Origin of the sequence: Phosphitispora fastidiosa, from assembly GCF_019008365.1 — a bacterium.
Taxonomy (GTDB): domain Bacteria; phylum Bacillota; class Thermincolia; order Thermincolales; family UBA2595; genus Phosphitispora; species Phosphitispora fastidiosa.
Window position 1 is genome coordinate 1 of the sequence record NZ_JAHHUL010000005.1, and the last position, 57,671, is coordinate 57,671.

Genomic DNA, 57,671 nt, shown 5'->3' on the forward strand with positions numbered 1-57,671 from the left:
TCATCTAGGTAAATATTGGAAATTAATGGAGAAATGACTCCCCCCTGAGGGCTTCCAAGGTCTGTTTCCTCCCACACGGTGCACATGCCGGACGAACAAACAATCCGGGGCTGAAATTATCAGCCCCGGAGATATCTTCTTCTGATCCTTCGCCTCCTCAGAGGCCTTAGATTAATTCCAGTCACTCCTCCAAATGCCCCGGCAAATAATATTCCCGCCGATAAAACCAGAGCAGACGCTCCAAACTCAGCAGTTGGAAACATAACTGCCTTCAGGACCGTGATGACAGCCAGGTAAAATGCAGCTACAACCGCTCCGTGAAGCCAGCCGAGGGTACCGCCTGCCATCCCCCCGCTCAGACCGCCGAGAAAAATACTTATCAATGCCACTGTAATCAGCCAGGGCCACAGGTAAACCACCTCTGACCCTGCCAAGGCAACATAAACAATAAGAGCTGCAAGCCCCAGGATAGTGCCGATAAACACCGTTTTCCCCCCAGCGCTCAGGGCCTCCAGAAATGACCTCAGGTTCACAAACTTACCCCCATCCTAAATTTTATGTCCTATGATAAGGAACAGAAACAGGCTGTAGAACACCCCTCCTGATAAAAGAGTATATGCCCTCAGGTAACCCTTAAGAGACAGGAACACATAAATCATCGCCGCAGATGACAGGGCTACTAAGGCACAGGTGAATGCGGCAGTATTTAGCACCCATGGTGTCATTACAATCCCGATTGCCGGAATAATGGAGCTCTGAAAAACCATAGCCCCTGTTATATTCCCCAGAGCCAGGGTATCTTTTCCCCTGCTGACCCAGATTATACTGTTAAACTTTTCGGGCAGTTCTGTGGCTATAGGAGTTATGACAACTGAAAGAATAAAAGGAGCTATATCCATTACAACTGCCAGTTTTTCCATTGCGTGCACAAATAATTCTGCTCCTCCTATAATTCCGCCGACAGCTAATAGTACCTGCAGCAGGATAAAGCGGAATCGGGGCACAACCGATGTCCGATTCAGCAGCAAAGGCTTCAATTCTTCACCGGCCACGCATTCCCCACTTGTAATGGTCTTATAGGCGTATACACCATATGCGGCTACCAGCCCGGCTGCCAGAATCAGTTTATAGGAATGATTACTTAACAAGGCCGCAAGTATGGCAGTTGAATAAATAATTAAAAAGAATTTCAGGTCCCGTTTCATCACTCTGTTGTCAATCATCATAGTGGCCCTTCTCCTGCCAAGAAGAGCCAGAATCAGAGCCGCAGTTCCGGTCACAAAGAGGGCCAGGGTTCCCAGCATAAAAGGGGCCCCCAGAATAGCGCCAACACCTATTTCTGTCGCTGCCTGACTGGCTCCCATTCCGATAGCAATCACCGGAACCAGTGTTTCAGGGAGCGCTGTGCCTACTGCTGCCAGTATACTGCCTACAGCCCCTTCTGAAAGCTTCATTCGGCGTCCCAGCCATTCTATCCCATTGGTAAAAAGCTCAGCACTCACCAGAATTATTCCCAGCCCCATCAACAGTGTCCCGATATTAGCCATCACACCACCTCTTTCCGCATACATTAAAATATGCAGAAGATGGCGGTTTAATGCCCTGAAAAAGAGGCCATATGGTGACGCGTTGCACCGATTTTCCGCACTGCCGCCTGCGAGTCTAAGCTGCCACCCCTCCGGCAACAAGACTCGTAACGGCGGCAGTGCCAGGAAAATCTTGTACAACACCTCACCATATGCCACAGTCATTTCCGGAGCCTATACATTTTAAAATTAGCTGCATGTTTTCGAGCCTTAAAGATATTATTAAGATAGGGGTAGATGTATTCCTGAAGGCGGTGTCTGTCGTCAACCGGTCCAAAGCCGCTTTCAGCGGGTTTGGACCGGTTGAGACGTCTGGGGGTCCCCCCGATCCGTCGAAGCCCCGGCCTTTCTGAAAGGTCGGGGTTCGGTAACGGATTGGGGGGACCGCCGGAGGAATACCCAAAATTCACAGGCAATATGAACTCGCACGCTTAAAGAGAGCTATTCTGCTGTACTATAAAACAGGAGAGTGGCAGATACATTCCTCCAGGATGGTAACAACTCGACCGGCTAGCCACTCGCGCAAAGCGCTCGTGGGCCGGTCGGCGTCAGACTCATCCTTCCGGAACATATCTGCCACTCTCTCAATCTAAGGTAAAATGTCTCCCTTGTTCAGATCATTTTTTCACCGATTAATTTCCACAACTCATCCTTGCCCTGGCCGGTTTCTGCAGAAAAGGCAATTACCGGCGTAGCGGGATACGGTATAAGGGTTTCCTTAATCACACGGATGTGCTTCGGCCAATTTCCCCGCGCTATTTTATCTGCTTTTGTGGTTACCAGGATTGTGGGAATGCCGAAATGTTTCAGCCATTCGTACATCTGGACATCCTCCCTGCTGGGGGCATGCCTGATATCAATCAATTGAATAACTACCCTGAGGTTGTCCCTGTTGAGGAGATATTCCTCAATCATTTTACCCCACGCAGCCTTTTCCACCCTGGAGACTTTAGCAAACCCATAACCCGGCAGGTCCACAAAATAAAAACTGTCATTTATGTGATAGAAATTCAGGAGCCTGGTCTTACCGGGACTGCCGCTGGTCCTGGCCAGCGCCTTCCGGTTAACCAGCCTGTTGATCAGGGATGATTTACCCACATTTGACCGTCCGGCAAAGGCTATTTCGGGCTGTCCGCCCTCCGGGTACTGTTTAGGCCCAACAGCGCTGATTACATATTCGGCAGAAACTATGCGCATCCTAAACCTTCCTCAGGGCCCGTGCCAAAACCTGATCCATATGATCCACCAGGACAAATTCCAGCTTGTTTTTAACCTTGTGTGGAATCTCTTCAAGGTCCTTACGGTTTTCTGCAGGCAGGATAACAGTCTTAACCCCTGCCCGGTGGGCTGCCAGTACCTTTTCCTTAATCCCGCCGATAGGGAGTACCCGCCCGCGCAGCGTAATTTCACCGGTCATGGCTATATCACTGACTGTCTTTCTATTGGTCAGCGCCGAAGCAATGGCCGTGGCCATGGTAATCCCGGCTGAAGGCCCATCTTTGGGTATGGCCCCTTCAGGAACATGGATGTGAATATCGTATTTTTCATAAAACTCCTGAGGGATTCCCAGTTCTTCTGCCTTGGAACGGATATAACTGAAACCGGCCTGTGCCGATTCTTTCATGACATCACCGAGTTTCCCCGTAAGAGTTAGCTTACCGGTCCCCTTCAGGGCGGTTACCTCTATGGCCAGTACATCGCCGCCGGTTTCTGTCCAGGCCAGGCCTGTAGCTATACCTACCTCATCCTCTTTTTCGGCCACACCATACCTGAAACGCGATATCCCCAGGAACTGGTTGAGGTTCTGGATAGTTGCCTTAATGCTTTTCGTTTTACCCTGGACAATATCCCGGGCCGCTTTCCTGCATATAGTTGCTATAGTGCGTTCCAGGTTACGTACTCCGGCTTCCCTGGTATATTCCCTGATGATCTTGCGAACTGTGTTTTCGGAAATCGAGAGCATTTTGTTTTTCAGCCCGTGTTCCTTGAGCTGTTTGGGAATCAGGTATCTGGAAGCAATATGAACCTTCTCTTCCTCAGTGTAACCTGAAAGATAAATAACCTCCATCCGGTCCAGCAGAGGACGCGGAATCGGATGCATGGTGTTGGCAGTCGTGATAAACATTACATTCGATAGATCAAATGATGCCTCTATATAATGGTCACTGAAGGTGTTGTTCTGCTCAGGATCAAGGACCTCCAGCAGGGCAGCCGATGGATCACCTCTAAAATCCATACTCATCTTGTCTATTTCATCCAGCAGAAATACAGGATTATTAGACCCCGCCTGCCTGATACCCTGAATAATCCTGCCAGGCAATGCACCCACATAAGTGCGGCGATGCCCCCTGATTTCCGCTTCGTCGCGAACACCCCCCAGGGACATGCGGACAAATTTACGTTCCAGGGCCCGGGCAATAGATTTGGCCAGAGAAGTTTTACCTACCCCGGGCGGTCCCACGAAACATAGGATGGGCCCTTTCATCTTTTTGGCCAGTTTCCTGATGGCAAGATACTCCAGGATTCTGTCTTTAACTTTATCCAATCCATAGTGATCTTCGTTGAGAATAACTTCAGCCTTGTTAATATCAAGGCTGTCTTTGGTTTTCTTATTCCAAGGCAGCACCAGAAGCCAGTCAAGGTAAGTCCTGATAACACCGGATTCTGCGGCCATCGGAGGCATTTTCTCCAGACGCTCTACTTCTTTGAGGGCTTTTTCCTCAACTTCCTTCGGCAGCTTGGCCTTGGCTATTTTATCCCGGTATTCTTCACTTTCAGCCACTTTTTCATCTTTTTCACCAAGCTCTTTTTGAATGGCCTTTAGCTGTTCCCTCAGGTAATATTCTTTCTGAGTCTTCTCCATCTGTTTCCTGACCCTGAGGTTGATTTTCCGTTCCAGTTCCAAAATCTCAAGCTCTTTTGTGACAATTTCACAAAGAATCTCTAGCCTCACGGCAATGTCCACAGCCTCCAAAACCCGCTGCTTGTCTTCGATTTTCAGGGCCAGATGTGATGCGATGATGTCGGCAAGCCTCCCCGGTTCTTCCAGGTTAACAACTGTTACTACCGTTTCCGGAGGGATCCTCTTGCTCATCTTGACATAGTGCTCAAACTGGTTTACCAGGCTCCGCATCAAAGCCTCAATCTCTGCCGTGACGTTCCCGGTTTCAGGGTATTCGGTAACCTCCACCTTAAAATAAGGTTCATGATCAACATAATTTTCAATTTTAGCCCTTGACAGTCCTTCCACCAGAACCCTTATGGTTCCTCCCGGCAGCTTCAGCAGCTGCTTTATTTCGGCCACAGTTCCAATTTCATAGATGTCCGCTTCAGCAGGTTCATCAGTTTGGGCCTCTTTCTGGGTCGCTAAAAAAATGATTCTGTCCCGAATCATTGTTTCTTCAATTGCCTTGACTGATTTCTCCCGTCCTACATCCAGATGTATAATCATATACGGGAAAACCAGTATGCCTCGTAAAGGAAGCAGAGGAAGCTGACGTTTGATTTCTGTTAGCTCTTCCTGCTTTTTTGCCCTTACTTTTCTAGCTTCCGTTACCTCACCGGTTTCTTTGGACTTACTCTGTTCCGCCAATTTTCAGGTCACCTCCGAATCAGGTCAGTTTTGACCGCAATAAGATACATTATTTATTATATACCTTTTTTTAGTTCACCTGCAAGCCAATGACATTAATTTAAAAGCCCCAGCAAATTTCGGGGCTTGTAAAATCAACATAATGGCGCTGCACTCAACGTATCTGCCTGGAAATAACCGTCGACCAAAACCTCATCAGGTGTTATCACGTGTTTCACCACATCTTCCATGGTGTCTACACAGATAACTTCTATACCCTCCATATTTTTGAACATGGATTGGTAGTTCTCTCGCGGAACAAAGACACGCTTAACCCCTGCCTGTTTAGCTGCCTCCACCTTGGCGACAACACCCCCGATTGGCTTGACCGTACCTCTGATAGATAATTCACCTGTCATGGCGACCTTATTGTCCACCGGAACATTTTTTATGGCCGAAAAGATGGCAATTGCTATCCCGATTCCGGCAGACGGCCCATCAATGGGAACCCCACCCGGAAAATTAACATGAATATCATAATCACGGGTCTCTATCTTAAAACTCTGACGCAGAGTTGTCAGGACATTTTCCACAGAACCCCGCGCCATACTCTTACGCTTCATTACTCTTCCGGGGCCGCCGATTTCCTCCTCGTCAACCACCCCGGTAACCGTGAGCCGGCCTTTGCCTTTGGCGGTCTTAGCCACAGTAGCCTCAATTTCCACAAGAGTACCCATGTTAGGACCGTAAACAGCCAACCCGTTAACAAATCCAACCTGAGGCGCCGGAGGAATTTTTTTCTCCGGCCGCGGGGAATACTGACCGCTATTAACAACCCACTCAATATCATTAACCTTGATTTCTCTCCGTTTTTCTGTCAGGGCTATGCCTGCAGCTATCTGAATCATATTCACAGCCTCCCTGCCATTGGAGGCGTATTTTTCAAGCACCTCAAGGACGCCCTCTTCAAGGCTGAAATCAATTTTCCGGGCGGCATTTCCGGCAATTTGCTGTATTTCCAGCGGCATCAGAGGCCGGAAGTAAACCTCCAGACATCTGGATCTGATGGCTGGGGGAATATCCTGGGGCATCCGTGTGGTTGCCCCCACGAGCCGAAAATCTGCCGGCAGCCCGTTTCCGAACATATCATGAATATGGGTAGGTATATTGGTATCCTCAGAACTGTAATAGGCACTTTCCAGGAAGACCTTCCGGTCTTCAAGCACCTTTAGCAGCTTGTTCATCTGCATAGAATGCAGTTCACCGATTTCGTCAATAAAAAGAACGCCTCCATGTGCCTTGGTAACAGCGCCTGGTTTAGGCTGAGGGATACCGGCCTGTCCAAGCGGCCCCGCGCCCTGGTAAATGGGGTCGTGAACTGAACCAATCAGAGGGTCTGCGATTCCCCGCTCGTCAAATCTTGCCGTTGTGGCATCAAGTTCCACAAATTTGGACTTCTCTCCAAAGGGAGAATCCGGATTAGTCCTGGCTTCTTGAAGAATAAGCCGTGCCGCCGCAGTTTTCCCCACACCGGGAGGTCCGTATATAAGCACATGCTGGGGATTGGGTCCGCACAGCGCTGCTCTCAGGCCTTTTAACCCTTCCTCCTGCCCTATTATTTCTTCAAACCTGGCCGGCCTCGTCTTTTCGGCCAGAGGTTCAGTCAGGCTCAATTGGCGCAGCTGCTGCAGTTTATCCATTTCTTTGCGAGACTCCCGTTCCACAGCAACCTTATTCCCCTTCTGCGCTTTCAGCAGATTTAAGAAATATAGTCCGATGACAATGGCAAAAAATAACTGGACAAAACTCAGAAAGCCTCCAATACCACTCAAATAATTCACGGTATACCCTCCTTGGTCGGTATGCAACTCAGTACCTGTGTACCAGGGATAGTATTGCCTGACTAAGGAGGTTTTATCCAATCAGCGCCTTCCCGGAGGCCTGTTGTTGTGGTTCCTCATAGCCGATTATAGCTCTGTACATAAAGTAAGTCATCGGTATAAACGCCAGGCGCGTTATGTAGAAGACAAGCTGTCCGAAGCCGCCCATCAATTCAATTTCGCCGACCGGATATCGCTGCATAATTCCAAAGGAACCCATGGAATATGTAAATATGAGGCCTGCCAACAACAAATTGATACCATAGTAAATATTCAGGTAATCAAAGAACCTCGTCCTATAACGCTGGTGATATTCCTTGACAACCCAAAAAATCAAGACCGCAATCCCAACCTGTGCCGCCTGGCTCAGTCCCAGTGACCAGGCATATATGCCCCGGCTGGTGATAATACCGGAAAGGTTTACCGGTATAGCTGTCAGCCAGTGAAATACAATAAGTCCCAGGATGATCCGGGTTGTCGTTACCGGGGGCTTGGCAGCAGGTATTTGGTTTGCAGGAATATTCCCGGAACTGCTCCTTCCCACCGGAGTATACCTGGTGAGGCCATATATAAGCAGAAGTACTGCAGTCGACGTTAAGGTGAGTTCAATGATCCCTCTTATAGCAGCCAGCATCATATAAGTCTGCCCCAAACCGACAACCAGACCGCTCTTAAGTGGAATGAGATTATTTTTTTGGATTATCCTCAGAACCATGACCGAAAAGTCACTGATCATCAGGATAGCAAAATACCACTTTAAGGTATCCAGAAACGGGTTGGGATAAGACTCAAATTTCCTGATGGCTGTAATTGCTAAAATAAAATTCAGGATGAGCATTGCTATCATATACTGTATTGGGTCAATGTACATGCGCAGCACATGCGAAACATCCCTCAAAAGTCCCGATTGTGTTTCTGCAATCTGACCCGCCAGTACTGCAAAACCCAGCAAAATCACAATTATGCCGGTAAGTCTTTCTTTTTGTGATTCAGATAACCGCTTTATTTTCATTGATGTTCTCCCTGACAACTTTTTACAATGTATACGCACAAACCAACATTATTCACCATAATACATTTAAATATTCAACTACAATAGTGATTATTCCTGCTGAAAGCATCACTATTGCCGTAAAAGAACTGCCTGGCTGCAGTTCAGATTGTTGACAAAGTCAGTAATTCTGAGCTTTAAAAACTGTCAATATTACAGGGGTAGATGTATTCCGGAAGGCGGAGTCTGTCGTCAACCGGTCCAAAGCCGCTATTCAGCGGGTTTGGGTAACCGGTTGAGACGTAGCCCGCCGGAGGAATGCATCTACCCCTGTCCGTATTACAGTTTAATGCCTAAAAAACGAATTTGTCAAAAAAAGAACTGCCAGATGGCAGTTCTTTAAGCGCTTTCTTCTTTTTTCTTCTTACGATCGACGGTAAGCAAAATAGGCTGTTCCTTTTTGTCAACCACTTCTCTCGTAATAGTACACCTTGTGATATCATCACGGGATGGCAGCTCATACATAACTTCAAGCATGATATCTTCAATTATCGCCCTCAAGCCCCTGGCCCCGGTATTCCGTTTCATTGCTTCACTGGCGATGGTCTGCAGAGCATCTTCCTTGAATTCAAGATTAATTCCATCCATTTCAAAGAACTTCTGAAACTGCTTGATAAGAGCGTTTTTCGGCTGGGTAAGTATTTGAACCAAGGCACCCTCATCAAGAGCTGTCAGAGTAACAATTACCGGCAAACGTCCTACAAACTCTGGAATCAGACCATACTTTAACAGGTCCTCCGGCAGAATGTGCTTAAGTAATTCACTGGGGTCCTTTTCCTTTTTGGAATGAACTTCGGCCCCAAAACCCATACTCTTTTTACCGATTCGATGCTGAATTAATTTATCTATGCCGTCAAAAGCGCCGCCGCAGATAAACAGGATATTGGTGGTATCAAGCTGAATAAACTCCTGATGCGGGTGTTTGCGTCCTCCCTGTGGGGGAACACTGGCAACTGTCCCTTCAAGTATTTTCAGAAGAGCCTGCTGCACACCTTCCCCGGAAACATCCCTGGTAATGGACGGGTTTTCGGACTTGCGCGCAATTTTGTCAATCTCATCAATGTATACGATACCTTTTTCTGCTTTTTCCACATCATAGTCAGCAGCCTGAATCAATTTTAACAGAATGTTTTCAACATCCTCACCGACATAACCAGCCTCAGTAAGTGACGTGGCGTCAGCAATGGCAAAGGGAACATTCAGCAGTCTGGCCAGCGTTTGGGCCAATAATGTCTTTCCGCTGCCTGTTGGCCCGAGCATCACTATGTTGCTCTTTTGGAGCTCAACATCATCTATCTTGCTTCCCATATTAATTCTCTTGTAATGATTATATACTGCAACTGACAGTGTTTTTTTTGCAGATTCCTGTCCGATTACATATTGGTCAAGAATTGACTTAATCTCTTTGGGTTTGGGCAGGTCACCTATCTCCAAACCAATGTCTTCACTAAGTTCTTCTTCAATAATCTCATTGCACAGCTCTATACACTCGTCGCAAATATACACACCCGGCCCGGCAACCAATTTTTTAACCTGGTCTTGAAGTTTCCCACAAAACGAACACTTCAGCTGGCCTTTTTCATCACTGAATTTGTACATATCACAATCACCTCTGTCCTTTACTTCCGAACAGTAAACACCTCATCAACGACACCGTAATCCTTAGCTTCCTGTGCCGACATGAAGAAATCCCGTTCGGTATCCTGGGCCACTCTTTCCAGCGGCTGGCCGGTATGATTTGCAAGCAGTTTATTAAGTGTTTCTCTCATCCTCAGAATTTCCTTGGCATGAATCTCAATCTCAGTTGCCTGCCCCTGCACCCCGCCCATTGGCTGGTGAATCATGATACGTGCATATGGCAGGGCATAACGCTTTCCTTTTGCTCCTGCTGCCAGCAGGAATGCACCCATACTCGCCGCCTGTCCCAGACAAATCGTCGAGACATCAGGCTTAATGTACTGCATGGTATCATAAATAGCCATACCCGCAGTAACTACACCGCCTGGCGAATTAAGATAAAGATGGATGTCTTTGTCAGGGTCTTCAGCTTCCAAAAACAACATCTGAGCTATTATAAGATTTGCAATCATGTCATCTATGGGGCCGCCAATAAAAATTATGCGGTCTTTTAACAGGCGTGAATAAATATCATAGGCCCTTTCCCCTCTGTTTGTCTGTTCTACTACTATAGGAACCAGATTCAAGATTTTCACCTTCTCCTCTTTATCAATTATACACAAAACTCTCTTATTGGTAAACAAGGCGGTTTTAAAATCCGCCTGGTATTTATTGATAATATTCTATTTAACTACAGCTTTTTCCTCTAATAATTCGACAGTTTTGTCTATGACAATACTCTTCTTAAGCGGTTCCAGATTCCCTCCGCTCTCCAGCCACTGTTTGAATACCTCAGGCTCAGAGTTATAATTTTTGGCCATTTCTGCAACCTTGGCATCAACCTCTTCCTCGGTAACCTCTATATTTTCCTTGACCGCAACAGCTTCCAGGATCAAGTCTGTCCTGACGGCTTTTTCCGCTGAGGAGCGGTATTCGGATCTAACCGTATCCATGTCGTTATTGGTATGCTTTAGATAGTCTTCCAGTGACAGGCCTTGCATTCCCAGCCTTTGTGAAAAACTCTGCAGCATATTGTCCACCTTCTGGTCTACCATTATGTCGGGAACCTCAACTGATGAATTCTCCACAACCTTTTCAACCAGGTCATCCTTAAGACGTGCAGCTGCCTGCTTGTCGGCTGCCTCTTTTAGTCTATTCATAATATCATTTTTTAATTCCTCAAGGGTCTCGAATTCACTTACATCCTTGGCAAATTCGTCATCCAGGTCAGCCAGTTCTTTCCTCTTAATGCCTTTTACGGTAACCTTGAATACCGCATCCTTACCCGCCAGTTCGGAAGAGTGGTAGTCCTCAGGAAATTTAACGTTTACATCTCTGGCTTCGCCAACCTTAGCTCCTACCAACTGCTCTTCAAATCCCGGAATAAAAGAGCCCGAGCCCAGTTCAAGGGAATAATCAGTACCGGTACCGCCCTGGAAGGCCACATCATCAACAAAGCCCTCAAAATCGATAATAGCCGTGTCTTTTTCTTCGGCGGCCCCTTCTTCGATATTCACCAATTGAGCATGACGGTTCCTGAGCCTTTCCAGCTCTGCATCCACTTCAGCATCAGTTATCTCATCTTCTTTGCGTTCTACCTCAATGCCTATGTACTGACCCAGTTCAACCTCAGGCTTAATTTCAACAGTTGCTTTGAATATAAAGGGCTTCCCATCTTCTAACTGCACCATGTCAACTTTGGGTTTATCAATTGGTTCGATGCCGGTCTCTTTAATCGCATCAAAGTATGCCTCCGGAACAATAAAGTCCAGGGCTTCTTCATTGATGTAATCCTTACCAACATGATTTTCCACCAGCACCCGGGGGGCTTTCCCTTTCCTGAATCCGGGAATGGACACCTTCTTAACAATCTTCTTGTAGGCTTTTTCCATAGCCTCTTCCAGCTTAGACTGTTCGACTTCAATTTCCAGCGCCACAATATTCTTCTCTATCTTTTCCATGTTTACTTTCATTTATGCTCCTCCTGTATCTCTGTAATTATATGAAAACAGACAAAATTTGTGCAGCCTGTAACATGATTTCTGGGGATTCCCCAGAAATTTTTCATAAAACAACACCCCGGTAGGTGAATCTCTATCACTACCGAGGTCATGATGGAACCATCCTTAAATTCGATGAGACCATTTAAATTCGATGAAACCAGTGTTATGTAATGGAGCGGAAGACGGGATTCGAACCCGCGACCCTCGCCTTGGCAAGGCGATGCTCTACCACTGAGCTACTTCCGCTTATAACCCAGACTTTGACAAATCCAGTCGATGTTACAATGTATATTTTAACTACTTAAGTAATCAGTGTCAAGTATTTTTCCAGCAATTTTGACAATTAGTGTAGCTGTCATTATCGCCATTAACGGGGTCATCGGATACATGTACCTTGTTATCGGTATAAATACTAAGTGAAGCACTGTGGTAAACAAGATCAGCAAAGCCGGCCAGCGCATTTTCCTGTCAAAAATATTGATAAGGGTTGCCGGCCACCCGAGGACAATAAATATCCAGAAGTGCATGGTAACAGCCCATCCGGATAAGTACCCCCAGGGTTTCCCCCACATGTATGAGAGTTTCCCTACAGTAAACCACTGCAGCCACAGGCCCGGTTCTTCTTTAAAACCCAGCTTGATCCTTTCCACAGCCACCCGGGTCATTTCCGACTCCGGAATACCTTCTATAATGGAAGGACCCTCCCTGTCGTAAGGATCATATGGGTCAGTTCCCCTAAGCAGAGGGTTCCCGGACTGGGTGGCAAAAACTATAAACTTGTCAAAGACCATCAAGTTACGGACCCACCAGGGAGTCATGATAACTGAAAAAGATAGCAGTGTGATTAAGAAACCAACAATCACCCGGCGGCCCTCCGTCGAAACCCGGAATCTGTGCCGGTAAAACCAGGTGATGATGTAAGGAACAACCATAAATGGCGCCACAGAAGGCCTTACCAGTACGGCAAGAGCCATCAGAACCCCGGACAGGGCATGCCATCTGAGATTGCTTTTTTCAAAGGCATTAATAACCGTATAAACATACCCCAGGAGCATAAACACATACAGTACCTCGGTAAGTATCCGGTTATTGGCCATGAAGGCGGGCAGGTAAACAGCCGCTAAGATGGCAGCCAGAGTGCCTGCCGGGATACCCCCGGATTTTCGGGCTATCAGGTATACCAGGAAAACCGAACCCACACTTATTATTGCCTGGATTATCCTTACTGCAGTCAGCGGATCTGTATTAACTGCACCGGCAGCCAGATATACTGCGGCCAAAAACAAAGGATAACCGGGTGTCACAAATGCACTGGGCCGATCAGAATAATAGCCCAGAAAACCTTTGTCCAGAAACTGCAGTGTCATTTCATGGTATCCAATTTCATCATGTGACAGCTGCAAGTCAGGCGATGTATATACATAATATAACCTCGCAGCCAGTGTTATAAGCAGTATTGCCAAAATTAACATTCGTTCTTTCCCTGATATCCGTGTTTCGGTTAGCGAAACCGGCTGATTCAGGGGCAGGTTCCATCTGTTCATCTATTATACCCCACTATTACCTATTAATATAGACCCCAATGCAGCGCCTGATAGAATACCTTCCATAATCCCAGTTTTAACCAGGTTTGGCCTCTGCCTTGACAACCATCAAAACCAGTGGAACAACAAGATAGTTCAGCATTATGGCTGCCGCAATAACCCCGGAATCATTAAAGACAAATGCCCCCAGAGCGCCCGAAAATATCCCTGCCATACCGCAGACCATAAACCTGTCACGTTCTGCAAGCGCAGCCAGTGCAGCCTGTTTCCTGGCAGCTATCGCCAACCCTAGCAAAAGCTGCAGAACAAGGATTACATTGAAGGGTGAATTTCTCAACAGGTAAAAATTAGCCACCAGCTTTCTCTGTACCGTGTACCAGACAGCTGTAAGGTCCCCCTGCAAAGCATTATCAATAGCGCGGCCGATATGGGACGAAGACTCTGATATTATGAAGTAATTCACCAGCACCAGTATTCCAACACCGGTTATCACCGCGCCCAGAAGCAGAATTACCGACCTGATTGTCACCTTCCGGCCTGAGAAAAGGTACATGCTCACTGCAAAACCAACCACTGCAGCCAGAGCCCCCCCGGCATTAGTACCCACCCCAGGGGCGGCAAAAAACACCACCAAGCCGGCAAAGGCCAACCCAATAAGGGGCCAGACCCACCTGCGGGTATCGGAATACAACTGCAGCAAAACAGCCGCACCCAAAATGGAGGCGCCAATGACAACACCCATGTACTCATTGCCTATTCCGTAAAAACGTCCCCCGGCAACGAGGTCATAACCCAGTGCCGCCGTTTTCATCAGCCTGGCCCCAGTAAGCACATCAATTACACAGGGCACTACAGAAGCAGCGGCTAAGGCAAGAAACATCTTCAGGTTGTGCCTTATGTGAGTCAGTACATATGTAATTAAAATAAGCATCAGGATAGAAAAGAAAATAGTCAGCCATTTATTTGCGGCCCCAATTAGCGGAACCAGCAAAATCGCCAATGGGTACAACAATATCGAGGTAAGTAAAAATCTCGCCGGGCGTCGGCAGCCCGTAAATCCTGTGATAACCTGAACAAGGGCCAGGATATAAACTATCCAGTGATACCTGACAAAATAATATAATACGCCGGGGCGCTGCGTCCAGTTAGCCACAAGCCTCGACTGCACCTGAGCCACGGTTTCCGTTTGCCTCCCGCTGATAATTCCAGTTATCGGCAGTCCAATCATCCCGCCGGAATTTGCCACCCCCAGATGCCTGGCTGCCGTTGCGGCAACATCAAAATTTGCCACCAACGCTTCCTGTCTGGTGCTGGGTGAAACCAATATACTTCCCGGTTCCACCGCCCCACCTGCAATTACCAGGGGACTGAGCCGAATACCGTCACGAATGGCCTGTGCGTAAGGGAGCGGGGTCACAATCATTATCATGGTGTTTTTATCAGCTTTGGGAAGCAGTTCTCCGATAAAACGGTCAGCATTTTTCACAGCTTCATGCCGGTGAGTGTCGATCATGCTCTTCATTTCCTGGAGGTTACTGTCATTACTCCTTAAAGTATCGCCCGTTTCTACAACAATTAAGTCACTCTCATCCCAGACTCTTTCCAGCTCTGCTTTCAGTTTGTCATAATCTGTTCTCCAACCATACGGTGCATAGCGATCACGAACCAGCAGCTCTGTGGTCACATTTCCGTAATCCACACGCCCCAGCTCATCCATGGCAACCAGGGCAGCAGGCCTGTTGGCGGGACCGCCGGGATCAGTATCACTGTTCCCGATTACAGCTGTCTGCAGCCCGGATTGCTGCAGTATTTGCCCCAATTGACCGGGAACCGAGGCAATGTTTTTATTCTGGTTGACCTTGAGTAAAGCCGGAAGACTGATAGCCAGGATTTCACTGCTGCCTGGGTCATTCCCCGTATTTCTCACATATACGTCGACTGCCCTGGAGCCATCAGGCAGGACCTCTTCTCTGTGATAATTTTCCCCCGCCGGCTGCGTCCCGGCAAACCTGTTGCCGCTGCCGATGGAGAGATAAGCCCCGGCATCATTGTAATCTCCGCCGGTATTTATGGTCATTAAACCCAGCCCGCCCTGAGAGATGACTTTACTGATATTTTGATAACGGTTATCCAACAAGTCCTCAAGTGTAATCCGGTTCAAGAGCACCATTATTACCTTCGGCTTGGGACTCCCTTGAACTGCTGCAGCCTGGGCCGGTCGACCGGCTGCGACTGCAGTAAAAAATAATGACAGCAAAAATGCCGCCAGAATTGCCATGGCCAGGGAACTTCTCAGCCGGAACAGTTTTCTTCTTTTTATATAACAGCCCAGAGAAAGAATTTTCATATAATCCTTTTGTTCTCCTTGTTAGCACAGATATGGCATATTATAACATTCTACAGGAAAAGTTTCAAATGTAAACAAAAAAAAGTATATGGCTTCGTTGCCCCTGATTACAACATCAATTATATTAGAATTTATCCATCTATAATATTTATTTTTATTTTCTCAATAAAATACTTGACTTAACCTATAAGTTAAGCTTAATATATAGGTATAGGAATCTGTTTATACTGGAATAATAGAGGTGAAAGCAGTGCTGGCATTTAACAATAAAGGTCTGTTACCCCCAGAAGATTACTCAATGACTTTTAAAGAACTAAAAAGTTCACTTCTTGTAGTCGGCCCTCCTAATAAGCAACTTATTAATTGGGACGTAAATTGGAGATTACATTTGGTTAGCCAATTAGAAATATTAACTAAACAGTTATGGGAGGTGGGAATAAATGAAATCTTCATAGACGGTTCATTTGTAGAAATGAAGCCCCACCCGAACGATATTGATGGATATTTTGAATGCGATCTTATGTATTTAGCAAGCGGAAGACTGGAGCAAGAGCTTAATAAGTTAGATCCTAATAAAATATGGACTTGGAATCCCAACAGCAGAAAGCCTTACAGGGGATACGCAAAAAAACAGTTACCAATGTGGCACAAATACCGGGTCGAGTTGTACCCACATGTCGGCTTACCTTCCGGCATCAAAGATCAGCATGGTAACAACCTTCAATTTCCAGCAGCTTTCAGAATTGCAAGATACTCCAATGAACCAAAAGGAGTAATTAAACTTGTAAGGTAAACAAAGGAGAGTTTTTATGATTAGAAATGAAAAAGAATATCAAGAAATGATAAAACGTCTTGAACAAGACTTGGAGTTTATCAAACAACAAAAAGAACTTTTTCAAGAAATGGGATTATCAAGTGAGGAAATGGAGCGAGCAATGGCTCCTACTCTTTCCTTTCATGAACAACTCAAAGAGGAAGTTGAATATTACGAACGTATAAAACGAGGAGAGTTCGAAGCAATTAAGAATTTGGTTGGACTTGGTAGAACCTTAATTGGGATTCGTATTGCACTTGGTATTTCTCAACGTGAATTAGCTAAACGTTTGAATGTCAGCGAGGCACAAATATCAAAAGATGAAAGAAATGAATACCATGGAATCACACTAGAAAAAGCACAAAAGATTTTGGACGCACTTGGAGCAACTCTTACAAGCAAGGTAGAAGAACTGCCCGAGAGAGTTGCAGTTTGACAATTATAAATGAATATACTCAATAAAAATTCTTAAATATTCTAAATAAATGTAATTCCTAGTCTCATTAATATGAAATGTTATGACACCTCCAAATAAGGAGGTGTTTTATTTTTTCATCAATGAGACCAATTAAATAATGCCGACTAAAAAATCGAATCTGGTGTGTCTAAATGTTTCGCATCAAAAAAGGCCTGCATCTGGAAATCTCCAAATCTGCAAACCTGTAAGTTTCGCTGGTGCGGATGAAGGGACTTGAACCCCCACGGTGTTACCCGCCAGATCCTAAGTCTGGTGCGTCTGCCAATTCCGCCACATCCGCTTATATAATTGTTACTCAGTGCATAAATGATTCTAACATAGGCTCCTCCAGATTGTCAAGCCGCTGTATACTTCCGACGATTACCACGATTCCGCTGCCGAAAGAATTATTTGAAAAAATTTACTTAGGAAGTGTTGACAAACCATTCCTGATATGTTATTTTATAATTGTACTAGTACATTAGGACAATGCAAGATACCCAAGATGCTTTACCGGTATCACACTGTTCCAACTGTTCCGGTGGCCCGGGTACAAATGCCCGTATATCCCACTAGGCCTCCGAGCCCTCGATGTGAGATACGGAGCTGCTGGGACATCTGCAGCCAAAAGAAGAACAAAAGCACATAGCCAAATACCGAATCTAAAAGGAGGAGGTCATATGGGGCAGCAGATGTAAGTTCTTCAAAGGTGCAAAGGAAAATTGCCCTTTGCAGCTTGGTTCCCGTCCTTGCAGCAAGCCTGATATCATATCTGGGATATACAACAGACCTTGCTCTGGGAGTAATATTCGGTTACAGCCTAATAGTACTCAATTACCAGATCCTGTCTAAGCTGCTTTACTTAATGTTTCGGTTCACAACCACGGATTTTGCCAGGGTATTCGGCTTCGTACTGTACCATATGCGGTTCTGGGTAGTTGTAGCCATATTATTCATAGTGATTCCTAAATCCGAACTGGATTTTGTAATCGGAACATTTGCCGGAATTTTAATTCCCAAGATGGTCATGGGATACTTTGTGGCAGCCAACCAGGAACAGGAATGGTGGCTAAAAAAGACTCCAACTGAACAAAGACCGCTGAATATTACACAAAAAAGACAACTGAATATGGATGAAAAACCAAAACTGAATAACGCCCGCCTGCAAAAACTTAATAGCGCCGGCCCGGCAACCCGAGACATTGCCGGTCAGGCAGAACCCCATTGCATTTATTTCAGGGCATACCAACAGTCTGAACCTGAAATTAAACACTAAACCAAATGAATGATAAATACTAAGGACGCAGTCACAACGGTGAATGCGTCCTCTTGTTTTATGTTTAAATAGACTTTAGAAATTCCGCCAAGTCATTCTTTTCCTGATTTGTTAAATTCAGCCCAAAATGCTCGTTATAATGGTTGATTACTTCGCTTAGATTGGCAAAACGCCCGTCATGGTAGAACCCGCCTTTTTGATGAGTCCAAAGACCCCGCAAAGGTGCCGTCCTGTATCTGTTAGTCGGAGAACGCAGTGCCTGAAAATCATCAATACCCATTTCTTTTGGTGTATGCGCTGCCCACCCAGGCTCACTGTAAAGAGGTGGGACATGACACCTGGCGCACTTGGCCTTCCCATTGAACAGTACTTCACCGCGTTTTGCTGCCACGTGATTGTAGCTGTTCAGCGGAGGTTTGGGAGCGACTAAAGCTAACTGGTATACATGAAGAGCTGCTAGCTTTGAAGTTAGTAAATCAGGCTTGCGTCTAATGTTATAATCTCCAAATTTAACGGCTAAGGGATATTTTTGGGGATTATACAACCGCGGATCATAAAATGTCCCTTTAGCATGCATCTGGGTAGTTGCCACATATGCGTTCCAGTAGGTTACCGAACCCCAGCCCGTCCATGTATGCAGGTTAATGCCCGAGAGTGCGAAAGCTGGCGGAAAAAGTGTTGCTGCCGGTTTACCGTCAGGACGAAAAGCCTTTCCATCCTCTAGCAGCTGTGCGTCGTATTTCCCGGGGCCCCAGCTTGCCAATACCTTCTCAACCGTTGGCACATCCACACCTAAACGTTCAGCAATTACTTTAAGATCCCGGACCCACTCCGCCAAGATTCTGGCCCAAAATGGCCCGGTGTAGTTGTAACATCCCCCCCCAAAAGTCTTCATCGCCAAATGTATCATACCGGAAGGTATGCTGGCCTTCTTCAAGGGTCTTCAGCATACCTTCCCTGAGATGCGGTTCCAACTTGGAATTTCCGTCGGTAAATACTGAAAGCCACGAGACCGGAATACCACGGGAGTAAATCTTTTCATATAATCATCTCCAAATTAATTCTTGCTTTTCAAAAAATATCATTTGCATATCCCGCAATAAATATGTTTGTATAAAGTTACTAATATAATACTATCGTTAATAGGTGTTTTTTGATATACTGTTCTATCGCCTTCTTATTCCGACCAACTGTATCCACATAATACCCCCGACACCAAAAATGCCTGTTGCCGTATTTGTATTTCAGGTTAGCGTGCCTATCGAATATCATCAACGAACTCTTGCCTTTCAAATATCCCATGAAGCTTGATACACTTAGTTTTGGTGGTATCGATACAAGCATGTGTATGTGGTCTGGGCAAGCGTTCGCCTCAAGTATTTCTACCTTCTTGTAGTTACACAATGTCCTTAATATTTTTCCGATATCGCTCTTGATTTTGTCGTATATCTCCCGTCTTCTATATTTCGGAGCAAATACTATGTGATATTTGCAATTCCATTGGGTGTGTGCTAGACTTTCAGTATCCATTTGGATATCTACCTCCTTTGCTACAGTGCGGTTGGCGAACCTGCACCATTCTATCAAACGGAGGTAGATTTTTCTACTCATAGCTAAAGCTTTTTGGAACCACCTGCAAAGCAGGTGGTTTTCGTTTATACAAAAATAATCCTACAATTCAAATATATATTTGAATTGTAGGATTATCACAACACTATTTAAAGAGGTAAAGTGTTTGAGGTGGTTTAAGCATATGCGTCAAATATTGCCGCATTATCGCATCACTTTATTCATAAGTGCCTCATAACTGTCAACCACATCATACTTCACATTATCTGTGCTGATAGCTTTGAAGTGTTCTCTTGCACAACTGATTTTTGCTTCCTCAATCATTCTGAGCTGCATAGAAGACATGGACCCTTTGGTTTCAGCCACGAAATAGATATGCTTCACTTTCCCTTCGTTGAAAGCTATCGCCCAATCGGGATTATATTTGCCAACCGGAGTAGTGATATAAAAGCCATTCGGCAGCTTTACATACACAGCAACTTCTTCACTTGTATCAAGATTTTCGGCAAAGTCCCTTTCGTTGGCAGAGTCATAGAGGATATGGTCATACAGGTGTTTCTTTGCAGCCATAGCGTTGATTCCGAGACAACCTTTCATCGTGGGTTCTGTAAAGATGGACGTGTCATATACGGCATCCATCTTGTCATATGTGATGTGCTGAATAATCACTGTTGCCTTTTGTTCATTGATTAGATTGGAAGCCTTGATGATAAATTCCTCGGGATTGTTTTTGAACTGCTCAAACACAGATTTTTCAATCCCTTTTAAAACACGTACAACGGCAGCACGGGTGAGTCCAGTTTCTGCGACAACCTTCCCAATGAGATCATATTTCACGCTGCTGTTAGATGATAGCTGTGCAGCTGCCAATTCTCCCGTTTCCTTAACAAACGCCACTCCATTCTGCAAGTCCGCTTTTGATTTAATATCAATCAAAGTGCCATACTGAACCTTAAAAAAAATCTTTGAAACACGCAAGTCCTTGTTCAGCGCAGCGATAGATTTCTTAATCAATTCATCGGTATCAAAAGCAACCACATAAGCAGACCTTATGTTGATTTGTTCCCACAGCTTTTTAAATGCAGCCATTTCAAGTTTCTTTTTGTCAATCCGCAGTTCGATATTTTTGTCACGGGCGTTTTCCGGCAGCATTGCACGGCTGTCATAGATAGAGTCAAGAATAGCTACAATAGACTCTGTGCAGTCCTGTACTTCCTCTGCAATCTCAATCTTCCCGTTTTTCTTATCCTCGTAGTATTTGTCGGTTAGTATGCCTTTCTTTATGTAGCCATTTGATATCAATCCCTCATAGATCAACTGTGCCATATCCATGTCAACAACCTGTTCTGCTCCGGCTTTATCTTTGATGACCTTGTTCTTAAACAGGTCAATCGTGACCATACGAGGTCTGTCAGCCACCGCTTCGGCAAGTTCTGTCTGCAATCCTTTTGCGAAGCTGTCATAGCTTTCGTTAGCAATGACGGTTAGCACATTGATATTATGAACGTCCTCACCCAATAAATTGGTATCCATACGCTCCCCGCTTTGGTTAACGGATAAGCGAAGTCCACGTCCCACTTCCTGACGTTTTCTCACATCAGAGCCGCTTTGTTTCAGTGTACAGATTTGGAATACATTCGGGTTATCCCAGCCTTCACGAAGCGCCGAATGAGAAAAGATGAACCGTACAGGTTCTTTGCGGTCAAGCAAACGTTCCTTGTTCTTCATAATGAGATCGTAGGCGTTGCTGTCTGATGATTCGGTAGAGCCGCGCTCAAGCTTGCTGTCAACGAAGCGTTCTTGTCCGGTTTTCTTATTCTTATCGATAGAGAAATACCCTTGATGAGTGGCAGCGGCAGGAATGGAAATGAGATACTTCATGTAGTCCTCATCCCCGATTTCTCTTTGCATGGAGTCAATGATTGCTAGGTATTCTTCCTCAAACATTTCTCCATAAATACCATTCATCGGATTACCGGAAGCGTCATATTGTTTGTACTTTGCAACCTCATCAATGAAAAACAGAGAAAGTACCTTAATCCCCTTATAGAAAAGCTGGCGTTCCCGCTCAAAATGCGAAAGGATAGTTTCCCGGATTTGGATACGGCGCAGCTGTTCTTCGCTGACAGCCCCAATGACATCTCCGGCAAATATTTTTATTCCATTGATGAAGCTCACCGAATTATCACGCCCATCGATGGCCTTTACCGTATACCCGTTCTTATACTCTTCCAACTCCCCGGAGTTTGCAAACAAATTGTAGCCTTCTGTTATTCTGCGTGTGACCTTGCGGACTCCCGTTGCCCCTTTAACGTCGAATTCCAAGGCCGCCGTTGGAGCCTTGTCGCCTGACAGGTATAAACACGCCAAATACAGATAACCTTCTGTTGCCGTACTGCCGGTGACAGAAATGCCCTTAGCTGCAATCTTTTTGACCAGCTTTTTGTTGTATGCTTCCATAGCATCCAGACGATAAACCATGTTATAAAGGTTGTCCTTTTTGTGCGTAGCCGAGTAGCGGAGCGTGATGAAAGGGTTAAACTCTTTCAAACGCTCTTTGGTCTGCTTGCCTTCCACGGACTGCGGTTCGTCGATGATAAGGATAGGGTTCGTCTTGGCAATTATATCAATGGGACGGCGGCTTCTGAACTCATCCAGTTTCATGTAGATGCGTCGCGCATCCTTGCCTTTGGCGTTGAATGCCTGGGAGTTGATAATCATGACATTGATGGCACTATCGCTTGCGAACCTGTCGATCTCTGTCAGTTGAGCCGAATTATAAATAAAAAAGCGTATCTTTTTCCCATAATCCCCGGCAAAATGGTCCTGCGTGATTTGGAAGGACTTGAACACGCCTTCACGGATGGCAACGCTGGGGACAATGACTATAAACTTGCTCCAGCCATATCGCTTGTTCAACTCATACATCGTTTTAATATAAGTATAAGTTTTGCCTACACCTGTTTCCATTTCAATAGTCAGATTGTATCGCCCTTCCAACTGTTTGGACGGCTCAATTTGATTGCTTCTTTGAACCTTATTAAGATTCTCCAGTATAATGTTTTCATTCAGTTCCGGCACTAAACGCTGATTGCCCCAGCCGATAAAGTTCTTTTCAAAGGTCATACTCATTTGTGGAGCATTATCAATGCCTTTATCCACCATATAAGTCGGAGTAAGATACGGCTGTCCGGCAAATACATCACAAACAGCCTTGGCAGCGTCCGCCTGGAACTTCTGATGTTTGAATTGAAGTTTCATTTTTTGTCATGCACCTCCTGCTCCAATGCAAGAAATACGTCAAAATCACTTTTGAAAAGCCTGTCCTGTATGATGCGATATTTTTCAAACTCGCTTTCCGCAAAGGCTTTGGCAATCTCTGCCGTAACCTTTCCGGCATTATGAAGAATATCGTATTGAGTAAACTGCAAAAATGCGTCCAGCCGCTTTTTCCAGTCCTCCATCGTCATCGGGATTTTTCTTGTAGCTTGTAATTCTGCATAGTCAAGATACATAGTAACAATTCGCTCCAAAGCATCAAGCTCCTCAGCATCTAAATAATTCTTTGCCACTGAAACGTCAAACTTCTGTATTTTACCGTCAGGTGCGGCTTCCCATGTTTTTAGCCCCATATGTTCTTTTTGATGGCTTGCCCGTTCTACTATAAGTTCTGCCGCCGTATGACCGTGGATTGCCCAATGCAGCTTGTTTTGCACGGCAGCAAAAAATTCCCGGGTAGTTTTTGCGTTTTTGTCGTAGTCCATTGCCGTTGAATAAATATCGGTGATTTTTTGATAAAATTTCCGCTCGCTCATTCTGATTTCTCTGATAATAGCGAGCTGTTTCTCAAAATATTCTTCTGTCAAAATCGAACCGCCGTTTTTAAGACGGTCAACATCCATCACCCAGCCTTGAACGGCATAATCCTTAATAATTTTGTTCGCCCATTTGCGAAATTGGACTGCTCGTGAAGAATTAACTTTGTTTCCTACAGCGATAATTGCTTCGAGTGAATAATGCTTGGTATCGTATTCCTTCCCATCCGAGGCAGTTATTCGAAAATTTCGAATAACTGATTCCTCCTGTAATTCGGCATCACGAAAAATTTTCCTTAAATGATAGTTCACGGTATTGACTTCCACACCGTAAAGTGTCGCAAGCATTTTTTGAGTAAGCCATACATTTTCATCCGCATATATAACCTCAACACCACTTTGACCTGTTGCCGCAATAAATGTCAAATACTCAGCAGCGGAACTGCGTATCGTTATTTCGTTCGATCTTTTGTTTTTCATACTTGCAATGTCCTCCGCTCCAGCTAATTTCTCTCACCAGTGGTGAGAGTTTTTCACTCTCAGAATCTCATTAAAATGAACTGTTTCTTACGGCATCCGTCGGCGTATGATAGGGTTGTCATCAAGAATAATGACTTTGTCTTCCTGCTTCATATCATATCACCTTCACACTTGTTTTCGGTGCTAGCAATTTAAAGATTTCCTCCACATTGATTTTTTCAGGGGAACTGGCAAAGCTGCTGTCACGGAACAAAGCACGGAGGGGCTGGCGTTTGGCAATTTCTTTAATGACCGCTTCGCTGATATTATCTGCAAAGCAGGCAATCAAGTCTCCGTCATTGATAGTATGCACCGTCACACCGCCAATTTCCTCGCTAGTGTGTGGCAAAGAAAGGGGCAGACCCCATTCGAGCAAACAGCTATACAGCAAGTCCAAATCGGTACGATCGTCTTTAATATTGCTTGTGAGGTCATCAAGCAAGCTCTGTGAATACTCGGCAGCTCCGTAGTACACGTCTTTCATATTGGTGCTGTCGAGCTTCAAGACACGGAAGCCTATGTCAAGATCTTGGGCTGTGAGGCCAGCTTCTTCCTTGATTTTTTCCCCAGCACGGCGGATACGTTCTTTGCCGATTTCACAAATATTTTTGTAACCCGCTTTGGCAGCTTCGCTTTTTTCATCACAGGGTTCGGGCAATTGAACCATGATGAATTTACGCTTGCCGCCGTCTTCAGCGTTAAGTTGCATGACTGCATGGGCAGTGGTGGCAGAGCCGGAAAAGAAGTCGAGAATAAGAGAGTCAGGGGTAGATGCTATCTGGACACTTCTTCTCAGCAACCGTAAGGGTTTTGGGTAATTAAAAATACCAGAAGCGCCGAGTACCGAAGCGGTCTCTTTTGTAGCTTCTTGTGTATGACCTACTTCTGAATGCGTCCACCACGTCCATAGATTTTTCCCAGACGTTGCAGATAAGTAGGTTTTCTTTCGAGGCACTCCCATTCCATCTATGCCAAACCATATCCGTCCAGCTTCAACTTCTTCGTCCATTTTTTTCTTTGTGTAGCGCCAACACAATCCCGGCTGTAACTCAATAATTCTACCTTTCGGTGTTGTATATGTGTAGAACTGATCCTTTGTTCCATGCCCAGCTTGAGCAGTGCAGTCAGTAGAGATCCAAGGACCGCGAGGGTCATTATCTGGATTTTTATATCTTTGAATATCTTTTTCGTCAAATTGAAGCTGATTTAATGCGTCGGTTTCAAGAGCTTCATTTTTTGTGTAAACGATAATATAGTCGTGTCCTGCACTGATGCGCTTTCGCATATCAGGCGCGGTTCTTTTTTGCCAAACAATTGAAGCCACGAAATTCTGTGAACCGAATACTTCATCACAAACCTTCCTCAATTGTGCGACTTCACCATCATCAATGGAGATAAAAATAACTCCATCAGATGCAAGCAGATTCCGCACAAGCACAAGGCGTGGATAAATCATGCTGCACCAGTCGGAGTGGAAGCGTCCGTTTGTTTCGGTGTTTTTAAAAAGGCGATAGCCGTCCTCGTCGTATACGCCCGCCTCCTCGTCGTACTCCTCCCGGCTTTGCGCGAAGTCGTCACGGTAAATGAAGTCGCTCCCCGTATTGTAGGGCGGGTCGATATACACCATTTTAACCTTACCGAGGTAGCTCTCCTGCAAAAGTTTCAGCACATCGAGGTTGTCACCCTCGATGTAGATGTTCTCTGTAGTATCCCAATCTTTGCTTTCTTCCTTACAGGGGCGAAGCGTTTTGCGTGTGGGCTTTCCGGCTTCGACAATAGAAACCTTTTTGCCGACCCAGGTAAATTCATAAGCTTCATCACCGTCCAGCACGTCGTCAGACAGCATTTGTTTCAATAACTCAAAGTTAATTGATTTTTTCAATTTGCCGTTTTCGTCCTTTGCTTCGGTTATCACATTCGGGAACAATGCCCCTATTTTATCAACATTCTGCTCGGTCATGTCTACCGACTCCATCCGCATCTTATCCATTAGCTTTGTCCTCCTCTTTTATCATAAGGGGCAATCCCTGTTAAATGTATTGTCGGGTAATTGTTATTCACTTTTATATTTCCAAAAAGGTCTACTCGCATGGATTTTATTAACTTTGTTAATAAAATATCGTGTTCGCTTCCAGTCAGTGGCGGACTAGATGGTTTGACTGCATTATGAAAAGCCATCAGATTTTCAACGACATCTGAGCTACCTATCAGAAGCAATTTGTTTTGAGCATCGCTAATACTATCACTAGCTTTATTAAAATCTGTGGATAGAACATTTTCACTTAAAGCTTTAATATAATTTGTGTAGTATTCTTCCTTGAGTTTTCTTTCGTCCAATTTCAATTGGTTCCTTTTAGTAAAGTAATTCGTTATGATTAAGGTCATAATCGTCGTAAAGGCACTTAAAATAGCAACGATAATTTCTGTTTTCAAGTCAATCTCTCCATTTCCTTTTTCAGCAGTTTCAGCTCTTCATTAAGCTTCACCTGTTTATTAAACTGTTTTTCTGAGTTGACTTTGTTTTCTACGGCTGCAATCTGCTTTAGCAGCTTTTGCCGCTTTTCATCACGCTCGACAGCATCTCTTAAGCTTGCTTTCGCTCCGGACACGGATTCTCCTACAGAAGTCAGCCGTGATCCGGCTATCTGTCGTATGAAATTATCGTAAATTGAGTCAATGTTCAGTCCATCCAGCCGGAGAGGAAGTTTATCAAAGGGCAGCCACTCGGTATGATAATAGGTGTTGACCTTGAATGTATCCGCTTTAGCAGGGCTGGGTTCCTTATACCCAATCCATGCCTGATATTCACCGCCATATTCCATCAGATAGAGAATGTGGTACGGTATCTCTTTGTCAATCAACTGTAAAACTCGTATATCAAGGCTTGGCTGATTCAGCTTTATCTCAAAGACTTCCAGCTCAGTCACATTTTCGCCTGGTCCTACATTTAATGTGCCGGTCGCCAGCTTGTTTTTCCAATAGATAGCGGAAATTTGCTCGACAAATGCCCGATTCAGTTCCGGCGTGACAGAAAGGTTATCATAAAATTTCTGCTTCGGTATTCGCTTGTTATATTCAGTCGATTGTGGCAATGATAGCATTTGCCTGCTCCTTTCCAAATTATTTTACAACCAGGAAACAAATCAGCTCAAAATCATCCAAGCCAGTCACTTCTGACAACAAAGCCGAAGTGCCGCCGCTGCGGAACAAGCTGTCAATGTCGCCTGCTTCTTTTACGTCAATAATGGACTTGACAGCGTCACCTAAGAGTTCGGAATACTTATGCATATCCTTTCCGTCTTTGGTTTCTTTGTTGAAGTCTTTGCAGAGTTCATCGTCCGGCTCCACCTTGCTCTTGCAGAGAAATCGCATTTTATCCAGCAATTCCTTCGGTGAAAGGTGATCATAGATAACATCGCCTTCATTTGATATGTAAACCATATAAAACGGGTGCAATCTGTTCTGGTTGTCGATGTTCACACCGCCGTTGATGTTTTTTAACACATAGATTACTCCGGCAGGAGCGTCTTCCGCTGCCGGAACGATAGCGTGCATACCAAATGGGGTCTTGTCCAAATCAGGATTGTTTTTAATGTAGTCCAGCAAATCCAGTCTGAATTCATTGAGTCCCAAATCCATAATGGAAATACTGCTGGACATATCCTCAATGTCAACAACTTCTTCCTGCAAGCGTTTGAGCTGCTGTTTGCGGTATTCCAAATCTCCCTGTTCCTCGGCATTGAGAGGGTCATCATCCCCTGTGGAGGTCATCACCGAGATTTTCATCCGAATTTCCACTCGGCTTTTTAGGTTTATGTATTCGTCAAGCGACAAGTCAGGCCAGAAGTTTACAAGCTGGATATAGTTGTTACGGCTTCCGATGCGGTCGATACGTCCGAAGCGCTGTATGATACGCACAGGGTTCCAATGAATGTCATAGTTTATCAAATAGTCGCAGTCCTGCAAATTCTGACCTTCGGAGATGCAATCGGTAGCAATTAGAATATCAATGCTGTCATTCGAATCCGGCATGAGCAACGCCTTATCCTTTGAGACAGGTGAAAAACAGGTCAAGACATTATTCAGAGTGACCCTAAACTTTGGAATGGTGGTTTTGCCATCCACAGAACCGGTTATCATTGCGGTGTCCAGCCCGAAGTCGCTTTTAATGAACTTGCTCACATTGCTGTACAAGTATTCGGCGGTGTCCGAAAATGCGGTGAATATCAAAACTTTCTTGTTGTTGTCATTAATGGGCTGCTCCAGTTTCTTTGCAAGGATTTCAAACAGGGTCTGGAGCTTTGTATCATGTTCCGGTGTAATGTCGTCAATCATCAAAGTCAATAGTTCCAAGGTATCAGCGTCCTGTACCAACTCATCCCGCCAGCTCTTATAGTCCATATCTACAAGATCGATTTTTACCTTTTTGCCAACTGAGAAAAAGTCGGTGTTCTGGTCATCTAGATCCAAGTCTGTGCTCTCGGTGATGTCAACCATATCAAGCAAAGTCGTGCCGTTATTTTCGAATTCATCAATGCTTTCAATGGTTTTTTCAATGAATTGTTTCATGCGCGAAAGAGTAAGACTGAATGAGTAAACCGAACTTTCCAGACGCTTCAGGAGATTTATGCTCATCAATCGTCTAATACCTTGTTCACGCCCGACTTGCGTAAGGCCTGCACCTTTATTGCGGGTCATATCCATATACTTGTCCATCTTACTGGGGAAGATATAGTTTGATGGAATATATACTGCCAGGTTGAGCTGCATCAGACACTCATATATTTGATTATAGTTAATGGCAGAGCCTAAATCCGTTAAACAAGGATAAAGGGAAATGGGTTTGAGTCTTTCAGGGAACTTGCCAATTTCCTCTGTATTATAGTATTTTTCAATATGCTTTCTTGAACGGGCTATAGTTACGTTGTCCAGTACCTCAAAAAAATCAAAGTCCAGCATTTTTAGCAGTTTAGCTGTCTTTTGATCAGCCAGGTCAAGTTTGCTCCACATATTGAAGACTTTTTGTGCGTTTCTGAATATTTCATCGATAGGCTTAGCTGTGTTCAGTTTATCATTTATGAGCTTTGCGTTGCCCTCGTAAGCAAGAGCCAGCTGATTTTTGAGGTCATTGAACCTGTTATTTACGGGAGTTGCAGAAAGCATAAGCACCTTTGTCTTCACTCCGGCACGAACCACTTTATTGAGCAGTTTCAAGTAACGATTTTCTTTTTCGCCATCTTCACCTGAAAATTGACCGCCATTACGGAAATTATGTGATTCGTCAATAACAACCAGATCATAATTTCCCCAATTCAAACGGTCTAAATCCAAGGCGTTTGATTTTCCATAACTGCGCGAGAGATCCGTATGATAGAGCACATCATAATTAAGCCTGTCAGATGCAATAGGGTTATTCACATAATTCTCCTTATATGTATCCCAGTTGTCACCCAATTTCTTGGGGCATAGGACAAGGGCTGACTTATTTCTGTTTTCATAATATTTAATTACGGCAATAGAGGTAAATGTCTTACCCAGTCCAACACTGTCAGCAAGGATGCAGCCATGGTACTTCTCAAGTTTATTGATAATGGCAAGAGCAGCGTCTTTTTGGAAATCATATAGGAGATTCCAAATCTTGCTTTCCTTGAAGCCAGTCGCTTCATTGGGCAATACATCCTCGGAAATATCATCAAGAAACTCATTGAAGATGTTATACAAGGTCACAAAATATATGAAATTAGCGGAATTTTCATTGTAAGCAACAGTGATATTTTCAATTACCTCATCCGTGACTTCCTGCAATTTATCGATATCACTCCAAAGATTATCAAACAGACGGATAAATTCCTGACTTAAAGGGGACTCCAGTTTTGTTACCATGTTATAGCTGTTGTTTCCACGCTCGCAGCCTATATCAACTGTCGTAAAGCCGCCCAGCGGCATATAGGTTATCGCACTGCCGCTTGAAGTGATGTTAAGAAAACCGCCCATGTTCTCATTAGTAACATTAGACTTAAATATTGCCTTTTTACGTATCCATTCTGCACATTCCCTGGCAACGGCTTTTTGTGTCAGTTCGTTTCGAAGCTTGACTTCAAATTCTGTTCCGTAAAGGCTTCTTTCACGGGATAAACGTGGTATGTAAAATTCACGCTTTTCTTTCTTGGCTTTCTCCGTTGTGAACGTAGGGGATGTGAAGATGAAGCGAAGCTCGTCAAGCCCTTCCAGTTGTTCTTTGAGCTCCTGAAAAGCATAGATAGAAAAACAAGCCGCGGCAATAGATAAGCAGCTATTCTTTTTGAGTTCCACTTCCAAATCATCTTTTACGATTTTCGAGATATTATCAAAAACTTGCATTATGGTTACACTCCTGATCTAAGTGTAAATTTACTTTGTTTCTTATAAACGTTTAACTTGCACTTTATTCATCTTTCGACATTCTTTTTTATTTTCCCTGTAACCTTTGTCTGTAATTGCTCGCAATGTTTCGATATTATTCGTATTTGCTTAAGGGCTCTCTCCTTCAATATGAAAAACAGGTTCGGCAACAGCGTGCCAAACCCTTAAAATAATTCTGTTTGTGTGGCATCTTACAAAAATCATGGTGTCTGGTTTTGCAAATGCAAAAAAGCCCGTCACTCTATAAATGACGGGCGCTAATCAACAATATGGTGAGCCATGCTGGGCTCGAACCAGCGACACCCTGATTAAAAGTCAGGTGCTCTACCAACTGAGCTAATGGCTCAAAATGGCTGGGGCGGCAGGACTCGAACCTACGAATGGCGGAGTCAAAGTCCGCTGCCTTACCAGCTTGGCTACGCCCCAATACACATTATGATGAATGTTGGATTTATGGGGTGGCTGATGGGATTCGAACCCACGAGTGCAGGAGCCACAATCCTGTGTCTTAACCTCTTGACTACAGCCACCATGAAAATAAATATTAGCATTTATCCAATAACTAATGGCGCGCCTAGGAGGACTCGAACCTCCGGCACACGGATTAGAAGTCCGTTGCTCTATCCACTGAGCTATAGGCGCTCAAATAAGTGGAGCGGGTGATGGGAATCGAACCCACACGACTAGCTTGGAAGGCTAGGGCTCTACCATTGAGCTACACCCGCATGTAATATGTCTACCATTAAACATATTATCCCTCTCCGGACCCTGCCTATTACTCAGGAAATTAATGGTCGGGATGGAGGGATTTGAACCCCCGACCCCTTGCTCCCAAGGCAAGTGCGCTACCAAACTGCGCTACATCCCGTTAAACTGACAATGAATAGTATAACTCAAAAAAGCATCATCGTCAATACCTTTTTACATGCCTAATTTTACTGCAAATTTCATTAATTTACATTAGGCTCTGACAGCTAAACCGGGTATTATTACAGTTTTTTTACTCAGGCAGTACCCTGACGGACATGTCCATTAGTACTGCTGCATTTAGCTGCCAAGCGGCGCAGGTCAGGTATTAGCATAACATAGTATACCACAAATCACTTACTAACTCAACAATCTTTATAATTGCCGCTTTAGTTCATAAATATACGGTGAGATTCCTTTTTTATCAATCGTAACTATAGCATAGGAATGGCTGCTGCCTCTCCGCGGAGCTGAGACACTGCCGGGATTTAAGAGACAGCCGTCGGGCAGGTGCGTTATTTCCGGGCAATGGGAATGGCCGTAAATGATGAGGTCGTATTTACCTTCCCTGAGCTTCTGGACCAGTTTTGTATTATCAATTTTGACTCCATACCTGTGGCCATGAGTCACCAGTATCTTATAACCCATGATATCCAGTTCCTCTTCGGCCGGGCCGGTAGCATGCCAGTCACAATTACCGGTAACCGCAACCACCTCGATTCCTGTTTCCCTGCTCATACTAACAGCATCACTGAAATGGTCCCCCGCATGAATTAACAGGTCCACTGCACCCATTTGTCTGACAGCCTCGCGGAAAAAATCAGGCTTCCCATGAGTATCACTTACTACCCCAATCCGCATTGTTCCATCTCAACCCTTTCAATCACTCCGGCAAGAACGCTCTCCGCCTTGGCCAGGGCTTTCCCCCGGTGGCTGATGCGGTTCTTTATGTCCGGTTCCAGTTGGGCAAAGGTTTTCTCATACTCAGGAAGAAAAAACAGGGGATCATAGCCAAAACCCTGGTCACCCCTCATCTCCCATGCCACCACACCTTCACAGATACCTTCGGCAGTATATGTCTCGCCACAGGGTGTGGCCACAGCAATGACACACCTGAACCTGGCAATACGCTGTTGGTCAGGGACATCCTTCATCAGGGACAATAACTTCAGGTTATTATCAAGGTCATTTTTCCCTTCTCCGGCAAACCGTGCTGAGTATATGCCGGGAGCGCCTTCAAGAAAATCCACTTCCAGGCCGGAATCATCAGCAACTGCTATGAGTCCGGTAGCCTCGGCAACTGTTTTGGCTTTTTTCAGGGCATTTTCCGCAAATGTAACGCCATCCTCGACAATCTCCCCGATATCCGGGAAATCCCTAAGGGAAAGGACTTGAATATCCTGACTGCCAAGTATCTCTTTTAACTCCCTGACCTTACCCTGGTTACCGGTGGCCAGTATTATTCTTTTCATATTCTTGCTCCTTCTTCCGCTCTGTTAACAACATTTCTCCCAGGTCCCCCAGAGCCTGTTTTTGGATACTCACCAATTCCGCGATGCCTTTACGGGCGGCCTCCATGAGTGCTTCAAATTCAGCCGTTGTGAAGGGAGCCCCCTCAGCGGTTCCCTGAACCTCAACAAATTTACCTGTATCAGTCATAACTACATTCATATCCACCTGGGCTTTACTGTCTTCACTATATGCCAGGTCCAGCAGTATCCCGTCCTGTACCTTGCCCACACTGACTGCAGCCAAATATTCCCTCACAGGAAACCTCCCAATGCTCTTCTGACCAACCAGCTTGCCCAAAGCATCAACAAGGGCCACAAAGGCTCCGGTTATAGAAGCCGTCCTGGTCCCCCCATCTGCCTGGATAACATCACAGTCAATAAACACGGTTCTTTCCCCCAGAGCCTCAAGGTCCACCACAGACCTCAGGGCACGTCCCACCAGACGCTGGATCTCATGAGTGCGCCCACTGACCTTCCCTTTGGAGGACTCCCTGATAATGCGGACCGGAGCCGACCTGGGCAGCATAGAATACTCTGCAGTCACCCATCCCCTGCCCTCGCCTTTCATAAAAGGCGGTACTTTTTCCTCTACTGTGGCAGTACAGATCACCTTTGTCTCGCCAACCTCAATCAATACCGAGCCTTCAGCATATTTCGTGAAATTCCTGGTTATCTTTACCGGCCGCATCTCATCTGCGGACCTGCCATCTATTCTGGTCATTTTCAGGCCTCCTGATCATTTAATTTGTAATTATTTATACCTTCTTACAGCCTGGGGCATGCAGTAAAGCAAAAGGTTCAACCTGTATCTGCAGACCTTCAACGGCAGCTGTCACTGCTCCCCCAAAACCATTTTCAGCCTCTTTAATAATTGTATCCAGACTGTATTCCGGCCAGAAGTGGGTAATCACCAACTGTCCGGCCCCGGCCTCACGTGCCAGTTCCCCCGCCTGTTTTGCAGTTAAATGCCCGACAGAGGTATACTCCCTGTCCTTCTCAATAACGCTGGCCTCACAGAGAGCGAGGTCCACTCCTGCTGCTGCACCGGGCAGATGCGCACACCATTTGGTATCTGCGGAATAGAATAGCCTGCCCTCACCCGAAATAACCATGGCAAAGGTCTTCAGAGGGTGATCGGCTTGGATGAAGCTGATACTGACTTCACCGATAACCGCCTGAAAAACCTCCAGGCTATTATGCCGTACCTGCGGCAGAGCTTCCACAGGTCTAATGTCAAAGGCGTCTGTAAAGCGGCTGATTTCCCCAAAAGCCTTTTCCGGTTCCCCCGGCAGGTACAGGGGCAGGGGACCCATAGAGGAGTCAGTCCTCCTGGCTCCGCTAACAGCATGCCTCAGGCAAAATAAATCCATGTAATGGTCGGGATGGAGGTGGGAAACCACTACTGCATCAAGAGAGCGGAAATCAATATATTTCTGGAGATTACTCATTACTCCGTTGCCACACTCGATGAGAATATTTTGGCTGCCGGCCTGAACCAGGTAGCCGGAACAAGCCCCCCCGGCCCTGGGATATGGAGCCCAGCATCCAAGTACCGTTAGTTTCATCACAAACTCCTTTTCAGGTAAACTTTCTTGGTAACATTCGGTAATCTGTTAGTGTTCCGCAAGCAGTCCGGCATGCACACAGCAGCCGATAGCGCCATTGTGCTGAGGGTATTCCGGGACAATAACTTCAAGCCCCAGCTCCTCACTCAGAATTTCTTTCAATGCCTTATTATATGCAACCCCTCCGGTAAATACCAGTACCGGGCTGGCCAGCTGCAGAAGCATGGGTTTTATCCTTTTATATATAGCATAGTTTACACCGGCGCCCAGCTCTTCAATCGGGTAGCCCTCAATTATTTTCCCCACCAGTTCCGATTCCCCGAAAATGGCACAGGTCGCTGCCAGGTCAACGGGGTTTTCCCTGAAGGCGCTTAATTCCCCAAGGCTTATTCCCAGGACTGCAGCCATGTTTTCCAGGTATCTTCCTGAACCGGCGGCACATTTATCGTTTGTCTGAAAATCAGCTAATTTCCCATTACGCACCATCACTACCTTTGTATCCTGCCCGCCAAGGTCAAGCAGGGTAAAGTTCTCCAGCCCTGTCTGCCATGCGGCTCCAAGAGCATGTGCCTTTATTTCGGGAATCTCCTCCCCACCCCTTATCATAATGGTGTTCCGGCCATAACCGGTAGTAACCAGCCTGTCTCCGCCTCCGCTCTCCAGGTCCGGGACAGGCAGCCCCAAGGCGGAAAAGTCTACCACCAGCCGGTTTCCTTCTTTATGACCGTACTTTTTGTAAAACTCCACTGTATCAAATTCATACTTATCGAAAGTTTTCCCGTTGCGGAAAAAAACTATTTTAACCTGCCTGCTGCCAAGGTCAATTCCACAATACATCAGATCAGCTCCGTTAGAAATCTCCACATATCAAAAAAGAGACCATCGCGGTCTCTTTTGGCGATGCCACTATTTTCAATTTTAGCACTGTTATGGAAATAGTTCAAGTTCCGGCAGATATGGAACCGTTAGAAATCTTTGGTTTCATATATCTTCAGGGAGATTAAGGCCGAAACAACCGTTAGCAGCATTACCGCAGCCAATGCCGAGATCCCCGGAGCCCATGCAGGAAAATCCTGCAGGCGGGCAGCCAGCTGTTGTGCTGTGCCGTAATCCATGTTCTGCCTGTAATAACCCACCAGCGCACTCGGACCAAAAAACAGCGCCAGAAATAAAACCATATTGATCATCCTGGACAGAGCGTAACCAAACCGGAAATATAATGGATAGTAAAGGGATGCCAAAAGGGCAACCAATGATAACGCAAAAACAGTGTCATATAGGTTAAGATACCTGACGGAAAGCGGAATCCCGGCAGTGATAATGACTGCCCCCACTGTGCCGGCAATAATCAAGCCAAGAACAACAAAAACCGCTGCTGCCAGATATTTTGAGAGAACCACTGATCTCCTTTTAACAGGCAGGCTGTTGATTATTATTTCACTTTTATATTTATCATCATAGGCATTGGAAGTAACCACCATAATGTAAGCTATGGCAACAGTCCCCATAATATATACGGCCTCCCTGAAGACCTCATTGCTAAAAATCACAAAGAGAAACACACTGTACACCAGGGCAATCAGAAAACTCTTCTTCTGAATCAGGATGTCTTTCAGCACCAGATTAAGCATTTGCACTCCCCCTCACAGTATATAACATAATATCCTCCAGGGACGGCCTCTCGATGATAACACTGCCGCCAAACAGCTTGCGTACCCTTTCCACATTGCCGGTAAGGGCCTCAAAGCCAAAACCGGTTTCCCTCATTCCCAGAAACTCCTTTCTCGTATCCCTGTCGAGGAGTTCCTGGCCGCCCTTGACCACCCCGTATTTTTCAATAATAGACTCCTTTGAGCCGGTCAAGACCAACTCCCCGTTATGAATAAAGGTGATATAATCAGCGGCTTTATCCAGGTCTGTAGTTATATGTGTTGAAAAAAGCACTCCTTTATTCTCATCCTGCAGCAGATCTCTCAGGATATCAAGTATTTCGTTGCGAAATATGGGGTCCAGCCCGGAGGTGGGTTCATCCATAATAATCAGTTCCGCATTGTGAGAGATCGCTGCGGCAAGGGAGAACTTCATTTTCATCCCCTTGGAAAGGTTTTTAATTTTTTTGTCCGGCTGCAGGCCAAATTCCCTGAGATACTTGTTAAAAATGCTATCATCCCACTGCTTGTAAAACCGGGCGATAATTCGTTTCATTTCATTTATTGTCAGTTCTTCATAATAATGACTTTCATCATAAACAAATCCAATCCGTTCCTTAACAGTCAGCTCATGTTCCCGGTTATCCAGGCCAAAAACTTCAATCTCGCCGGCATCTCTCCTTATGAGGTTCATAATCAGCTTAATCGTCGTACTCTTCCCGGCCCCGTTTGGGCCAATAAAGCCCATTATATAACCTTTTTCCAGGCTGAAGGAAATGTCCTTCAGAGCAAAATCACCGAAATCCTTTTTCAAATTCCTTATCTCCAGAATATTATCCATTACTCCCCCTCCTCATATAGCAATTGAAGCATGTCCTGCAGTTGAGACAGGCTGATATCCAGCACCTTACCCTCCATTACAGCTTCAGCCAGTTTTTCCTCAATCGCCTTAAGCCTTATCTCCTTTAGCAATTCCTTATTCTGCCCGGATACGAAGGAGCCTTTACCGCCTACAGTTTCTATAAAACCTTCCTTTTCCAATTCCTCATAAGCCCTCTTTGTGGTGATGACACTTATCTGCAGCTGTTTTGCCAGGTTTCTGATTGATGGCAGAGCCTCCCCCGGGGAAAGCTCCCCTCTGATAATGCTGTCTTTGAATTGTTTGGTAATCTGCTCATATATAGGTTCCTGAGAGCTGTTAGAAATGATTATTTTCACAGGCACCTCCCCCTTCAATATGCACTGTACATATACACCATATACTGTATATATACACTATATACAGTAATAACAATTTTGTCAACTATTCACGGAAAAAAAAGAGCGTCTCAAATAAGTCTTTAGACTGAGACACTCCCGCTAACACTCCAATTAATCCTATTCTGTTCCAAAAATCTTTCGTTCAATTGCCCTTGCTGTTGGCGTATTGGCCAGCCCTGCCTGAGCAGTTTCCCTGAGAGAACCTGGCATCAAATCCCCAATTTCTTTCATGGCCCCAATCACCTCATCAATAGGTATCCGGCTTTCGATTCCCGCCATGGCCATATCGGCAGCCAGCAGGGCATTGGCAGCCCCCATGGCATTCCGTTTGATACAGGGGATTTCTACCATACCGGCTACCGGGTCACAAACTAAACCCAGAATACTTTTTAGTGCAATTGCGCCGGCGTGTGCCGCCTGGCCCGGAGTACCGCCGGCAATCTCCACTGCTGCAGCTGCCGCCATACACGCTGCCGCTCCGCACTCGGCCTGGCAGCCGCCGCTGGCGCCCGATGTCGAGGCAATATCGTCAATAATCCGGCCAATTCCGGCGGCGGTAAACAGACCCCCGATTATCCGGTCTTCACCTGCGCCGGTTTGTTCGGCTGCTGTCAGCAGCACAGCCGGCAAGATCCCACTGGAACCTGCTGTAGGGGCAGCCACTATTTTACCCATGGAAACACTGACAGTACCCACTCCCATGGCCCTTGCCGCTGCCATGGCGGTAGTTGATCCCCCCAGGGCGCGTCCCGATTCCGCATACCTTCTTAGCTGATATGCCTCCTCACCGACAAGCCCGCTCAGAGACCTGTTCCCAGCCTTAATGCCTTCCTCCACAGCCTGAGACATTGTCCGCCAGTAGTCTGTCATCTTATTCCATAATTCCCGCCGCGGCACCGCTTGTTCCTTCTCTTCCCTTTCCATGACAATTTCCCACAACGGACAGCCTCGTTTTTCAGCCTCTTCAACCAGTTCAGCAAAATCATGCCTCAGTATCATTATCCTTCAACCCCCATGTAAACGGCATTTAAAATGAGTTCATCGCAATTATTTTAATAACTTCAGGCGCCGCTGCCACCTGTTTTTGTATCTCTTCAGTTACCGGTTCATCAATCTCAATAACCATCAGATTATCTGCCCCCTTTTGTTTCCTGACAACATTCATGGAAGCAATATTTATTCCACTCTGGCCTAAAATGGTTGTCACCCTGCCAATAACTCCGGGCCTGTCCCTGTGTTCCACCAGCAGGGTGGGGTAGACACCTCTGATATTGACAATAAACTGGTTAACCCGGCTGATTACTATATTTCCGCCTCCCACTGAGCTGCCCTCCACCGTAACATTCCTGCCGGAAACACCGGTCAGAATTATGGCTGCAGTGTTAGGATGGACAGCGCCCGAAAGCTCGATTTTAAACACAATATCCAGTCCCTCCCGGGAGGCTGCTGCCAGGGCGTCTTTTATCCGGTCATCATCTGTATTCATTCCCAGCAGACCTGCAGCCAGGGCCCGATCGGTGCCATGCCCACGGTAGGTCTTGGCAAAAGATCCGTATAAGACGATTTCCGCAGTGGCAGGTTTTTCTCCCAGAACCAATCTGGCCGCCCGGCCTATTCTCAGCGCTCCGGCTGTATGGGAACTGGATGGCCCAATCATTGCCGGCCCGATTATTTCAAAAACACTCTTACCGGTCATCAGCTTCCCTCACCCCAGAAAAAAACGGCTTATCCAAAAACCTGCGGATACTTCGCCTTGATTTTAGAGCTTCAATTAACTCCAATATAAGCAACCCCTTTCAGTTAGTATATCTCCCTGATGCTTAGTTTATTGGCTCCAGATTAACTCCCGGAATGACCATGGAATATGGTGAGGTCATTTTCGGGAGCTTACCTGAGCATTTCCACAAATGCATCAATCCTCATTTTGGTGCGCGCATCCAGGTGTGGCGGCCTGTCTCCCTCAACTGTGAGAACAGGTATGTCAAGCTTGCGCCGTATAATCAGGTCCTGAATCTGTCGGTAGCAGAAGCTCTGAGCATAATGTATCACCCCGTGGATATTCCGCTTCTCAATTTCCCGGGTTATATCCTCCAGCCTGCTAAAGATATCGTAGGGATAGGTGTAACAGGCATATTGTTCCACAATATCGCGGGTATCAAACGGCATAGTGAACTGTCTTTGAATCTCGTTAAACACCACCCGCGCTCCTCTTGACTCAAGGTAGTCATATAAATCAGTCATTATAGGCGGCACCCCAATATATGCCAGCCTGACCGGGGCCTCAATTTCCGGGGCCCTTTCCAGGTGATTCAAGTACTGCTTCACCTCTCCGGCGAAGACTCCAGGGTCTCCATTGAAGTCACTGCAGGACACCTGCCACAAGTGATTTTCGAATCCCCGGACCCTGTTTCCCTGCCAGGTATGTTCATCTATCTGCCAGACCAACTGCCTCACCCGGTCCAGGTTTTCCTTAGTCCGCCCGACCTCTTGCCAATCCACCCCAAAAACAGTCATCAACTTTTCAATCTGCAGCCGCAGCATGTCCCTATCCCGGTCAAAGGGATAGGCGAAGGGAATTATTTTAACTCCTTCCAGTGACAGGGTCTCCATAAGGGCATGAGTATTACTGCAGTCTCCCTGTGTCACCGCAATCAGCGTATCAATTTCTCTATTCCGGATGACTGTAGAATATATCCCCTTAATCCAGGCACATATGTTTCTGGGGTATCCGGCGAGTTCTGCCTCCTCCACCATATCCTGAGTACAGCCGGAAGTAATAAATATATTATTTAAATCAACCGGAATACATCCTCCGGCAATAACTACCTCAACAGGTATTGTTGTCGTAATCCCGACTCTTTGCATCAACTGGTTTTCCTCCCGCTTCTCTTTTTCAGCTTCGTTTCAGTTCCAGCAGGGCTGTTTTAACTGTATTAACCGAACCCGCATCAGGATGATAGCGGAATTCGACGACCTCTTTCCCCTGGGTGTTTTGGGCAGTTACCTCTTTAAGTCTGTGAGGGGAGACCACCAGTGCATCAACATTATCAATAAATACCTTTAAGGCTTCGGGTTCATTACTGGTAGTTGCCAGCATCTCCAGATGATCAATACCGGCTCTGTTAAGAGAACCGCGAATCTTGGCCGCAAAGGTATCAGAAAGGCATACTATCCCCAGTTTTGTTCCCTGTGCCAGCCGGGCAATCCTGACAATGGTTTCCATTTGCGGCTCCAGGGCAATACCGATGATTTCCGTTTCGGGAAGCTGCAGCATTTCCTTGACTTCCTGAAGGTGGAACAATGTAGTCAAAACCAGGTCTGTACCGGCAATCAGCTCATTAATCTGACCGGTTCTTTCTCTAAGGTCCTGAAGCAGCACCGGAACAATCGATACCCCGTGTTCCAGATAAAGACGTCTGGAAAACTGGTCCAACTGCTCTCTGTTGCACTCAACGAAGGCCACTTTGACTTTGCTCAGCATTTCCTTTTTGGCCATTACCCGCTGTGTTGCTATTACCAGAAATTCATCAATATTGAACCCCAGTTCTGCGGCATCCTCAATTGACATATCAATTATTTTCACAAGGCGCTCCTTGAGAGACTCTCTCTTAATAACGGCATCACTGTCAGTAACAAAGGTGCCCCTGCCCCTGGTAGATATCAGAATGCCTTCCGCCTCCAGTTCCTTGTAGGCAGCGCTGACAGTATTCCTGCTTATATTAAGCCTCTCTGCCAGTTCGCGCTCAGTAGGCACCTGGGTCCCTGCTTCCCATTCGCCGTTTTGAATCAGTTTTTTTATCTCACTGATTAACTGCAGGTACTTGGGAACACCCTTTGTACGGTCAAATTCAATAGCCATATAGAAACACCACCACACCTTGCATTATATAACTTAATTGTAGCAAAAAAGAGGGGTAAACCATACCCCTCCCGAAAAAATAATCTTCATTCTAATTTCCCTTTAAAATAATTTCCCTTTAAACACCACTGGCAAAATAGGCTGTCAGCCCTTCAGCTATTCCCTGGGCTACCTTTTCACGGAACTGCCGGTCTTTTAATCGCCTTTCATCCTCGGCGTTAGAGAGAAATGCTGATTCCACCAGTATTGAAGGCATTTTCGTATTCCGCAGCACAGATAGGTTACCCTGCAAAATGCCGATATCCCTGGTTCCCAGCAGAGCAGCAAGCCGTTTCTGAACACTATCGGCCAACTGCCTTCTTTCAGTATACTGGGCATAGAGGCCAGAATCAGATGAAGGTGCATAATAATAAGTAGATGTCCCATTAGTGGTTGACCGTTCAGAGGCATTTGCATGAATACTCACAAACACATCGGCATAAACCTTGTTAGCTACTGCCGCACGACCGGTCAGGCTGATAAAAGTGTCTTCATCCCTGGTAAGAATAACTTCAGCCCCAAGGGCTTCCAGCTTGTCCCGAAGAATCAATGCGGTCTCCAGGTTAAACCCCTTTTCTTGCAGTCCGGTAATCCCTATTGCACCCGGGTCGTATCCCCCATGTCCTGCATCAACAACAATCACCTTGTCCTTGATAGAGGGTTCGGTTAGAGTAACCTGAAGTGTGCTGCCCTCATCATCCAAAACTGCCTTGTACGCCGAAGGCCTGTTGAGGTCAACGACAACCCGCACCGCCATAGGTGTCAGGCTGAATTGCGCGGCCCTTATTTTATTAACAAATTGGCCGGCTGGCTCCAGACCATTAATGTCATTAAGATCACTGTTATCGATGTCAATAACCAGTCTTTCCGGATTTTTTAAGGTGAACATCCGGTATTTTATCTCGCCTTCACTCTTGATAACTACGGTTTCCTCCTCAGTACCCCCAACAAAATCGATGTCTCTCAGGAGTTGGGCAATAGTACCTGTGCCGGTTTCTGAGTCTCCGGGACTTTCCTGTTCTCCCGTTCCGGGATTATCCTCCCCGGGATTATCTTGCCCGGTATCGTCTTCTTCCGGCTGAGGACTTGGTTGATTGGGCGGGTCAGTGCCGTCTCTTGACGGAGCATCAAGGGTATGGACCTCTGCCAGCCATCCGGCAATCCAGCCCGAGCTGCCTCCTGATAGAATTACCTGATACCACTGGCCTTCCTGGGATATAACAGGGAACTGCTCTCCAAACCTTGTTTTGCTGACAATATCATAACCTGTTCCCGGTCCTGAGCGGATATTGACCACACTCTCTTTTACTACCAGATACTTTGACACATTACCTGTTCCCTGGCCTGCGGCCTTAACATTTATCAGCCACCCGGCAATCCAGCCGCTTTTGGCGCTGTCCAGGCTAACCTGATACCAGCCGCCTGACTTTTTTATAATAGGAAATTCCCGTCCCTTACTAACCCGGTCTATTGGACTGTATCCCATCCCCGGACCGCTTCTGATGTTCAGGTAAGCCGACCTGACAGCAGCAATTTCCCCGTTCGGTGCAGTGCCTGCAGCTTCAGCATAATCAGGAAGTGTGCAGATACCCAGGAAAAACAGGGTAAATATAATACCTGTCAAGAGTAAAGCCTTGCACTTTTTTCCCGACAATCATGTCACCCCCTTTCCGACAATCTGGGCATTCCTCTCTTGCTAAAAATTAGAAATGTCCCCTGTCTCTAGGGTTCGACATGATTGTCGAAATTCCTGCAGAAATGACGGAAAAGAACCCTTTTATTGCCAGGAAAGCATAGGAATGGCAGACATGTCCTGGAATATGTCTGCCATTCCTTAGTACTAGTTGGTGAAAGTTTTCTGTCACGGCAATTCTATTGGTTGTTATTAATTATCTGGGTGTTGCGTCCGACAGGTACAGATAAGTCCATGTGACCTGCCAGGGTATCTATCTTTTGGCCCTCAATAAGTATTTCTACTTGTTCAACAGTAGAAAACTGGGTCAGGGTATTCACCACTGAGTATACCGTCAGGATTTCGCCACTGGAGCCGCCCCAGTGATTCTCTCTGAACTCACTGCTCAGGTCAAGGGTGCAGAGGCCGTCAGCAATATTGATATCCAAAAGCCTGGTGCCTTCCGGAATGGTTGCCGACAATCCGTCTTCCTGAGGGCCGTTAATCAGTTCCTGGACCACAGCCCTTGCCAAGCCGGGCACCATCACAATTTCCCTGGTTTCGGTTTTCAGATAATCACCGTTTTGATCTGCGAAGCAAAGCGCCACGGTAACCTTTTTACTTTCCCGGGCCGCCTCTCCTGCAGATGTTTCCACGGCTTCGGGCTCTTCCTGCTTGCCGGCCTGGCTTTCATCAACGGCTTGTCCCTTATCAGCAACCTTTTCTGCACTTGGTAGCTGCTTCCCGGTTATCATACGGTAATGTGTTTCCTTAAGCCTGTCCAACGAATACTTCTCAGCTTCTCTACAGCCGGCTGTCAGCCCGAGCATTAGTAAGACCCCGATCCCAGCCAACAATTTTTTCACGTTCATCTTTGTTAAAATCACAACTTGTCCCTCCCTAATTTTTTTTGTACGGTTGTCCCTTTTCACTACACTATATTAGGGAGGACAAGTTTATATGCCACTTTTTAAAATTTTTTTCAATGAACATTCCGGAATGCCGGCTAATACAGCCGGACCAGAACCAGAAAATACAGGCCCAGGACGATCAGCACCACCCCACTGCCCATGGTAATGTAGCGGGAATACTTGTGAAACCTGGGCAGCCGGCTGATAACACCTGTAAAAGTGCCTGCAATAAGCAGTGGCATACCATGGCCCAGACCATAGGCAAATAACAGACCTGCTCCATAATAAAAGCTTCCGGTAGAAGCAACATAAGTGATAATTACTGCCAAAACGGGAGTTGCACACGGTGAAGCCACCAGTCCAAACGTAAGCCCAATCGCAAATGCCGGGAGCAGCCCGCCTTTTTTGAGAGGCATTTTATTCAAAGTGGGAAACCTGATGTTGATAACTCCCAAAAGGCTTAATCCCATAACTATGGCAATTACTGCAAGTACGTAGTACCATATGTCACCCGCCTGCCCGACAACCCTGCCCAGAAGTACGGCGGCAACGCCAAAAGCGGAAAACGTCACCGACATCCCCAGAACAAAGGCTGCAGACATGGCAAAGCCTCGAATGCGGGATTTGCCCTCCGCACCGCCATAACCCCCGATATATCCGACAATAACAGGTATCATAGTCAGGATACAGGGGCTTATACTGGTAATAATCCCACCAAAAAATACAATTAAAAAAGATAGGGGCGAAATAGCGCCCACAGCCTGAGGAACCACCTTGTCAAAAAAGTCCTGAAACATATCCAATCCCTTTCCGCATCTTATTCCTTGGCAGCAGTTTGGACAGCCTTATTTAGATGGCCCTCCAGGAAATCCTGGGTCTGGGTACCCGCATCAGAAAAAAGAATATTTCCCTGACCATCCATAATGACAATATGCGGAATATAATAGACATTGAACTGCCCTGCCAAAGGCGCAGTCCCGGCATCGTTAGTATTGGCAATAATAAACTCTACGTCATTCCCATATTTCTCTTCCAGGGCCAGCACCACTGGCTCCATGTCCCGGCAGGCCGGTCAGGTTACTCCATAGAATTCCAGAAATATTGGTTTTCCGGCCTCGGCAGCGCCGGCAAACTTCCCTGCAGGGTCAGGGGTAGTGGCAAACTGGCCTTCACCTTCCTGTGCGGGGTTAAGGTACGGAATTACAAAAATAACTCCTACCGCAAGTACAACCAATACCAGAATAATTATCCTGATATTAACCTTCATCGGCAATCGTCCTTTCATCAATAAAATTAGTTATTCCGCAAATATTAAGTAAATTATATCATTAATTTCAGCTAATCGAAATACCACAATTCAGTATCTTTTCTGGCGTCTTCCATTGTTTTTACCAACTCGCTTAAAAAGTCACGCTTGGCCGTGTCCTCTTCTCCACGTACCAGTTGTCTGACACAAATCTGCAGTGATTCAATCTGCTGTTCATCGATAATACTGATTATCTGTTCCAGGCGGAGCTTTTTGTCATTTATCCTGAAAAGGTGCACCCTGTCTCCATTGTTCAAACCTGCCGCATTTGCTTCATCAAAGTCAAGGTGTATTTCCGTGTGGTCATTTAGTTCGGAAACCCGTACCAGGACATGGTCAAACACCAGACTTCTTTCCCCCTTGACAACAACCATAGCCGAGTCTTTAAAACTGAACCCCAGCTTAGCGGCATCATTAGGGCTCATATGGATATGCCTATTGGGAACAATGACTGATTCCGGTATATAATATTCCCTGCCTCCATGGACAAGGGTTACTCCGGGAGTGCCGCTAAGTTCACCTGACAGGCGTACCGGGGGGTTAATCCCCAAAAAATGTCCGTCGGTTTTAGAGATTTCCACCTGTGTCCTTTCCCGCAGGCTGCTGACCAGGGCAACATTGGGAATCTCCCCTTTGGGTCCCTTTAAGGTCAGGCGCTCCCTGGCGATAAAGACCCCCGCAAGGGAAAGGTCCTTATCCCTGGCAAGTGTATACCCAGGGCCAAAAATCATTTCCAGGTCAGCGGGCGACAGGTGGACATGCCTTCCTGAAACACCAACACTAATAAGTATAACAATCCCTCCCCTAATGAACGAAAACTTCCGTCACAAATCTTTATATATAGTATTGTACCAAATTAGCTTATGATATCATTAGAATTGTCAACTTTACAACAGATAAAAAAAAAGACCTCCGGATTAACAAAGGTCCTAGATGAATCGCTACCCGATCAGGTTTAAGGTATGCTCAATAATTTCATTGGAAGCCTTAACATCTCCCAGTGCCATAATATGTATTCCGTCTATGTGTTTAAATACCTTGGTAACAAAATCACAGGCCACTGCAGCTCCGGTCACACCTTCCCGTATCTGCGCCAAAACTTCTCCCGGAATTTCTATGCCGTCAACACTGTCATTCATATATTCCGCCATTTTGATACTCTTGAGCGGCATCAGGCCGATAATGACAGGTTTACCCAATTGCTTCATTTCCTCCACAAAGGCTATGGTTTTCTCAGCATCATAACACGGCTGGGTCTGGAAGAAATCGGTACCTGCCTCCACCTTGCGCTTCGCTCTGCTGTACACCGCATCCATGTTGGCTGCAGCAGTACTGGTAGTGCCGCTTACCATAAAATTTGTCGGTCCCTTAAATTCTTTTCCATTGGCATCCAGGCCCTTATTCATTTCTTTAATAAGGCCTATAAGCGAAAGAGTATTCAGGTCGTAAACAGCCGACGACTGGTACGGTCCATGCTGTGGCGGGTCACCGGTTGTTGGCAGCAGCAGCCTGATTCCCAGGGCATCTGCTCCCAAAAGGTCTGCCTGTGTCCCCAGAAGACTGCGGTCACGGCAGGTAAAATGCGGAATTGTGTCAATACCAAGTTCTGACTGTACTATATGTGCCAGGGCAATAGAGTTAATTCTCATTCTGGCCATTGGACAGTCGTGAATATTAATTGCATCAAGCTTAATATATGACCTGGCCTTCTCCAGGGTAGCCCGGACATCGGTCCCATCGGTAGGTCCGAGTTCTGTGGTAATGACGAACTGCTTTCCCAGTTTTTCCTTTAAACCCATCCTCTGTTCCCCCTTAAATTCATACATTTCTGAATTATTTTATTCTACCTTCTTTAAGGTATTCCTCCTATATTTTTGTATAATTAGCAGGCTGCAGAGCCTGGTATCCCACTAAAAACCGCACTTTAGACCCCATAACGTATGGAAGGTAACAAAAAGCAGGGAGTATGTCTCCCCGCTTCGTCTTGCCGTTTACATGCTTCTATTTCCGCTGTTAATTGCTGTACGAATTCAAACAATGGAAACTAACTTTTACTACGGATTTTTTAATGCCTTGTCATGTTTATCAATATTGCGCAGCAATATTCCATCTTCCGTATACTCCCATGTCATTCTTATACCCATAGTGATACTTACCTCAAAAATACCTTCATGTCCCTTAATTTTTTTGGCGCGAAGCGAAGGATGCCTAGGGTTTTCAATCATAAGGGAAAGCTTATTCTTAAGCGCCTTTTTTATCTCAGGTGATAATTCGCTGACCTTTTCAATAAAGTATTCCGTATAGTGGACATTAATCATTCATCCAGCCCCAAATCCTTAAACAGTTCTGCTTTAGAAGAGGCGGTTCTGACCTTTCCTTCCTTTATGTCTTCATTCACTCGCACTTCACCCTGCTGCCATTCTTTTGAATAAAACCACACCTGGTCTCTGTGGATTATAACGACCGGAGTGATAATAAGACGACCGTCCTGCTCAATAACTTCCAACTTATCCCCGGGCCGAAGGTTCATTTTTTTTACCAGCTCACTGGGGATGGTTACTTGTGATTTTTGTTTTAATTCAACAAGCATTTTAATCAACTCCAGTAATAAAGTTTAACTTTCTAACTTTATTATATTGTTTGTTGATAAAATTATCAACTTTTTTCCTTACAGTATTTTCTGCTTTTACATCAAATAGTTCAGATGCATATCATAATCAAAAACCTTCCGGCAGACGGATTTTGCGGTTCTTGTTATAAGGCTGAAAAACCGCATCTATTATTGTCTGTGTCTCATCAAAAATCACTGTGGCGCTGTGAAGAAAGTCTTCGCGAATAAAATACCTGAGGTCACAAAATCTGACAATGTGTTTCCCGTCCTCGAGACAGTGCGAGATGTGAAAATATGGCGTGAAACTCTGAAATAACTGTCCCATCCTGCTTTTGAGAGCCTTTCCAATCAACGGGCTTAGCGGGACTTTTTCAAGTATTTTTTTAATCCCCGGCTTTGGGGAAAAACATCGTATTTCACCTATTATATAGCTATCCCGGGTTTCAATGAGAAAAGACCAGTTCCACAGGCTGACCATAGCAGGCATGACAACAATCCTAAAGATTGCATCCCCGGCAAACTGGCGCTCCAGCATATGATGCACCCTCTGTCTCAGATAAAATCTACTTCCCAGATACATCACAGCCAGCCAAAAGGCAGCCTCTGCAATCAATCCCGACATACCCGGCCAGAATATAACCACGGCAAAAATCACGATTATTACCGGATCAGCAAGAACCAGCAGATTCAGTGTATACCTCTTCCGGGAAAAGGGCCAAAGGATTTTGGCGCCATAGGAATTAAAGATGTCCAAGGCAATATGCGATAATGCCCCCAAAAAGGTCCATATAAAGATAAGGCCGGGATTTACGCCGCCCATCAGCAGCCATAAGCCTGCCGTAATAATGCCCGATATAACCAGCACTCCGGGGATTGAATGAGACGACCCCCTGTGATGAGTCAGATACGGCACATCACCAAAGAGCTGAAGAACAATATCCAGGTCCGGCGCCAGCGCTCCCAGCATTGCCCCCAGGTGCATCGGATTACTTAAAGCAAACTTATCACCCGAAAGTGCAGCAACACCCATTCCTACTAATGCGTGTGTCAATGGATCCATATATATCCCCTCCCCGGACGGTATCCAGCCCTAAAATTATACCACAACCGGCTCAGGTATTTCTAAAGGAATTTAATGGCACTACCGCGGCCCAATCAGCAGCAGCGTTCTCTTCGGCCGGATGCCACGGTATTGCTCAGCAGCGAAACTGCCAGCCACACTATAAGAGAAATGCCCAGTCCCAATGGCCAGGAATTAAGGGCCCTGATAAAAAACAGGGCTGAAAGGACACAGGCAGCACATCCGATCATACCTGCCACCGCTCCCCGGGCTACAGCTGCCGCCACCCTGTTCCCCTCACGCATTCCGGCCATAGAAACTGCTGCCACCATAACTACAGGAAAGGCGGCAAACACTCCGCTGATAAACTTAACCGGTGCATAAGCCGAAACAAGCCAGCAGACTACAACTGCCAGTCCGCCCAATAAAAAGCGCATCCCTAACTCAATTACGTCATTTTTCATCCCAACCACCCCAGAACCCCGGTCTTATTAACTACAATGTAAAAAACTGAAACAAAAACCAACCAGACCATCAAAGCCCGGAATAATCCCTTCTGCCAGCCATACCTGACGATAAATACCGATGCTGCCACAGCACACATAATATTCCCCAGCATTCCGATCAGGGCGCCTTTGGAGACCTCCAGAACCAAAGGCAGTCCCTCACCTGAAGGAAGTCCGGCAGAAACTGTAATAATCGCTGCCAGATATACTGCCGGAAAAGCTGCAAATATGCCTCCCCACCGGCCTCCAATGCGTTTTGCCAAAATATAAGCAGCCGCAACGGCTCCCCCGCCCAAAACGAAGCGGATAAGGAGACCTGCGGCTGTTAAACCGTCAGTGTCCATTTCTCTCTCCCCCTGCTTAATAACTATCATACGCCTCTTGCCTGCCAAGTGCAATACTTTTCACAAATAGCGTGCAATATTTTTCACAAACAGATTCCAGCGTTTTAATCAGAAGAAAGAGGAGAGGTCGCCATACCCCGTCGGATTAGCGGGAAAACATTTTTTCTTTTGACCAGTTAATTGATTTATTGACAATATACTTGGCCAGACTCACGGTAAACATCCTTAATAATGTGAGCCTGCCAATTTCTTTTCCGGGAAGGTCAGGACTCAGGCCAAATAACCGGGGCCCGATATCTTCCATCAGCAGGGGAACTGAATTATCAAACAGTTGCTGAATTATTTTCCGGTTAATTTTTACGGGAACCCTCTCCTCACGGCAGATAACCAGCCTGTCGAGTTCCCTTTCCTTGTTCAACCAGCGTCTGGCATAAGTGCGCCCTACATTATAGTCGTGCTGCATAAACCCGGAACCAAGAAACCCGCCAAAATTACCAAAAATCACTCCGGCAAGTTCCCTTTCGGCATCCCTGGGAGCTATCATCTCTACTATAATATCCTGCTTGTTGCGCAGGTCGGCCACCTGTTCCAGAAGGTAACAATACTTGGCAAACATCTCCCTGTCCTGTACCTGCCTGATTTCATTTCTATAAGCATTTCTGATGCGTTCCGTCTCCGCCTTCAGGTAATCCCGCGGGTCGATGCCCAGAATTTTCTCTCCCTTAAACCTGGCCACTTCACTGCATAATCCGTCCAGCACACCTGCTTTTTCCTGTGGAATTCTCTGAGCCTTCCAAATATCTGCCATGGCAGCTACAAATGAGTTCTTCCAGTGGATCCGCCGGTTTACTTTTTCCAGTAACAGCAGGTCCTTGTAAAGAGTCTGGTTGCGGGGTATTGTCCAGACAGCCCTTGCAGCAACGTCAAAGACGCCTTTTTTGCCATCCCACTGCGCTTCTCCGGGCGGGGCCGGGTCAACAACCAGGAAAACCCGCTCATAATCTTCGCCAGGACTGGTGTCCTGCAGTTCACTGACCATCTCAATGGCCCTGTTTAGCGGCTGATTGTTGACTATTCCCCCATCAGAATAATGATATGGCATTTCTCTTAAATCACGGGTAAAGTTATACTTGGAAATCCTGGGAAAATCCCTTTCTGACCTTATTATGGTTTTGGGCTCAAAGGCAACCGGAAAAGCGCTTGAGGCACGGACCGCGTCACGCAGTTCCTGCCACTCCGAAAATTCGCCGGAAATCCTGAATTTTAACGCATCTTCATAGCTGACGGCGCCAATGGAAAATTCATCAGTCCTTGCCGTATGAATCCGGTATTTGATTCCTTCCAGATTGGTAGCCACAGCAACAAAACTGACAGAGTCATATTTCCCTGGATATTTTATGCTGACGGCAGCCGGCGGCCGGATATACTTTTGGATCAGGCTCTCGACTTTATTCCCCGAAAGCAGCGATCTTTCCCCATGGCTTAAAATCAGGAGTTCTTCCAGCTTAACCGCCATCCAGGCCTCTCCGATGATAGCAGGGTCAATGCCATATACTACTGCTAATGCCGTCAGGGCCCCTGTTAAGGCCCCTGCTGACGCTCCCGCAATCACATCAATTTCCAATCTGGGGGCAGCGTTCTCCAAGATATGCTTTACAATTTCGCAGGCAACCCCAGCCTCAAAACTACCCAGGGACACACCCCCGGTAAAAACCAGAGCGATTTTTCTTTTTCGGCTCATAACCCACTGCAGCCTCCCTTTTTAAATATATTATGCAAAAGCGCCCGGCTCCGTCTTACAAAGGTATATTTTTTAGCATTTACAAAGTGTTTACAGTTTTGGACAGGATTTGACAGTATTTTTGTCGAAGTTAAACCCACAGAAATTAGTTAAATTAAACGTATATAAAAGTAACGAGGTGTTAAAATGGCCCCAGCAAGTAACGGCATGGATGTTTTGCAGGTAATTAGCAGAATTCAGGCTGGCGACCAGAATGCCCGGGAAGAATTCCTCAGTGAATATAAACCTTTTGTGGCCAAAACCGCCATGAGTCTCTGTAAACGCGCCCTGCAATGGGAGGACAGTGACGAACTGAGTATAGCCCTGATTGCATTTAATACAGCAGTTGATAGATACAATATCCAAAAGCAGGTACCATTCATTCCCTATGCAAGGGTTGTCATTAACAACAGACTTAAAGACTATTTCCGCAAAGAATCGCGCCTCCATGTAGAATTTTCCCTTGAAATCGAAACCACCGAAGGCAAATTTCTCAGCCCTGCTGATATCCAAGCTGCCTGGGAAGACTTCAGAAACAGGACCATTGAGGATGAGCGGCGGGAAGAATTGGAAGATTACGAAATAATGCTGAACAAATTCGGTATAGATTTTGAGGCTCTGGTAGAGGCTTCTCCAAAACACAGGGACTCACGTGAGACTCTGTTCAAGGTTGCCGGCTTTATTGTCGGGCATGAACAAATGATGAAGCAACTACTGGCAAAAAGACAGCTTCCCATCAGTGAACTAATTCTAAAAACAGGTGTAAACCGCAAGACCCTCGAAAGAGGCCGCAAATTTATTATAGCCACCTCTCTGATCCTCTATTATCCGATGCAGTTTCCATATCTGCATTCCTATATTAAGCAGAGAGCTGACTGAAAGGGTGTTACCTATGAAAATCCGGGGACTTGTTGTTAAAGTAAAAAATCCATATTACCTCATCCTCGCGGCTGACGGCACATATCACAAAGTACCCCTTTCAGGCAATCCATCGGTAAATGTCGGGGCTCAGGCAGAATTCTCAACTGCCAACCGGTCCTTCTCCCATTTCCGGTACCTGAAACAAGCAGCGCTGGCAGCTTCTCTGCTGTTGGTTGTTCTGGCCTTCGGCTTCTATACCATGTTTACAGGAGCTGAGGCTGCAGCCTATATTTCACTTGACATAAATCCCAGCATAGAACTTGAAATAGATGATGACCTTAAGGTCACCGGAGTCAATTTATTGAACCCTGATGCCGCGAAACTCATGGCGAAAATTTCCCTGAAGGGGTCCAGCCTTTCCACAGCCGTTGAGCTGATGCTGTCCAGGGCGCTGCAGGACGGCTACCTGAAATCAGGTGAAAAAAACCTTATATTGTCTACGATTACCCTAAACGGTAATTCGAAGGGAAACATTGACCTTGACAGCCTGGCAGTATACCTTGAAAAACCGGTAGCTAATGAAGCTGTAGATATAGAAATTGTGATTACCTCCACCGATAAGGCTCTCAGGGATGAGGCCGCTAAAGAAGGCTTATCCACCGGTAAGCTGCTGGTATACAAAGATGCGCTCCAATCAAGCGGAAAACTTACCATAGACCAGGTGAAGCAAACCAGTATAACTCAACTGGAAAATGAGCTGAAGATCAAGATTCTGGGAAATTATAAACAGCGAATCGTCCGCAAATATCATATCGCCGACAGGTTCACCGGAAACGAACCCGATGACGACAACGGCCCGCATAATTCCGTTGGTGATAAAAAACAAAATAATGGCAATGGAAACAATGCAAATAGCGGGCAAAGCAAACCAAATCAAAATTCATCCGGCAAAGCCGTAAAAGGGAACTCCTCACAAGTAAAGGGAAATAACTCAGGGAAGTCACAACCGGAGCAAAATGAGTGGCAGGAACAAAATGAGCAACAGGAACAAAACCTGGAACCTAATCAGGAGCAAAACCAACTGTCAGAGCAAAACCAGGAACCCAATCAGGAGCAAAACCCTCAACAGGAAGAACAGGGGCAGGCAGAGGAACAACGAGAGCAAACTAATGGAGAGACCTCTTCCGGAGAAGACGGGCAGAGCGGAAAAACAGAAAGCAATACCTCGGACAGCGGAAAAAAGCAGAACTCTGACACCGGTACATCGGGCAGTTCTTCGGATAGCCGCAGTGGGAAGAGTTAATACCGGGAATAATTAATGGGCAGCCCATTTTGCTGAATGGGCTGCCCACTTCATTCACGACTTTACCTTAAACCGATCAACCAGTTTCTCCATTTCGGCTGCCGCCTCCGACAGGGCAGTTGCGGTCCCCGTAAGGCATTCACTGGCTGCTGCCTGTTCCTGAATAGCTGAAGAAATTGCTTCCGCTGACCTGGAGGTTTCTACTGCCACATCACTGCAGATATCAAGGTCTTTAACAAGTAAGACGCTGCGTTCGTTGATGTCAGATGCCATGCCAAAAGTATCCTTTAGCTGCACTGAAAGCAGTTCAACAGCCTCAATCAAACCATTAATGGAAGCCCTGGTGTCATTAAGGACCCTAGTCCCCTTTTTGACTTCCCCGACGCCTGTTCTCATCACCAACACCGCTTCTGAGGTTTTCTTCATATTGTTGGTAATAATATCCTTAATCTCCTTGGCAAAAACCGCGGTGGATTCTGCGAGAGTCCTTACTTCCTCGGCAACTACCGCAAAACCAACCCCATGTTCCCCTGCCCTGGCAGCCTCTATGGCTGCGTTCAGGGCCAGCAGATTTGTTTGCTGAGCCACCTCTGTGATTGTATTGATAATTGCCTCTATTTGGTTAGACTGAGCAGCCAAATCTTCGATTACCTGAGCTGTGTGCTCAAACGAGAAGTGAATACTCTGCATCTGCTTTTCTGAAGCTCCCAGGTTCTGCATACCCTCGGCCGCTTTTGCCAGAGAAGTCTCTGATTGTTTTAAGCCGTCCTGTGAAAAGTGTAGCATGTGTTTAACCGCAGAAGTAACTTCCACCCCGAACTTCCTTACTGAAATCAGACTGTCCAATTGACTTCTCGCCCCTGCAGCAAGTTCCTGGGAAGTGGTGGAAATCTGTGTTGAGGCTTTATTAAGTTGTAAGGTTGAAGCGCTCTGTTCATCACTTGACACACTTATCTGCTGGGCAAACTCCTGCATCGTTTTAATAATGGAACCCAACCCGATACCAATTTTGTTGATTTCGAATATAATCTGACCAATTTCATCTCTGGAATAGGGTTCCAAAATCTTGGTCAGGTCGCCCTCAGATATTGCCCGGGTACCCTTAACGGCAATTCCGGAGATTGCCGAAATCTGGTTCTTGACAAAAACTGCAATTGCAATACTCAATACCAGCCCTGTTCCAAAAGTAATGACCGGGTTGGACTGCAGTACATACATAACTGCTGTGGCTAAAACCGGCAAAACTGTAGCTGCAGAAAGCTTAGCTCCCAGGCGACACCCCTCAATAACACTGCCAACCCTGACAGAGTAACGTTTTATACCATTAACATAAACCGGGCAGGATGCATCCAAAAGCACTTCCCCGGTATTCCGGTAATACACCTGAAGCAATGGTTCCACAGTTTGGGCCGCTTGGATTCCCGCCTCATCATTGAAAACAGTTCCTTCCCTAAGGCGGTTCGTATGTACCAGCGCTGTCCCCAGTTCATCCACAATGAGTATATACTCAAAGTCTCCGAGTTCCTTGTCAAACAAAACCCGCAGCCGTTTTTCAACATCATTTAACGCACTATTTTCTTCTAACAGACAACCACATTCTCCTGCCAGCTCTCTAGCTTTCTGCAACAGCCTGAAGCCTTTTCTGCTCCTCAGCAGCCGCTGCTCATTAAATGTGCCGCTTTCTGCTTCACTCATGCCAAATCCCCCAGTCAGATGCCAAAGAATTCGAACCATAATTTGCTAGTTATATTTTTTTTCGACAGGATTTGAAAAATACCTCTTTTTTTCTATGTTATTCTGTTCCATAACCGGGGTGTACAAACATCTTTAAGCCTTAACTCCTCATATGAAGAAGCTCCCGCAAAAGCGGTCCGGCGATAATCCCTGATATCAGGCGCCGCCAAAACACCCTCATGTATAATAAGGTTATTGTTTTTTGTTTTAAATTCAAACCATTTTCTAACCAGTTCGTCCTCTCCGGCATTAATGATTTCTTCTCTCAGTTTATTAGCATTACGTGTTACAGGACAGCAAATAAAAGTCTGGCAGACCAGCGGCCGCTTCCCATAATTCCCGCAAATACCTCTGGAACTATCTAAATAGCGACACCTCCCTGATTCATCCAAGCCCATGGTTATGTCCACAACCCTTCCCTCAACATAGACATGAAGCATTTGGCCGACAAACTTCGCAAGATCGCCTTCCGCCAGGTTTAATACATCTATCAGGGTAACCGGAATACGCTCCTGACAGCATAAATCACAGCCGAAACAGGAATCTGTCTCCGGCTTTCGGGTGCGGCAGCATTTAGCTGTCTCAATAAAGTTATTGACAGCATCCAGATAATCCTGAACCGTCGCCTGGGGATCTGTTACTCTAATGTCATATCCTTCCTGTCCATTTACCAGTACCGGTATTGCTTCAACCCTGTCCAATAATAATCACCTTCACTGTTATTTCTGTTCCAGTCCAAGTCCATCCACTAATATCTTATGTATATCAGCCATCATCGCGGCAAAACGGTGTTCTGCTTCCATAAAATCCTTGGTTATCTGGTTCGCGACAACTATTTCATGCATCTTCTTTAATTCCTTTACCTTGTCCTCCGGAACCTGCCGGCCTGACATATGCATTTGCTGCAGCTCAAACTGCTGCTTCCGGTAGCCAGTAAACATGTTTTTAAGCTGCCCGTCAGCCTCTATCAGATCTTTATTCCTTTGGAGTATTTTATACTCCGCTGATTCCCGGATTCCTTTGGCGAGCACATTAGCCTGATCATAAACATTCACTTCATATGCCTCCTTCTAACATACACCTTATTAATTATACGCCATCATACAGTCCTTTGACACCCCAAAGTTAACTATCATGATATAATGCTTAGCAATAATTAATTCGTAAGGCCTAGCCCTTACCAGACCGCTGACAAATTCAATAATATTGAACTCTAAAAATGTTATAAGACAGGGGTAGATGTGTTCCGGAGGGCGGAGTCTGTCGTCCGACCGGCCAGCGATCCGCGAAGCGGGAGCTGCTGCCGGCGGAGATGTAGCCCGCCCGAGGAATTCATCTACCCCTGTCCCTTGTTACATTTTAATAATCAAAAAATATGGGGTTTGTCAATAAGTTGGTAAGGCCTAAGCCTTACCTCTGTATGTAATATCCCAGTATTCGCGACATAACCGCTGCCGCCTCAGCCCTGTTGGCCGTATCATTGGGTCGGAACAAGCCTTCATTTCCCTCCATAATCCCTGTATCTTTGGTATCCCTGATAGCCTGTATAGCCCAAGACTGAATATCTCTCCAATCCGTATAATTAGATGGCTGGCTGCTGTCAGGAAGGTCCAGCGCCTTATCCATGATTACTGCCATTTCAGCTCTGCTGATATTTTTATCCGGCCGGAAGGTCCCATCAGGATAACCCTGGACGATGCCGCGGTTAAATGCTGCGCCAATACTTCCTGCAGCCCAGTCGGGAATGTCATCCCGAAAACCTGTTCCCGGAGCTTGCTGAGCCCAACCCAGGGTCTTGGTCAGCAAGGTAACAAATTCAGCCCTGGAAACGCCCTTTTCGGGGAGGAACCGCCCATCAGGGTAACCGTTAACAATCCTGGCTGCCGACATCCGGTTAATCAGGTCCTTGGCCCAACTGCCGCTGATATCGGAAAACTGCGGGACAGGCCGTACATCTGCCATCAGCCCTATAATGCCGAATTCATCTGTTTTGGCAGTAATTGTTCTGGTTGCACTGTCGGCGGCAGCAGGCAGTCGTTTCCATACCGACTTGTCATTATCCCATAGCATGACCTGAATCCTGTTTAAATCTGTGGTTCCTCCCGCCTTTAACCTGACTTTCATAGCAGCCGGGAGTTTTCCGGCAACACCACCGTTGGCTGCCCCGCTGACTCTGTAAAGAGGTATCAGCGGAACGAAGCCGGGAGTCGCGATATTTGTACTCAATACCTCTTCGGCTGTTACCTCATATACTGTAGAACCGCCCGGATTACTGAAAATGAGCTCCAGGCCGTCACCAAGTTTCAGAGAAGCAGTAGCGCCCGGGATAACCGCCTTGGCCACAGAAACCGGCTGCCTCTCAACCGTTCCTGTTCCTGAGGAATCAGGAACGCCAATCAGAGAAATTTCATCCAGGAAAATAACACCTTTATCCCTGCTCCCGCCCTCAGTTTCTACCAGGTAGATGTCTGTTAGCCTGAGGGGCATTTTTAACCCGGCAGG

53 protein-coding genes and 8 tRNA genes (1 of these 61 running past the window's edge) are annotated in these 57,671 nt (G+C 46.0%); 5 read left to right on the forward strand and 56 right to left on the reverse strand.

The window, feature by feature from the left end; all coding sequences use genetic code 11:
• Positions 1–119: 119 nt before the first annotated feature.
• The 12 genes from Ga0451573_RS06610 to Ga0451573_RS06665 all read right to left on the reverse strand — a co-directional run bounded on the left by Ga0451573_RS06610 (position 120) and on the right by Ga0451573_RS06665 (position 15,599).
• On the reverse strand, positions 120–533 hold the full coding sequence (locus Ga0451573_RS06610) for a TIGR04086 family membrane protein (RefSeq protein WP_231683106.1): 414 nt from the start codon (positions 531–533) through the stop codon (positions 120–122).
• 15 nt (positions 534–548) lie between these two features.
• Positions 549–1,547 carry a sodium:calcium antiporter gene (locus Ga0451573_RS06615; protein ID WP_231683107.1) on the reverse strand — a complete coding sequence of 333 codons (999 nt, stop codon included), beginning with the start codon at positions 1,545–1,547 and terminating at the stop codon, positions 549–551.
• A gap of 651 nt (positions 1,548–2,198) precedes the next feature.
• Positions 2,199–2,783, reverse strand: a complete 585-nt coding sequence (gene yihA, locus Ga0451573_RS06620) for a ribosome biogenesis GTP-binding protein YihA/YsxC (protein ID WP_231683108.1) — start codon at positions 2,781–2,783, stop codon at positions 2,199–2,201.
• Position 2,784: 1 nt separating this feature from the next.
• Positions 2,785–5,091: an endopeptidase La gene (gene lon / locus Ga0451573_RS06625; protein ID WP_231683267.1), complete on the reverse strand. Its 2,307-nt coding sequence runs from the start codon at positions 5,089–5,091 to the stop codon at positions 2,785–2,787.
• Between the two features lie 221 nt (positions 5,092–5,312).
• Complete coding sequence (gene lonB, locus Ga0451573_RS06630; protein ID WP_231683109.1) at positions 5,313–6,998, reverse strand: ATP-dependent protease LonB; 1,686 nt, start codon at positions 6,996–6,998, stop codon at positions 5,313–5,315.
• Positions 6,999–7,071: 73 nt separating this feature from the next.
• Positions 7,072–8,049, reverse strand: a complete 978-nt coding sequence (locus Ga0451573_RS06635) for a hypothetical protein (protein ID WP_231683110.1) — start codon at positions 8,047–8,049, stop codon at positions 7,072–7,074.
• Between the two features lie 378 nt (positions 8,050–8,427).
• Positions 8,428–9,687 (reverse strand): ATP-dependent Clp protease ATP-binding subunit ClpX, encoded by a 1,260-nt coding sequence (gene clpX, locus Ga0451573_RS06640; protein ID WP_231683111.1) that lies wholly within the window; start codon positions 9,685–9,687, stop codon positions 8,428–8,430.
• A 20-nt stretch (positions 9,688–9,707) separates the two neighbouring features.
• Entirely contained in the window at positions 9,708–10,295 is a 588-nt protein-coding gene (gene clpP, locus Ga0451573_RS06645) for an ATP-dependent Clp endopeptidase proteolytic subunit ClpP (protein ID WP_331459393.1), read from the reverse strand.
• Between the two features lie 93 nt (positions 10,296–10,388).
• Positions 10,389–11,678 (reverse strand): trigger factor, encoded by a 1,290-nt coding sequence (tig, locus tag Ga0451573_RS06650; protein WP_231683112.1) that lies wholly within the window; start codon positions 11,676–11,678, stop codon positions 10,389–10,391.
• Positions 11,679–11,879: 201 nt separating this feature from the next.
• Positions 11,880–11,954: transfer RNA gene (locus tag Ga0451573_RS06655), tRNA-Gly, on the reverse strand.
• 47 nt (positions 11,955–12,001) lie between these two features.
• Positions 12,002–13,252: an ArnT family glycosyltransferase gene (locus Ga0451573_RS06660; RefSeq protein WP_231683113.1), complete on the reverse strand. Its 1,251-nt coding sequence runs from the start codon at positions 13,250–13,252 to the stop codon at positions 12,002–12,004.
• Between the two features lie 76 nt (positions 13,253–13,328).
• Positions 13,329–15,599 (reverse strand): hypothetical protein, encoded by a 2,271-nt coding sequence (locus Ga0451573_RS06665; RefSeq protein WP_231683114.1) that lies wholly within the window; start codon positions 15,597–15,599, stop codon positions 13,329–13,331.
• A gap of 241 nt (positions 15,600–15,840) precedes the next feature.
• On the opposite strand from Ga0451573_RS06665, the gene Ga0451573_RS06670 reads away from it, so the two are divergent.
• Positions 15,841–16,392 (forward strand): DUF6932 family protein, encoded by a 552-nt coding sequence (locus Ga0451573_RS06670; protein WP_231683115.1) that lies wholly within the window; start codon positions 15,841–15,843, stop codon positions 16,390–16,392.
• A gap of 16 nt (positions 16,393–16,408) precedes the next feature.
• Positions 16,409–16,849 (forward strand): helix-turn-helix domain-containing protein, encoded by a 441-nt coding sequence (locus Ga0451573_RS06675; RefSeq protein ID WP_231683116.1) that lies wholly within the window; start codon positions 16,409–16,411, stop codon positions 16,847–16,849.
• A gap of 237 nt (positions 16,850–17,086) precedes the next feature.
• Here Ga0451573_RS06675 and Ga0451573_RS06680 read toward each other — a convergent pair.
• A tRNA-Leu gene (locus Ga0451573_RS06680) sits at positions 17,087–17,171 on the reverse strand.
• A gap of 408 nt (positions 17,172–17,579) precedes the next feature.
• On the opposite strand from Ga0451573_RS06680, the gene Ga0451573_RS06685 reads away from it, so the two are divergent.
• Positions 17,580–18,146, forward strand: a complete 567-nt coding sequence (locus Ga0451573_RS06685; protein WP_231683117.1) for an ATP synthase subunit I — start codon at positions 17,580–17,582, stop codon at positions 18,144–18,146.
• Between the two features lie 64 nt (positions 18,147–18,210).
• Here the strand turns inward: Ga0451573_RS06685 and Ga0451573_RS06690 are convergent, their stop codons facing one another.
• The 39 genes from Ga0451573_RS06690 to Ga0451573_RS06880 all read right to left on the reverse strand — a co-directional run bounded on the left by Ga0451573_RS06690 (position 18,211) and on the right by Ga0451573_RS06880 (position 51,232).
• Complete coding sequence (locus Ga0451573_RS06690) at positions 18,211–19,083, reverse strand: hypothetical protein (RefSeq protein WP_231683118.1); 873 nt, start codon at positions 19,081–19,083, stop codon at positions 18,211–18,213.
• Between the two features lie 185 nt (positions 19,084–19,268).
• A complete protein-coding gene (gene tnpA, locus Ga0451573_RS06695) occupies positions 19,269–19,676 on the reverse strand; it encodes an IS200/IS605 family transposase (protein ID WP_231683119.1) in 408 nt (135 codons plus the stop codon).
• A gap of 243 nt (positions 19,677–19,919) precedes the next feature.
• Positions 19,920–22,976, reverse strand: a complete 3,057-nt coding sequence (locus Ga0451573_RS06700) for a type III restriction-modification system endonuclease (protein WP_231683120.1) — start codon at positions 22,974–22,976, stop codon at positions 19,920–19,922.
• Positions 22,973–24,010: a virulence RhuM family protein gene (locus Ga0451573_RS06705; RefSeq protein WP_231683121.1), complete on the reverse strand. Its 1,038-nt coding sequence runs from the start codon at positions 24,008–24,010 to the stop codon at positions 22,973–22,975. Before Ga0451573_RS06705 ends, Ga0451573_RS06700 begins: the two co-directional genes overlap by 4 nt.
• A 154-nt stretch (positions 24,011–24,164) precedes the next feature.
• Positions 24,165–26,039, reverse strand: coding sequence for a site-specific DNA-methyltransferase (locus tag Ga0451573_RS06710; RefSeq protein WP_231683122.1), 1,875 nt, complete (start codon positions 26,037–26,039; stop codon positions 24,165–24,167).
• Positions 26,039–26,482, reverse strand: a complete 444-nt coding sequence (locus tag Ga0451573_RS06715) for a hypothetical protein (protein WP_231683123.1) — start codon at positions 26,480–26,482, stop codon at positions 26,039–26,041. Before Ga0451573_RS06715 ends, Ga0451573_RS06710 begins: the two co-directional genes overlap by 1 nt.
• Positions 26,479–27,150 (reverse strand): DUF4391 domain-containing protein, encoded by a 672-nt coding sequence (locus tag Ga0451573_RS06720; protein WP_231683124.1) that lies wholly within the window; start codon positions 27,148–27,150, stop codon positions 26,479–26,481. The genes Ga0451573_RS06715 and Ga0451573_RS06720 overlap by 4 nt, the downstream gene beginning before the upstream one ends.
• Before the next feature lie 19 nt (positions 27,151–27,169).
• Complete coding sequence (locus tag Ga0451573_RS06725; RefSeq protein ID WP_231683125.1) at positions 27,170–30,409, reverse strand: helicase-related protein; 3,240 nt, start codon at positions 30,407–30,409, stop codon at positions 27,170–27,172.
• 312 nt (positions 30,410–30,721) lie between these two features.
• Positions 30,722–30,797, reverse strand: a tRNA-Lys gene (locus Ga0451573_RS06730).
• 4 nt (positions 30,798–30,801) lie between these two features.
• Positions 30,802–30,877 (reverse strand) — tRNA-Gln (locus tag Ga0451573_RS06735).
• A gap of 28 nt (positions 30,878–30,905) precedes the next feature.
• A tRNA-His gene (locus Ga0451573_RS06740) sits at positions 30,906–30,981 on the reverse strand.
• A gap of 36 nt (positions 30,982–31,017) precedes the next feature.
• Positions 31,018–31,093 (reverse strand) — tRNA-Arg (locus Ga0451573_RS06745).
• 9 nt (positions 31,094–31,102) lie between these two features.
• Positions 31,103–31,176: transfer RNA gene (locus Ga0451573_RS06750), tRNA-Gly, on the reverse strand.
• A gap of 66 nt (positions 31,177–31,242) precedes the next feature.
• A tRNA-Pro gene (locus Ga0451573_RS06755) sits at positions 31,243–31,319 on the reverse strand.
• Positions 31,320–31,573: 254 nt separating this feature from the next.
• Complete coding sequence (locus tag Ga0451573_RS06760) at positions 31,574–32,059, reverse strand: metallophosphoesterase family protein (protein WP_231683126.1); 486 nt, start codon at positions 32,057–32,059, stop codon at positions 31,574–31,576.
• The gene (locus Ga0451573_RS06765) at positions 32,044–32,670 is read right to left on the reverse strand and encodes an XTP/dITP diphosphatase (RefSeq protein WP_231683127.1); all 627 of its coding nucleotides are present in this window, start codon (positions 32,668–32,670) and stop codon (positions 32,044–32,046) included. The genes Ga0451573_RS06760 and Ga0451573_RS06765 overlap by 16 nt, the downstream gene beginning before the upstream one ends.
• Positions 32,642–33,430, reverse strand: a complete 789-nt coding sequence (gene rph, locus Ga0451573_RS06770) for a ribonuclease PH (protein ID WP_231683128.1) — start codon at positions 33,428–33,430, stop codon at positions 32,642–32,644. Before rph ends, Ga0451573_RS06765 begins: the two co-directional genes overlap by 29 nt.
• Positions 33,431–33,464: 34 nt before the next feature.
• Entirely contained in the window at positions 33,465–34,274 is an 810-nt protein-coding gene (locus Ga0451573_RS06775; RefSeq protein ID WP_231683129.1) for an MBL fold metallo-hydrolase, read from the reverse strand.
• A gap of 48 nt (positions 34,275–34,322) precedes the next feature.
• The gene (locus Ga0451573_RS06780; RefSeq protein ID WP_231683130.1) at positions 34,323–35,111 is read right to left on the reverse strand and encodes an acyl-CoA dehydratase activase; all 789 of its coding nucleotides are present in this window, start codon (positions 35,109–35,111) and stop codon (positions 34,323–34,325) included.
• Between the two features lie 128 nt (positions 35,112–35,239).
• On the reverse strand, positions 35,240–35,905 hold the full coding sequence (locus tag Ga0451573_RS06785; protein WP_231683131.1) for an ABC-2 transporter permease: 666 nt from the start codon (positions 35,903–35,905) through the stop codon (positions 35,240–35,242).
• Positions 35,898–36,764: an ABC transporter ATP-binding protein gene (locus tag Ga0451573_RS06790; RefSeq protein WP_231683132.1), complete on the reverse strand. Its 867-nt coding sequence runs from the start codon at positions 36,762–36,764 to the stop codon at positions 35,898–35,900. The genes Ga0451573_RS06785 and Ga0451573_RS06790 overlap by 8 nt, the downstream gene beginning before the upstream one ends.
• The gene (locus tag Ga0451573_RS06795; RefSeq protein ID WP_231683133.1) at positions 36,764–37,141 is read right to left on the reverse strand and encodes a GntR family transcriptional regulator; all 378 of its coding nucleotides are present in this window, start codon (positions 37,139–37,141) and stop codon (positions 36,764–36,766) included. Before Ga0451573_RS06795 ends, Ga0451573_RS06790 begins: the two co-directional genes overlap by 1 nt.
• A 159-nt stretch (positions 37,142–37,300) precedes the next feature.
• Entirely contained in the window at positions 37,301–38,182 is an 882-nt protein-coding gene (gene sdaAA, locus Ga0451573_RS06800) for an L-serine ammonia-lyase, iron-sulfur-dependent, subunit alpha (protein ID WP_231683134.1), read from the reverse strand.
• 28 nt (positions 38,183–38,210) lie between these two features.
• On the reverse strand, positions 38,211–38,879 hold the full coding sequence (sdaAB, locus tag Ga0451573_RS06805) for an L-serine ammonia-lyase, iron-sulfur-dependent subunit beta (RefSeq protein WP_231683135.1): 669 nt from the start codon (positions 38,877–38,879) through the stop codon (positions 38,211–38,213).
• A 191-nt stretch (positions 38,880–39,070) separates the two neighbouring features.
• Positions 39,071–40,048 (reverse strand): 2-hydroxyacyl-CoA dehydratase family protein, encoded by a 978-nt coding sequence (locus Ga0451573_RS06810; RefSeq protein WP_231683269.1) that lies wholly within the window; start codon positions 40,046–40,048, stop codon positions 39,071–39,073.
• Between the two features lie 28 nt (positions 40,049–40,076).
• A complete protein-coding gene (locus Ga0451573_RS06815) occupies positions 40,077–41,042 on the reverse strand; it encodes a GntR family transcriptional regulator (protein WP_231683136.1) in 966 nt (321 codons plus the stop codon).
• Between the two features lie 118 nt (positions 41,043–41,160).
• Positions 41,161–42,735 (reverse strand): N-acetylmuramoyl-L-alanine amidase, encoded by a 1,575-nt coding sequence (locus Ga0451573_RS06820; RefSeq protein ID WP_231683137.1) that lies wholly within the window; start codon positions 42,733–42,735, stop codon positions 41,161–41,163.
• 218 nt (positions 42,736–42,953) lie between these two features.
• Positions 42,954–43,640 (reverse strand): GerMN domain-containing protein, encoded by a 687-nt coding sequence (locus Ga0451573_RS06825; protein WP_231683138.1) that lies wholly within the window; start codon positions 43,638–43,640, stop codon positions 42,954–42,956.
• A gap of 119 nt (positions 43,641–43,759) precedes the next feature.
• The gene (locus tag Ga0451573_RS06830) at positions 43,760–44,461 is read right to left on the reverse strand and encodes a cytochrome c biogenesis CcdA family protein (RefSeq protein WP_231683139.1); all 702 of its coding nucleotides are present in this window, start codon (positions 44,459–44,461) and stop codon (positions 43,760–43,762) included.
• Positions 44,462–44,481: 20 nt separating this feature from the next.
• Entirely contained in the window at positions 44,482–44,721 is a 240-nt protein-coding gene (locus tag Ga0451573_RS06835) for a thioredoxin domain-containing protein (RefSeq protein WP_231683140.1), read from the reverse strand.
• Between the two features lie 15 nt (positions 44,722–44,736).
• Complete coding sequence (locus Ga0451573_RS06840) at positions 44,737–44,931, reverse strand: hypothetical protein (RefSeq protein WP_231683141.1); 195 nt, start codon at positions 44,929–44,931, stop codon at positions 44,737–44,739.
• A 71-nt stretch (positions 44,932–45,002) separates the two neighbouring features.
• Entirely contained in the window at positions 45,003–45,779 is a 777-nt protein-coding gene (locus Ga0451573_RS06845) for a PduL/EutD family phosphate acyltransferase (protein ID WP_331459394.1), read from the reverse strand.
• A 132-nt stretch (positions 45,780–45,911) separates the two neighbouring features.
• Entirely contained in the window at positions 45,912–46,769 is an 858-nt protein-coding gene (locus Ga0451573_RS06850) for a methylenetetrahydrofolate reductase (protein ID WP_231683143.1), read from the reverse strand.
• 255 nt (positions 46,770–47,024) lie between these two features.
• Positions 47,025–47,288 carry a hypothetical protein gene (locus Ga0451573_RS06855; protein ID WP_231683144.1) on the reverse strand — a complete coding sequence of 88 codons (264 nt, stop codon included), beginning with the start codon at positions 47,286–47,288 and terminating at the stop codon, positions 47,025–47,027.
• Entirely contained in the window at positions 47,285–47,560 is a 276-nt protein-coding gene (locus tag Ga0451573_RS06860; RefSeq protein ID WP_231683145.1) for an AbrB/MazE/SpoVT family DNA-binding domain-containing protein, read from the reverse strand. Before Ga0451573_RS06860 ends, Ga0451573_RS06855 begins: the two co-directional genes overlap by 4 nt.
• Positions 47,561–47,687: 127 nt before the next feature.
• Positions 47,688–48,641 carry a metal-dependent hydrolase gene (locus Ga0451573_RS06865; RefSeq protein WP_231683146.1) on the reverse strand — a complete coding sequence of 318 codons (954 nt, stop codon included), beginning with the start codon at positions 48,639–48,641 and terminating at the stop codon, positions 47,688–47,690.
• A 95-nt stretch (positions 48,642–48,736) separates the two neighbouring features.
• The gene (locus Ga0451573_RS06870) at positions 48,737–49,105 is read right to left on the reverse strand and encodes a DUF3147 family protein (protein ID WP_231683147.1); all 369 of its coding nucleotides are present in this window, start codon (positions 49,103–49,105) and stop codon (positions 48,737–48,739) included.
• Positions 49,102–49,491 carry a DUF3147 family protein gene (locus Ga0451573_RS06875; protein WP_231683148.1) on the reverse strand — a complete coding sequence of 130 codons (390 nt, stop codon included), beginning with the start codon at positions 49,489–49,491 and terminating at the stop codon, positions 49,102–49,104. Before Ga0451573_RS06875 ends, Ga0451573_RS06870 begins: the two co-directional genes overlap by 4 nt.
• A 145-nt stretch (positions 49,492–49,636) precedes the next feature.
• Positions 49,637–51,232 (reverse strand): patatin-like phospholipase family protein, encoded by a 1,596-nt coding sequence (locus Ga0451573_RS06880; RefSeq protein ID WP_231683149.1) that lies wholly within the window; start codon positions 51,230–51,232, stop codon positions 49,637–49,639.
• A 186-nt stretch (positions 51,233–51,418) separates the two neighbouring features.
• Between Ga0451573_RS06880 and sigI the strand changes: the two genes are divergently transcribed.
• Positions 51,419–52,150 carry an RNA polymerase sigma-I factor gene (gene sigI / locus Ga0451573_RS06885; protein ID WP_231683150.1) on the forward strand — a complete coding sequence of 244 codons (732 nt, stop codon included), beginning with the start codon at positions 51,419–51,421 and terminating at the stop codon, positions 52,148–52,150.
• 13 nt (positions 52,151–52,163) lie between these two features.
• Positions 52,164–53,435: an anti-sigma-I factor RsgI family protein gene (locus Ga0451573_RS06890; protein ID WP_231683151.1), complete on the forward strand. Its 1,272-nt coding sequence runs from the start codon at positions 52,164–52,166 to the stop codon at positions 53,433–53,435.
• Between the two features lie 54 nt (positions 53,436–53,489).
• Here the strand turns inward: Ga0451573_RS06890 and Ga0451573_RS06895 are convergent, their stop codons facing one another.
• The 4 genes from Ga0451573_RS06895 to Ga0451573_RS06910 form a co-directional block, all read right to left on the reverse strand.
• Positions 53,490–55,130, reverse strand: a complete 1,641-nt coding sequence (locus tag Ga0451573_RS06895) for a methyl-accepting chemotaxis protein (RefSeq protein ID WP_231683152.1) — start codon at positions 55,128–55,130, stop codon at positions 53,490–53,492.
• A gap of 92 nt (positions 55,131–55,222) precedes the next feature.
• Complete coding sequence (locus tag Ga0451573_RS06900; protein ID WP_231683153.1) at positions 55,223–55,870, reverse strand: YkgJ family cysteine cluster protein; 648 nt, start codon at positions 55,868–55,870, stop codon at positions 55,223–55,225.
• A gap of 18 nt (positions 55,871–55,888) precedes the next feature.
• Positions 55,889–56,224 carry a YlbF/YmcA family competence regulator gene (locus tag Ga0451573_RS06905; protein ID WP_231683154.1) on the reverse strand — a complete coding sequence of 112 codons (336 nt, stop codon included), beginning with the start codon at positions 56,222–56,224 and terminating at the stop codon, positions 55,889–55,891.
• Between the two features lie 355 nt (positions 56,225–56,579).
• Positions 56,580–57,671, reverse strand: the end of a protein-coding gene (locus tag Ga0451573_RS06910; RefSeq protein ID WP_231683155.1) for a phosphodiester glycosidase family protein. 2,052 nt of this gene lie beyond the right edge of the window; 1,092 of the gene's 3,144 nt are visible here — the last part of the coding sequence; its start codon lies off the right edge, out of view — the gene reads right to left on this strand; the stop codon is at positions 56,580–56,582.

Coding starts and splice junctions, on each gene's coding strand:
- sigI (WP_231683150.1), top strand. CDS start 51,419: ATGGCCCCAGCAAGTAACGGCATGGATGTTTTGCAGGTAATTAGCAGA.
- Ga0451573_RS06785 (WP_231683131.1), bottom strand. CDS start 35,905: ATGCTTAATCTGGTGCTGAAAGACATCCTGATTCAGAAGAAGAGTTTT.
- Ga0451573_RS06870 (WP_231683147.1), bottom strand. CDS start 49,105: ATGAAAAATGACGTAATTGAGTTAGGGATGCGCTTTTTATTGGGCGGA.
- Ga0451573_RS06725 (WP_231683125.1), bottom strand. CDS start 30,409: ATGCAAGTTTTTGATAATATCTCGAAAATCGTAAAAGATGATTTGGAA.
- tig (WP_231683112.1), bottom strand. CDS start 11,678: ATGAAAGTAAACATGGAAAAGATAGAGAAGAATATTGTGGCGCTGGAA.
- Ga0451573_RS06865 (WP_231683146.1), bottom strand. CDS start 48,641: ATGGATCCATTGACACACGCATTAGTAGGAATGGGTGTTGCTGCACTT.
- tnpA (WP_231683119.1), bottom strand. CDS start 19,676: ATGGATACTGAAAGTCTAGCACACACCCAATGGAATTGCAAATATCAC.
- sdaAA (WP_231683134.1), bottom strand. CDS start 38,182: ATGATACTGAGGCATGATTTTGCTGAACTGGTTGAAGAGGCTGAAAAA.
- Ga0451573_RS06700 (WP_231683120.1), bottom strand. CDS start 22,976: ATGAAACTTCAATTCAAACATCAGAAGTTCCAGGCGGACGCTGCCAAG.
- Ga0451573_RS06780 (WP_231683130.1), bottom strand. CDS start 35,111: ATGTATTGTGGAATTGACCTTGGCAGCAGGCAGGTTAAAATAGTTTTT.
- Ga0451573_RS06890 (WP_231683151.1), top strand. CDS start 52,164: ATGAAAATCCGGGGACTTGTTGTTAAAGTAAAAAATCCATATTACCTC.
- Ga0451573_RS06880 (WP_231683149.1), bottom strand. CDS start 51,232: ATGAGCCGAAAAAGAAAAATCGCTCTGGTTTTTACCGGGGGTGTGTCC.
- Ga0451573_RS06765 (WP_231683127.1), bottom strand. CDS start 32,670: ATGAAAAGAATAATACTGGCCACCGGTAACCAGGGTAAGGTCAGGGAG.
- Ga0451573_RS06720 (WP_231683124.1), bottom strand. CDS start 27,150: ATGCTATCATTGCCACAATCGACTGAATATAACAAGCGAATACCGAAG.
- Ga0451573_RS06760 (WP_231683126.1), bottom strand. CDS start 32,059: ATGCGGATTGGGGTAGTAAGTGATACTCATGGGAAGCCTGATTTTTTC.
- Ga0451573_RS06635 (WP_231683110.1), bottom strand. CDS start 8,049: ATGAAAATAAAGCGGTTATCTGAATCACAAAAAGAAAGACTTACCGGC.
- Ga0451573_RS06860 (WP_231683145.1), bottom strand. CDS start 47,560: ATGCTTGTTGAATTAAAACAAAAATCACAAGTAACCATCCCCAGTGAG.
- yihA (WP_231683108.1), bottom strand. CDS start 2,783: ATGCGCATAGTTTCTGCCGAATATGTAATCAGCGCTGTTGGGCCTAAA.
- Ga0451573_RS06810 (WP_231683269.1), bottom strand. CDS start 40,048: ATGCAAAGAGTCGGGATTACGACAACAATACCTGTTGAGGTAGTTATT.
- Ga0451573_RS06790 (WP_231683132.1), bottom strand. CDS start 36,764: ATGGATAATATTCTGGAGATAAGGAATTTGAAAAAGGATTTCGGTGAT.
- Ga0451573_RS06815 (WP_231683136.1), bottom strand. CDS start 41,042: ATGGCTATTGAATTTGACCGTACAAAGGGTGTTCCCAAGTACCTGCAG.
- Ga0451573_RS06710 (WP_231683122.1), bottom strand. CDS start 26,039: ATGGATAAGATGCGGATGGAGTCGGTAGACATGACCGAGCAGAATGTT.
- rph (WP_231683128.1), bottom strand. CDS start 33,430: ATGACCAGAATAGATGGCAGGTCCGCAGATGAGATGCGGCCGGTAAAG.
- Ga0451573_RS06855 (WP_231683144.1), bottom strand. CDS start 47,288: ATGATTAATGTCCACTATACGGAATACTTTATTGAAAAGGTCAGCGAA.
- Ga0451573_RS06775 (WP_231683129.1), bottom strand. CDS start 34,274: ATGAAACTAACGGTACTTGGATGCTGGGCTCCATATCCCAGGGCCGGG.
- Ga0451573_RS06665 (WP_231683114.1), bottom strand. CDS start 15,599: ATGAAAATTCTTTCTCTGGGCTGTTATATAAAAAGAAGAAAACTGTTC.
- Ga0451573_RS06840 (WP_231683141.1), bottom strand. CDS start 44,931: ATGAAGGTTAATATCAGGATAATTATTCTGGTATTGGTTGTACTTGCG.
- sdaAB (WP_231683135.1), bottom strand. CDS start 38,879: ATGACCGGTAAGAGTGTTTTTGAAATAATCGGGCCGGCAATGATTGGG.
- Ga0451573_RS06830 (WP_231683139.1), bottom strand. CDS start 44,461: ATGTTTCAGGACTTTTTTGACAAGGTGGTTCCTCAGGCTGTGGGCGCT.
- Ga0451573_RS06850 (WP_231683143.1), bottom strand. CDS start 46,769: ATGGGTTTAAAGGAAAAACTGGGAAAGCAGTTCGTCATTACCACAGAA.
- Ga0451573_RS06895 (WP_231683152.1), bottom strand. CDS start 55,130: ATGAGTGAAGCAGAAAGCGGCACATTTAATGAGCAGCGGCTGCTGAGG.
- Ga0451573_RS06615 (WP_231683107.1), bottom strand. CDS start 1,547: ATGGCTAATATCGGGACACTGTTGATGGGGCTGGGAATAATTCTGGTG.
- Ga0451573_RS06660 (WP_231683113.1), bottom strand. CDS start 13,252: ATGAACAGATGGAACCTGCCCCTGAATCAGCCGGTTTCGCTAACCGAA.
- Ga0451573_RS06875 (WP_231683148.1), bottom strand. CDS start 49,491: ATGGACACTGACGGTTTAACAGCCGCAGGTCTCCTTATCCGCTTCGTT.
- clpX (WP_231683111.1), bottom strand. CDS start 9,687: ATGTACAAATTCAGTGATGAAAAAGGCCAGCTGAAGTGTTCGTTTTGT.
- Ga0451573_RS06835 (WP_231683140.1), bottom strand. CDS start 44,721: ATGGAGCCAGTGGTGCTGGCCCTGGAAGAGAAATATGGGAATGACGTA.
- Ga0451573_RS06675 (WP_231683116.1), top strand. CDS start 16,409: ATGATTAGAAATGAAAAAGAATATCAAGAAATGATAAAACGTCTTGAA.
- Ga0451573_RS06705 (WP_231683121.1), bottom strand. CDS start 24,010: ATGAAAAACAAAAGATCGAACGAAATAACGATACGCAGTTCCGCTGCT.